Origin of the sequence: Amycolatopsis sp. NPDC004625 (assembly GCF_040609695.1) — a bacterium.
In the GTDB taxonomy this organism is placed as follows: domain Bacteria; phylum Actinomycetota; class Actinomycetes; order Mycobacteriales; family Pseudonocardiaceae; genus Amycolatopsis.
Map to the genome: position 1 here is coordinate 55,969 of NZ_JBEXKX010000020.1, position 57,037 is coordinate 113,005.

54 protein-coding genes (2 of these 54 running past the window's edge) are annotated in these 57,037 nt (G+C 71.1%); 22 read left to right on the top strand and 32 right to left on the bottom strand.

The annotated features are described in order from the left end of the window. The 3 genes in view from purF to arfB are tightly spaced (at most 49 nt apart) and all read left to right on the top strand, a layout consistent with a single transcriptional unit that may run on beyond the window. On the top strand, positions 1–305 hold the 3' portion of the coding sequence (gene purF / locus ABZW17_RS23470; protein WP_354817832.1) for an amidophosphoribosyltransferase. The gene continues 1,222 nt to the left of window position 1, outside the view; the window shows 305 of its 1,527 coding nt (coding positions 1,223–1,527); its start codon lies beyond the left edge, outside the window; its stop codon occupies positions 303–305. Between the two features lie 28 nt (positions 306–333). After that, complete coding sequence (gene purM, locus ABZW17_RS23475; RefSeq protein ID WP_354817835.1) at positions 334–1,404, top strand: phosphoribosylformylglycinamidine cyclo-ligase; 1,071 nt, start codon at positions 334–336, stop codon at positions 1,402–1,404. A 49-nt stretch (positions 1,405–1,453) separates the two neighbouring features. Beyond that, positions 1,454–1,870 carry an alternative ribosome rescue aminoacyl-tRNA hydrolase ArfB gene (arfB, locus tag ABZW17_RS23480; RefSeq protein WP_354818115.1) on the top strand — a complete coding sequence of 139 codons (417 nt, stop codon included), beginning with the start codon at positions 1,454–1,456 and terminating at the stop codon, positions 1,868–1,870. On the opposite strand, the gene ABZW17_RS23485 is transcribed toward arfB, so the two are convergent. The 3 genes from ABZW17_RS23485 to ABZW17_RS23495 form a co-directional block, all read right to left on the bottom strand. Then, the gene (locus tag ABZW17_RS23485) at positions 1,867–2,595 is read right to left on the bottom strand and encodes a GNAT family N-acetyltransferase (protein ID WP_354817838.1); all 729 of its coding nucleotides are present in this window, start codon (positions 2,593–2,595) and stop codon (positions 1,867–1,869) included. The two genes, arfB and ABZW17_RS23485, sit on opposite strands and share 4 nt — an antisense overlap. Before the next feature lie 175 nt (positions 2,596–2,770). Then, positions 2,771–3,427 carry a VanZ family protein gene (locus ABZW17_RS23490; RefSeq protein ID WP_354817841.1) on the bottom strand — a complete coding sequence of 219 codons (657 nt, stop codon included), beginning with the start codon at positions 3,425–3,427 and terminating at the stop codon, positions 2,771–2,773. Positions 3,428–3,690: 263 nt separating this feature from the next. Beyond that, positions 3,691–4,599, bottom strand: a complete 909-nt coding sequence (locus ABZW17_RS23495; protein WP_354817844.1) for a Gfo/Idh/MocA family oxidoreductase — start codon at positions 4,597–4,599, stop codon at positions 3,691–3,693. A 77-nt stretch (positions 4,600–4,676) separates the two neighbouring features. Here ABZW17_RS23495 and ABZW17_RS23500 point away from each other — a divergent pair, with 77 nt between their 5' ends. The 4 genes from ABZW17_RS23500 (at position 4,677) to ABZW17_RS23515 (ending at position 9,306) form a co-directional block, all read left to right on the top strand. Then, positions 4,677–5,300, top strand: coding sequence for a hypothetical protein (locus ABZW17_RS23500; protein WP_354817847.1), 624 nt, complete (start codon positions 4,677–4,679; stop codon positions 5,298–5,300). Next, on the top strand, positions 5,290–6,354 hold the full coding sequence (locus ABZW17_RS23505) for a CbiQ family ECF transporter T component (RefSeq protein ID WP_354817850.1): 1,065 nt from the start codon (positions 5,290–5,292) through the stop codon (positions 6,352–6,354). Before ABZW17_RS23500 ends, ABZW17_RS23505 begins: the two co-directional genes overlap by 11 nt. After that, positions 6,351–7,949 (top strand): ATP-binding cassette domain-containing protein, encoded by a 1,599-nt coding sequence (locus ABZW17_RS23510; RefSeq protein WP_354817853.1) that lies wholly within the window; start codon positions 6,351–6,353, stop codon positions 7,947–7,949. The genes ABZW17_RS23505 and ABZW17_RS23510 overlap by 4 nt, the downstream gene beginning before the upstream one ends. A gap of 529 nt (positions 7,950–8,478) precedes the next feature. Beyond that, positions 8,479–9,306: an ECF transporter S component gene (locus ABZW17_RS23515; RefSeq protein ID WP_354817856.1), complete on the top strand. Its 828-nt coding sequence runs from the start codon at positions 8,479–8,481 to the stop codon at positions 9,304–9,306. On the opposite strand, the gene ABZW17_RS23520 is transcribed toward ABZW17_RS23515, so the two are convergent. Together ABZW17_RS23520 and ABZW17_RS23525 are read right to left on the bottom strand one after the other, a co-directional pair. Then, on the bottom strand, positions 9,291–10,145 hold the full coding sequence (locus ABZW17_RS23520) for a 3-hydroxybutyryl-CoA dehydrogenase (protein WP_354817859.1): 855 nt from the start codon (positions 10,143–10,145) through the stop codon (positions 9,291–9,293). The two genes, ABZW17_RS23515 and ABZW17_RS23520, sit on opposite strands and share 16 nt — an antisense overlap. 120 nt (positions 10,146–10,265) lie before the next feature. Continuing rightward, on the bottom strand, positions 10,266–10,460 hold the full coding sequence (locus tag ABZW17_RS23525; protein ID WP_003056942.1) for a DUF3073 domain-containing protein: 195 nt from the start codon (positions 10,458–10,460) through the stop codon (positions 10,266–10,268). Positions 10,461–10,667: 207 nt separating this feature from the next. Between ABZW17_RS23525 and ABZW17_RS23530 the strand changes: the two genes are divergently transcribed. Next, a complete protein-coding gene (locus tag ABZW17_RS23530; protein ID WP_354817863.1) occupies positions 10,668–11,564 on the top strand; it encodes a hypothetical protein in 897 nt (298 codons plus the stop codon). Between the two features lie 78 nt (positions 11,565–11,642). Here ABZW17_RS23530 and ABZW17_RS23535 read toward each other — a convergent pair whose 3' ends face one another. The 3 genes from ABZW17_RS23535 to ABZW17_RS23545 are packed head-to-tail and all read right to left on the bottom strand — an operon-like array spanning position 11,643 to position 14,321. Continuing rightward, complete coding sequence (locus ABZW17_RS23535) at positions 11,643–12,575, bottom strand: asparaginase (RefSeq protein WP_354817866.1); 933 nt, start codon at positions 12,573–12,575, stop codon at positions 11,643–11,645. Then, complete coding sequence (locus ABZW17_RS23540; RefSeq protein ID WP_354817869.1) at positions 12,572–13,132, bottom strand: aerial mycelium formation protein; 561 nt, start codon at positions 13,130–13,132, stop codon at positions 12,572–12,574. Before ABZW17_RS23540 ends, ABZW17_RS23535 begins: the two co-directional genes overlap by 4 nt. Before the next feature lie 49 nt (positions 13,133–13,181). Continuing rightward, the gene (locus ABZW17_RS23545; RefSeq protein WP_354817871.1) at positions 13,182–14,321 is read right to left on the bottom strand and encodes a folate-binding protein; all 1,140 of its coding nucleotides are present in this window, start codon (positions 14,319–14,321) and stop codon (positions 13,182–13,184) included. A gap of 31 nt (positions 14,322–14,352) precedes the next feature. Here ABZW17_RS23545 and ABZW17_RS23550 point away from each other — a divergent pair, with 31 nt between their 5' ends. Then, entirely contained in the window at positions 14,353–15,201 is an 849-nt protein-coding gene (locus tag ABZW17_RS23550) for an aminodeoxychorismate lyase (protein ID WP_354817874.1), read from the top strand. Here the strand turns inward: ABZW17_RS23550 and ABZW17_RS23555 are convergent. The 9 genes from ABZW17_RS23555 to ABZW17_RS23595 all read right to left on the bottom strand — a co-directional run bounded on the left by ABZW17_RS23555 (position 15,180) and on the right by ABZW17_RS23595 (position 21,210). Then, entirely contained in the window at positions 15,180–15,605 is a 426-nt protein-coding gene (locus ABZW17_RS23555) for a hypothetical protein (RefSeq protein ID WP_354817877.1), read from the bottom strand. The genes ABZW17_RS23550 and ABZW17_RS23555 overlap by 22 nt on opposite strands. 98 nt (positions 15,606–15,703) lie before the next feature. Continuing rightward, a complete protein-coding gene (locus ABZW17_RS23560; RefSeq protein WP_354818118.1) occupies positions 15,704–16,534 on the bottom strand; it encodes a biotin-dependent carboxyltransferase family protein in 831 nt (276 codons plus the stop codon). 11 nt (positions 16,535–16,545) lie between these two features. Then, positions 16,546–17,142: an allophanate hydrolase subunit 1 gene (locus tag ABZW17_RS23565; protein WP_354817880.1), complete on the bottom strand. Its 597-nt coding sequence runs from the start codon at positions 17,140–17,142 to the stop codon at positions 16,546–16,548. Positions 17,143–17,146: 4 nt separating this feature from the next. After that, the gene (locus ABZW17_RS23570; protein WP_354817883.1) at positions 17,147–17,761 is read right to left on the bottom strand and encodes an FABP family protein; all 615 of its coding nucleotides are present in this window, start codon (positions 17,759–17,761) and stop codon (positions 17,147–17,149) included. Between the two features lie 231 nt (positions 17,762–17,992). Then, positions 17,993–18,304, bottom strand: a complete 312-nt coding sequence (locus ABZW17_RS23575; protein ID WP_354817886.1) for a DUF1416 domain-containing protein — start codon at positions 18,302–18,304, stop codon at positions 17,993–17,995. Next, on the bottom strand, positions 18,304–19,140 hold the full coding sequence (locus ABZW17_RS23580; RefSeq protein ID WP_354817889.1) for a sulfurtransferase: 837 nt from the start codon (positions 19,138–19,140) through the stop codon (positions 18,304–18,306). The genes ABZW17_RS23575 and ABZW17_RS23580 overlap by 1 nt, the downstream gene beginning before the upstream one ends. A 32-nt stretch (positions 19,141–19,172) precedes the next feature. After that, a complete protein-coding gene (locus ABZW17_RS23585) occupies positions 19,173–19,604 on the bottom strand; it encodes a DUF4395 domain-containing protein (RefSeq protein ID WP_354817892.1) in 432 nt (143 codons plus the stop codon). A 266-nt stretch (positions 19,605–19,870) separates the two neighbouring features. Next, the gene (locus tag ABZW17_RS23590) at positions 19,871–20,299 is read right to left on the bottom strand and encodes a thioredoxin family protein (RefSeq protein ID WP_354817895.1); all 429 of its coding nucleotides are present in this window, start codon (positions 20,297–20,299) and stop codon (positions 19,871–19,873) included. An 11-nt stretch (positions 20,300–20,310) separates the two neighbouring features. Next, positions 20,311–21,210 (bottom strand): DUF2993 domain-containing protein, encoded by a 900-nt coding sequence (locus tag ABZW17_RS23595; protein ID WP_354817898.1) that lies wholly within the window; start codon positions 21,208–21,210, stop codon positions 20,311–20,313. Between the two features lie 152 nt (positions 21,211–21,362). On the opposite strand from ABZW17_RS23595, the gene ABZW17_RS23600 reads away from it, so the two are divergent. From ABZW17_RS23600 to pstB, 6 genes are all read left to right on the top strand, one after another. Continuing rightward, positions 21,363–22,106: a response regulator transcription factor gene (locus ABZW17_RS23600; protein WP_354817901.1), complete on the top strand. Its 744-nt coding sequence runs from the start codon at positions 21,363–21,365 to the stop codon at positions 22,104–22,106. 68 nt (positions 22,107–22,174) lie between these two features. Then, positions 22,175–23,074 carry a mycothiol synthase gene (mshD, locus tag ABZW17_RS23605; RefSeq protein ID WP_354817904.1) on the top strand — a complete coding sequence of 300 codons (900 nt, stop codon included), beginning with the start codon at positions 22,175–22,177 and terminating at the stop codon, positions 23,072–23,074. Between the two features lie 225 nt (positions 23,075–23,299). Further along, positions 23,300–24,430, top strand: coding sequence for a phosphate ABC transporter substrate-binding protein PstS (gene pstS, locus ABZW17_RS23610; RefSeq protein WP_354817907.1), 1,131 nt, complete (start codon positions 23,300–23,302; stop codon positions 24,428–24,430). Positions 24,431–24,627: 197 nt separating this feature from the next. After that, on the top strand, positions 24,628–25,548 hold the full coding sequence (gene pstC, locus ABZW17_RS23615; RefSeq protein WP_354818121.1) for a phosphate ABC transporter permease subunit PstC: 921 nt from the start codon (positions 24,628–24,630) through the stop codon (positions 25,546–25,548). A 2-nt stretch (positions 25,549–25,550) separates the two neighbouring features. Beyond that, the gene (pstA, locus tag ABZW17_RS23620; protein ID WP_354817910.1) at positions 25,551–26,468 is read left to right on the top strand and encodes a phosphate ABC transporter permease PstA; all 918 of its coding nucleotides are present in this window, start codon (positions 25,551–25,553) and stop codon (positions 26,466–26,468) included. Positions 26,469–26,478: 10 nt separating this feature from the next. Further along, on the top strand, positions 26,479–27,255 hold the full coding sequence (gene pstB / locus ABZW17_RS23625; protein WP_354817913.1) for a phosphate ABC transporter ATP-binding protein PstB: 777 nt from the start codon (positions 26,479–26,481) through the stop codon (positions 27,253–27,255). 128 nt (positions 27,256–27,383) lie between these two features. Here the strand turns inward: pstB and phoU are convergent, their stop codons facing one another. The 13 genes from phoU to dusB form a co-directional block, all read right to left on the bottom strand. After that, entirely contained in the window at positions 27,384–28,049 is a 666-nt protein-coding gene (phoU, locus tag ABZW17_RS23630) for a phosphate signaling complex protein PhoU (protein WP_354817916.1), read from the bottom strand. Between the two features lie 83 nt (positions 28,050–28,132). Then, positions 28,133–29,569, bottom strand: coding sequence for an LCP family protein (locus tag ABZW17_RS23635; RefSeq protein WP_354817919.1), 1,437 nt, complete (start codon positions 29,567–29,569; stop codon positions 28,133–28,135). Between the two features lie 1,223 nt (positions 29,570–30,792). Next, complete coding sequence (locus tag ABZW17_RS23640; protein WP_354817922.1) at positions 30,793–31,470, bottom strand: GGDEF domain-containing protein; 678 nt, start codon at positions 31,468–31,470, stop codon at positions 30,793–30,795. Between the two features lie 114 nt (positions 31,471–31,584). Beyond that, positions 31,585–32,148 carry an isopentenyl-diphosphate Delta-isomerase gene (gene idi, locus ABZW17_RS23645; RefSeq protein ID WP_354817925.1) on the bottom strand — a complete coding sequence of 188 codons (564 nt, stop codon included), beginning with the start codon at positions 32,146–32,148 and terminating at the stop codon, positions 31,585–31,587. Between the two features lie 87 nt (positions 32,149–32,235). Then, positions 32,236–33,069, bottom strand: coding sequence for an alpha/beta hydrolase (locus ABZW17_RS23650; protein WP_354817928.1), 834 nt, complete (start codon positions 33,067–33,069; stop codon positions 32,236–32,238). A 15-nt stretch (positions 33,070–33,084) separates the two neighbouring features. Then, on the bottom strand, positions 33,085–36,045 hold the full coding sequence (locus tag ABZW17_RS23655; protein ID WP_354817931.1) for an NACHT domain-containing protein: 2,961 nt from the start codon (positions 36,043–36,045) through the stop codon (positions 33,085–33,087). Between the two features lie 10 nt (positions 36,046–36,055). After that, entirely contained in the window at positions 36,056–36,583 is a 528-nt protein-coding gene (locus ABZW17_RS23660; RefSeq protein WP_354817934.1) for a cysteine hydrolase, read from the bottom strand. Next, positions 36,580–38,013 carry a cytosine permease gene (locus ABZW17_RS23665; protein ID WP_354817937.1) on the bottom strand — a complete coding sequence of 478 codons (1,434 nt, stop codon included), beginning with the start codon at positions 38,011–38,013 and terminating at the stop codon, positions 36,580–36,582. Before ABZW17_RS23665 ends, ABZW17_RS23660 begins: the two co-directional genes overlap by 4 nt. Continuing rightward, positions 38,010–38,885 carry a PfkB family carbohydrate kinase gene (locus ABZW17_RS23670; protein ID WP_354817940.1) on the bottom strand — a complete coding sequence of 292 codons (876 nt, stop codon included), beginning with the start codon at positions 38,883–38,885 and terminating at the stop codon, positions 38,010–38,012. Before ABZW17_RS23670 ends, ABZW17_RS23665 begins: the two co-directional genes overlap by 4 nt. Beyond that, the gene (locus ABZW17_RS23675; RefSeq protein ID WP_354817943.1) at positions 38,882–39,877 is read right to left on the bottom strand and encodes an ADP-ribosylglycohydrolase family protein; all 996 of its coding nucleotides are present in this window, start codon (positions 39,875–39,877) and stop codon (positions 38,882–38,884) included. Before ABZW17_RS23675 ends, ABZW17_RS23670 begins: the two co-directional genes overlap by 4 nt. Then, positions 39,874–40,566: a GntR family transcriptional regulator gene (locus ABZW17_RS23680; RefSeq protein ID WP_354817946.1), complete on the bottom strand. Its 693-nt coding sequence runs from the start codon at positions 40,564–40,566 to the stop codon at positions 39,874–39,876. The genes ABZW17_RS23675 and ABZW17_RS23680 overlap by 4 nt, the downstream gene beginning before the upstream one ends. A 32-nt stretch (positions 40,567–40,598) precedes the next feature. After that, complete coding sequence (locus ABZW17_RS23685) at positions 40,599–41,252, bottom strand: VC0807 family protein (RefSeq protein ID WP_354817949.1); 654 nt, start codon at positions 41,250–41,252, stop codon at positions 40,599–40,601. A gap of 93 nt (positions 41,253–41,345) precedes the next feature. Further along, positions 41,346–42,527 carry a tRNA dihydrouridine synthase DusB gene (gene dusB, locus ABZW17_RS23690; RefSeq protein ID WP_354818124.1) on the bottom strand — a complete coding sequence of 394 codons (1,182 nt, stop codon included), beginning with the start codon at positions 42,525–42,527 and terminating at the stop codon, positions 41,346–41,348. Between dusB and ABZW17_RS23695 the strand changes: the two genes are divergently transcribed. Both ABZW17_RS23695 and ABZW17_RS23700 read left to right on the top strand, forming a co-directional pair. Then, on the top strand, positions 42,493–46,371 hold the full coding sequence (locus ABZW17_RS23695) for an ATP-binding protein (protein ID WP_354817952.1): 3,879 nt from the start codon (positions 42,493–42,495) through the stop codon (positions 46,369–46,371). The two genes, dusB and ABZW17_RS23695, sit on opposite strands and share 35 nt — an antisense overlap. Continuing rightward, positions 46,343–50,116, top strand: a complete 3,774-nt coding sequence (locus ABZW17_RS23700; RefSeq protein ID WP_354817955.1) for an NACHT and WD repeat domain-containing protein — start codon at positions 46,343–46,345, stop codon at positions 50,114–50,116. The genes ABZW17_RS23695 and ABZW17_RS23700 overlap by 29 nt, the downstream gene beginning before the upstream one ends. 9 nt (positions 50,117–50,125) lie before the next feature. On the opposite strand, the gene ABZW17_RS23705 is transcribed toward ABZW17_RS23700, so the two are convergent. Continuing rightward, entirely contained in the window at positions 50,126–50,947 is an 822-nt protein-coding gene (locus tag ABZW17_RS23705) for a serine peptidase (protein ID WP_354817958.1), read from the bottom strand. A gap of 85 nt (positions 50,948–51,032) precedes the next feature. On the opposite strand from ABZW17_RS23705, the gene ABZW17_RS23710 reads away from it, so the two are divergent. The 4 genes from ABZW17_RS23710 to ABZW17_RS23725 all read left to right on the top strand — a co-directional run bounded on the left by ABZW17_RS23710 (position 51,033) and on the right by ABZW17_RS23725 (position 54,906). Beyond that, entirely contained in the window at positions 51,033–51,998 is a 966-nt protein-coding gene (locus ABZW17_RS23710) for a Gfo/Idh/MocA family oxidoreductase (RefSeq protein WP_354817961.1), read from the top strand. A gap of 59 nt (positions 51,999–52,057) precedes the next feature. Beyond that, a complete protein-coding gene (locus ABZW17_RS23715) occupies positions 52,058–53,869 on the top strand; it encodes a DUF2339 domain-containing protein (protein WP_354817963.1) in 1,812 nt (603 codons plus the stop codon). A gap of 68 nt (positions 53,870–53,937) precedes the next feature. Further along, positions 53,938–54,327: a TIGR03667 family PPOX class F420-dependent oxidoreductase gene (locus ABZW17_RS23720; protein ID WP_354817966.1), complete on the top strand. Its 390-nt coding sequence runs from the start codon at positions 53,938–53,940 to the stop codon at positions 54,325–54,327. A gap of 96 nt (positions 54,328–54,423) precedes the next feature. Next, on the top strand, positions 54,424–54,906 hold the full coding sequence (locus ABZW17_RS23725; RefSeq protein ID WP_354817969.1) for a DUF6328 family protein: 483 nt from the start codon (positions 54,424–54,426) through the stop codon (positions 54,904–54,906). Here the strand turns inward: ABZW17_RS23725 and ABZW17_RS23730 are convergent. After that, a complete protein-coding gene (locus tag ABZW17_RS23730) occupies positions 54,882–55,274 on the bottom strand; it encodes a VOC family protein (RefSeq protein ID WP_354817972.1) in 393 nt (130 codons plus the stop codon). The genes ABZW17_RS23725 and ABZW17_RS23730 overlap by 25 nt on opposite strands. A 79-nt stretch (positions 55,275–55,353) precedes the next feature. Here ABZW17_RS23730 and ABZW17_RS23735 point away from each other — a divergent pair, with 79 nt between their 5' ends. Next, a protein-coding gene (locus ABZW17_RS23735) for a LamG-like jellyroll fold domain-containing protein (protein WP_354817975.1) crosses the window boundary here: on the top strand, positions 55,354–57,037 show its 5' portion. It continues 134 nt past the right edge of the window; only the first 1,684 of its 1,818 coding nucleotides appear in the window; its start codon is at positions 55,354–55,356; its stop codon lies beyond the right edge, outside the window.

Below are 57,037 nucleotides of genomic sequence, written 5' to 3' on the forward strand. Positions count from 1 at the left end.
TCTACGGCATCGACTTCGCGTCGCGGGCCGAGCTGGTCGCGAACGGCGTCGACACCGACGGCATCCGGCGCTCGATCGGAGCCGACTCCCTGGGCTACATTTCCCTGGACGGCCTGGTCGCGGCGACGGAACAGCCGAAGTCGCGGCTGTGCACGGCGTGCTTCTCCGGCGAGTACCCGATCCCCCTGCCGGAGGACGCATTGATCGGGAAGCACCTGCTCGAAAGCCTCGACGCGGTCAATGGCGCGGCGACCCCCGTCAGTCCCGCCGGGTACGGTGCCGAAGACGCCGTCCGGCGTCCCTGAGTTCCTTCCAGTAGGGAGTCCGTCCACCGTGAGCGAGTCCACGAGCGCCACGTACGCCGCCGCCGGGGTCAGCATCGACGCCGGCGACCAAGCCGTCGAGCTGCTCAAGCCGCACGCCGAGCGGGCCACGCGACCCGAGGTCGTGGGTGGCGTCGGCGGCTTCGCCGGGCTCTTCTCCCTGAAGCTCGACAAGTGGAAGGAGCCGGTGCTCGCGTCCTCGACCGACGGCGTCGGCACCAAGATCGCCGTCGCGCAGGCGCTGGACAAGCACGACACCGTCGGCATCGACCTGGTCGCCATGGTGGTCGACGACCTGGTCGTGACCGGCGCCGAGCCGCTGTTCCTGCAGGACTACATCGCCGTCGGCAAGGTGCACCCGGAGAAGATCGCCGCGCTGGTCGGCGGCATCGCCGAGGGCTGCGTCAAGGCCGGCTGCGCGCTGCTCGGCGGCGAGACCGCGGAGCACCCGGGCCTGATGGGCGAGCACGACTACGACATGTCGGCCACCGGCGTCGGCGTGGTCGAGGCGTCCCAGCTGCTCTCGCCGGAGAAGGTCCGCCCGGGTGACGTCGTGCTGGCCCTCGGCTCGTCCGGGCTGCACTCGAACGGGTACTCACTCGCCCGGCACGTGCTGCTGGACATCGCCCGGATGCCGCTCGACGGGCACGTCGAGGAGTTCGGCCGCACCCTCGGCGAGGAGATGCTGGAGCCGACGCGGATCTACGCGAAGGACTGCCTGGCGCTCGCCGCCGAGACCGAGGTCCGGACGTTCGCGCACATCACCGGCGGTGGCCTGGAGGCCAACCTGGCCCGCGTCATGCCGCGCGGCCTGGTCGCCCGGCTCGAGCGCGGCACCTGGACGCCGGCACCGGTGTTCGCCCTGATCGGCCAGCGCGGCAAGGTCGAGCGGGCCGAGCTGGAAAAGACGTTCAACATGGGCGTCGGCATGGTCGCGATCGTCGGCGCCGAAGACGTCGACCGGGCGCTGGCCATGCTGACCGCGCGGCACGTCCCGGCGTGGATCCTGGGCGACGTCCAGCCCGCCGGCGACGTCGACGGCCCGCGCGCGGTGCTCTCGGGCGACCACCCGCGGTTCTGAAACGTGCTTGATCGCGGCTGTCACACTTGAGGACGTGGCAGCCGAAGACGTGGTGGTCGGCTCCCGGTTCACGATCCCGGGAGCCGAGTTGAGCGAGCGCTTTTCGCGCTCGTCCGGCCCGGGCGGGCAGGGCGTGAACACCACGGACTCGCGCGTCGAGCTGTCCTTCGACGTCGCTTCCTCGCCGTCGATCCCCGAGCACCTGCGGGAGCGGGTCCTGGCCGGGCTCGGCTCGCGCCTGGTGGACGGCGTCCTGACGATCGCGGCGAGCGAGCACCGGTCGCAGCTGCAGAACCGCGAGGCCGCGCGCGGCCGGCTGGCGAACCTGCTGCTCGACGCGTCGGCTCCGCCGCCCGCCAAGCGGCGCCCCACGAAGCCGTCTCGCGGTTCGAAGGAGCGCCGCCTGGCGTCGAAGAAGCGCCGGAGCGACGTGAAGCGTGGCCGCTCCGGCCGTTTCGACGACTAACTGAGAGACAGGTGCACGCACTCCCCGGCCGGCTGGTAGCCGACGCGGGCGTAGACGTGGCCGATCCCCAGGTCACCGGGGGTGAGGAACGCCGTGTGCGCACCGGCCTCGTGCACTTCGCGGGTGAGCCGCGCGGTGAGCGCCGCGGCGATCCCGCGGCCGCGGTACGCCTCGAGCACGGCGATCCCGGCGATCTCGGTGGTGCCGTCGACGATTTCGAGGGCGAGCCCGCCGCCGACGACCACGCCGTCGGCTTCCGCGAGGAGGTGCCGCACCCCGGGGCTCGGCTGTCCGACGTCGCCGGGGTCCGCGGGTTCGCCGAACGCGATGTTCTGCGCGCGACGCAGGTTCCGGAAGTCTTCGCCGGACTCCGGCACGCGCAGCCGGATGCCCGACGGCACCGCCCGGTCGACCCGCGCGGCCGGCGTGCAGGTCATCAGCGGCACCCGCCGTTCGAGCCCGTACCCCGCGTCGACCAGCAGTTTCTCCAGGTCGGGGGCGACATCGGTGAAGTACTCCAGCCGCGGGAGCAGGTCCCGGCTGCGGTACGCCGCGGTCAGGGCGTCGATCTCGGCGGCGGTCGGCTTCGCGCCGTCGTCCGGGATCGCGTAGTTGAGCATCGGGTGGGACGTGTCCGGCGAGAACGTGGCGAGGAACGGGCCGACCTGCTCGGTCGTGCGGCCGCGCGGCGCCGTCTTGCGGACGTAGGCCTGGATGGTGGACATGGGTGAGCCCTTCGAGCGCAGGTCAAGGAACCGCAGCCGGTGACCGGCGTGCGGGCGGGGCGCTGGGCGTCGGGCCTAGCGGGGGCCGACGCCGAAGACGGCGCCAGGCATAGGCGTTCATTCCTTGAACTCGAACGGGCTCTTCCCGGCCATGGTCGCACGGCCGGCAACCGGATTACTGGCGTTCCGGGTGCGCGATGGCCGCGTAGCGCTTGTCCCACACCGAGCGCGGCACCCGCAGGCTGAGCGCGGGCGCCTCGCAGATGGTGCGACGCGGCAAGGGGATCGCCACCGGGACGGGCGCGGGCGCGTCGAGCCAGCGCCAGCCGCGGCGGCTCAGCGCCGCCCCGAGTGTCGCGCCCGCGGCGTTGAGCAGGACGTCGTCGGTCGACGTCACGCGCCCGTCGTGGATCAGATATTGCGTACCCTCCACCAGCACGGACGCGAGCACCGCGGCCAGCGCCACCCGCGCCAGCGTCCGCAGGCGGCGGATCCGCAGCGGGAGCAGGGCACCGAGCGGGCACAGCAGCAGGACGTTGCCGATCACCTGCCAGAGGGAGCCGTCGCTGGCGAGCGCGGCGGTGACGTCGGCGCCGGGCACGAGGTCGAGCGTGCTGTCCGCGGAGTCCCCGACGGGCATCGTGACCAGGCAAAACACCATCAGTGCGACGAAGGCGACGGTGCAGTCGACGCCGGCCGTGGCGGTGGCGCGACGGGCGGGCATTCTTCGTCGGCGCCTCGCCGCGAGCAGTGGCCAGCCGAGCAGCGCGTACGGCAGCGCGATGGCCGAACCCGGAATCATCCCCCAGAAGGCGCGCAGCAGAGCGTCCATGCGCCTCCCTTCTTGAACCCCTCAAGATCTTCGATGCGCGGTGGATCGACCCAAGATCACCTTCGCATCACGGGATCGGCTCGGCATTCCGAGCGGACCGCACTATTCGGTGATCTTTCCGGTGGCGCCGGTGGGGCGGTCGTGGTTCGGTCAGGGGGTCGCACTGTCCACTGTGGAGATTGTGGACAACCCTGTGGATGAATTCCGGGCGCGGCGAGGAAACCCTTGTGGCACAGGGTGATCGCGTGAAGTGGGCCTGTGTACTACTTCGCGGCCAGTTGGCGCGCCTGCTCGAGGAGGACCTGCAGGTGCAGCCCGCGCCGGACGTCGCAGGGGTGCGTCGTCGTGCCGCTGGCGATCATCGCCGCGAAGTCGTCGAGCAGCGCGGTGTAGGACTCCTGCGCCGAGCCCGGCTTGCGCCCGAGCGTCCGGTAGCCGTGCTGACCCCAGACCGCGACCTCGACGACGGTCGGCTGCACCGGCAGCCGCAGCGAGAGCGTGGCCGTGCTGACCACGCCGCCCTCGTGGGCCAGCATCAGGTGCCAGAGGTCGCCGGGGCTCTGCCGGGCCGCCACCACCTCGGTGATCGGACCGAGGGCGGCGTCCAGCATGTCGAGCGCGTGCGGGCCGATGTCGTACAGCGCGCCGCCGTCGTCCTGCCGCCACTCCGAGGCGGCGTACTGGCCGCCGAGCAGGGCGCCGGACAGCCAGCGCGCGCCGCCGCCCGCCCAGCCGCCCGCCTGGGCGAGGCCGGCGAGCCACTCCAGCGTCTGCGCCGAGTAGCGCAGGGTCAGCACGACGAGGGCGGCCACGTCGGCGGCCGCGACCGCGTCGGCCAGCCGGTGCGCGCCCTCGAGGTCGGCGGCGATCGGCTTTTCGAGGATCAGGTGCTTCCCGGCTTCGGCGGCGCGCACGCCCAGCTCTGCCTGCACCGACGGCGGCACGGCGAACGCCACCGCGTCGACCTGCGCGAACAGCTCTTCGACACTGGCCGCGGCGACCGCGCAGTGCGTCTCCGCAAGCGCTTGCGCCGCCTCCGGCCGCCGGGCCCAGACCGCGGTCAGCGCGGTGCCGGGGTGGTCCGCCAGTCCGGGCGCGTGCACCGTCGCCGCCCACGGGCCGGCGCCGATCAGGCCGACGCGCAGCTGTCCGTCCGCGATGAGCTGTCCCACGGCCCGCAGTCTAGGTGTGTCCCGCGTCGCGCCGGAACCGCACCTTCGGCGGGCACCTACCTGGTTAAAGTGCCTGCATGATCGCCTCCCGCTTCGCCGTTGTCTGCGCGCTCCTGTTCGGCGCCGCCTTCGTGGGTGCCGCACCCGCTTCGGCGGCGGGCACCGACGGGACCTGCCCCGAAGGCGGCGGCGTCACGGTGGTCGTCGACTTCGGCGACCTGGGCCCTTCGCCGTTGGTCCGCTGTGCCGCGGGCGCGCCCGCGAACGGCATCGCCGCCCTGCAGGAGGCCGGGATCGACGTGGCGGGCTCGCAGAAGTACGGCCTCGCGGTGGCCTGCCGGATCAACGGCAAGCCGGGCCCCGACGTCGAATCCTGCGCGGGCATGCCGTCGGCGACGGCGTACTGGAGCTATTGGCACGCCTCCGCCGGGGGCAGCTGGACGTCGAGCCAGGAAGGCGCCCAGACGGCGAAGCCGGCTCCCGGCGGGTTCGAAGGCTGGGCGTTCGCGCGGCCGAAGTCCGTGAACGACATGCCGTCGCCGCCGCGGGTGCCGCCGGTGCGCCAGGCGGCCTCGCCGGCCCCCGCACCCGCCGCGGACCAGGGCGGTTCGTTCCCGTGGGGCCTGGTGATCGGGGCCGTGGTGATCGTGCTGGTCGGCGGCGCGGGGATCGTCGTCGCCCGGCGCCGGCGTGCGCAGTAGGGCCCTGCACCCCGGCGCCTGGTGGGCCTGGGCGCTCGCGCTGGCCGTCGCCGCCAGCCGCACGACGAACCCGCTGCTGCTCGGCCTGGTCATCGCCGTCGCCGGGTTCGTCGTCGCGAACCGGCGCAGTGACGCGCCGTGGGCGCTGGCGTTCCGGCTGTACGTCTACGTCGGCGCGCTGATCGTCGCCTCGCGCGTGCTGTTCCGGATCCTCGTCGGCGGCGAAGACGGCGGGCACGTCCTGTTCACGCTGCCGCGGATCCCGCTCACGGCCGGGTTGTCCCTGCTCGGGCCGACGTCGGCAGAGGAACTGCTCGGCGGCTTCTACGACGGCCTGCGGCTGGCGGCGATGGTGGTCTGCATCGGCGCGGCGAACGCCCTGGCCAACCCGAAACGCCTGCTCAAGGCCGTTCCCGGCGCCCTGTACGAGGTGGGCACGGCGGTGACGGTGGCGTTGACGGTCGCGCCGCAACTCGTCGAGAGCGTGCAGCGGGTGCGGCGAGCCCGGCGGCTGCGGGCGGGCCGGACTCGCGGGCTGCGGGCGGTCAAGGGCATCGTGGTGCCGGTGCTGGAGGACGCGATGGACCGGTCACTGCGGCTGGCGGCCGCGATGGACTCCCGGGGCTACGGGCGCCGGGAGTACCTGAGCCTGCGCCTGCGTGCGCTGATCGCCGGGTGTGTGCTGGCCGGCCTGGTCGGCGTGTGCGTCGGCGTCTACGGCGTGCTGGACGGGACGTCGTCGGTGTGGCTCGGCGTGCCGTTGCTGGCGGCCGGGCTCGCGGTGGCGGTCGTCGGCTTCGTCGTCGGCGGGCGGCGGGTGCGCCGGACGGCGTACCGGCCGGACCCGTGGCGGTGGCCGGAGACGCTGGTCGTCGCGGCCGGCGTCGCGGCGTGCGCGCTCCTGTTCGTGACCGCCCGGATCGACCCGGACCGGCTGTTCCCCTCGCTGAGCCCGCTGCGCTGGCCGGAGGTGTCCTGGGTGCACGTGGTGTCCCTGCTGGTCGCGGCGCTGCCGGCGGTCGTTTCGCCCCCTGCTTCGGAGGTCGTCCGGTGATCGAGTTCTCGCGGGTCACGGTGACCTACCCGGACGCCTCGCGGCCGGTGCTCTCGGACGTCTCGCTGACGATCGACGAAGGCGAGTTGTGCCTGGTCGCGGGCCCGACGGGGGCGGGGAAGTCGACGTTCCTGGGCGCTTTGAACGGGCTCGTCCCGCACTTCACGGGCGGCCGCCTGTCCGGCCGGGTGCTCGTGGCCGGGCGGGACACGGCCCGGTTCCCGCCGCGGGAGCTGGCGTCCGTGGTCGGCGTCGTCGGGCAGGACCCGCTGGCCGGGTTCGTGACCGACACCGTCGAGGAGGAACTCGCGTACGCGATGGAGCAGCTGGCGGTGCCGCCGGACGTCATGCGCAAGCGCGTCGAGGAGACGCTGGACCTGCTGGGCATCGCGGACCTGCGCAACCGTCCACTTCGGACACTGTCGGGCGGCCAGCAGCAGCGCGTCGCGATCGGCTCGGTCCTGACCGCGCACCCGTCGGTGGTGGTGCTGGACGAGCCGACGTCCGCACTGGACCCGACGGCCGCCGAGGACGTCCTCGCGGCGATCACCCGCCTGGTCCACGACCTGGGGACGACGGTGATCGTGGCGGAGCACCGGATGGAGCGGGTGGCGCAGTACGCCGACCGGCTGCTGTACCTGCCGGGCGACGGTTCGGTCCGCGCCGGGCCACCGGCCGAGATCCTGGCGACGTCGTCGATCGCCCCGCCGATCGCCGAGCTGGGCCGGCTGGCGGGCTGGTCACCGCTGCCCCTGTCGGTCCGGGACGCGCGGCGGGTCGCGGGGCCCTTGAGATCGAGGCTTCAGAAATTGTCGGTGGTGGGTCGTAGTCTCTCGGTGACCGGTTCGGCACTGGATGTGAGAGGGGTGGTGGTCCGATACGGAGATGTCCTGGCGGTGCGTGGGGTGAGCCTGCGTGTCGGACCGGGAGAGGTGGTCGCGCTGATGGGACGCAACGGCTCCGGCAAGTCGTCGCTTCTCTGGGCGGTGCAGGGCAGCGGCCCGAGGTCGACGGGGAAGGTCGACGTCGGCGGCGCGGACCCGGCGTCGCTCAAGCCACGAGTGGCCCGTCAGCGCGTCGGCCTGGTCCCGCAGACCCCGGCCGACCTGCTGTACCTCGATTCGGTGGACGCCGAGTGCGCACAGGCGGACACCGAGTCCGAGGTCCCGGCAGGAACGGTCCGGGGCCTGCTGGACAGGCTCGCCCCGGGAGTAGCCGGTGAAGCGCACCCCGGCGACCTCTCGGAAGGGCAGCGACTGGCGTTGGTGCTGGCGATCCAGCTGGCGTCGGCCCCACCCCTGGTCCTGCTCGACGAGCCGACCCGCGGCCTCGACTACCACGCAAAAAGGCGCTTCGCCGCGATCCTGCGAGAGCTGGCCTCGCAGGGCCGCGCGGTAGTGCTGGCCACCCACGACGTCGAGTTCGTGGCAACGGTGGCCACCCGCGTGGCGGTGATGGCCGAGGGCGAGCTGGTGGCGGACGGCCCGACGAAGGAGGTGATCGTCGCCTCGCCGGCGTTCGCCCCGCAGGTGGCGAAGATCCTCGCGCCGGAGCCGTGGCTGACGGTCGACGAGGTCGCGGAAGCGCTGGGATGAGGGAGGAGGGGAGCAGGAGGAGGGGAGGGGTGGGGGGCGGGGGCGGGGGCCGAAGGAACCGAATGCGGCCGGCCGCCGGTCCGCCCGGCGCGGCGATGGCTCGCAGGCCCGGCCCACGGGCGGTGCTGTGCGGATCCGGGTGCTCGGCGTGCAGGCCCACGGGCGGTGCTGTGCGGATCCGGGTGCTCGGCGTGCAGGCCCACGGGCGGTGCTGTGCGGATCCGGGTGCTCGGCGAGCAGGGCCTCGGCGGTGCTGGTGTGCGGTTCCGATGCTCGGCGAGCTGGCACTCGCGGTGCTGGTGTGCGGTTCCGATGCGCAGCGGGCTGGTGTGCGGCCCCGGGCACCTGGTGCGCGCCTGCACCGGCGGGTGCCGAGAAGCACGAACCGGGCAGGCGCCGATGAGCGGTCTCGCGCGTCCCTCGTCGGCCGCATCCTCAGCGCCGCCGCGTGGCCGCCCGAGGCCCGGCCGTCGCGCAACCGTCGGCTCGAAGCTTCCTCACGCACATCCGCACCCACAGAGACCGCGCCATGACTGACTTCCTCGGCCCACCGCCCCGGGTCATCCGCCTGACCCCGCGGCCCGCCCTCGTGCTCGCCGTCGCCAGCGTCCTCGGCCTGGCCATGTTCTGCTGGCCGCTCTTCGCTCACCCGCGGCCTGGTGCTGTCGCGCACGCCGCCGATGCGCCGTTCGTCTTCATGGCCACCCTGCCCGTGCTGATCCTCGTCGTCCTGGCCGAACTGTCGCGGGGTGGGATCGATGCCAAAGCGCTTGCGCTGCTCGGGGTGCTGTCGGCCGTCAATGCCGGGCTTCGTCCGCTCGGGGCCGGGACCGGGGGCATCGAGCTGGTGTTCTTCCTGCTCGTGCTCGCCGGGCGGGTCTTCGGGCCCGGGTTCGGGTTCGTGCTCGGCTCCACGTCGCTGTTCACCAGCGCCCTGCTCACCGCCGGGGTCGGGCCGTGGCTTCCGTTCCAGATGCTTGCGTCGTCGCTGATCGGGCTGGGGGCCGGGCTGCTTCCGCGCAACCTGCGCGGCAGAGGCGAGATCGCCGTGCTCGTCGGCTACGGGGTCTTCGCCGCCTACTTCTTCGGGGTGCTCATGAGCCTGTGGACGTGGCCGTTCCTCGCCGGCGACTCGGCCCAGCTCGGGTTCGTGCCCGGGGCGCCGCTGCTCGACAACCTGCACCGGTTCGCCGTCTACACCGTGCTGACGTCGACCCTCGGCTGGGACACCGGGCGCGCCGTCACCAACGCCGTGGCCATCGTGCTGCTGGGGCCGGCCATTCTCGCCGTCCTGCGGCGGGCTGCCAGGCGCGCCGCATTCGGCGCGCCCGTCAGCTTCGGTCAGCCGTACGAATAAAACCCGCGGCCGGTCTTCTTGCCCAGGAGACCCGCGTCGACCATGCGCAGCAGCAGCGGCGGGGACGAGTACAGCGGCTCCTTGAACTCCGCGTACATCGAGTCCGCGATCGCCTTGATCGTGTCCAGCCCGATGAGGTCGGACAGCCGCAGCGGGCCCATCGGGTGGGCGGTGCCCAGCTCCATGCCGCGGTCGATGTCCTCGGCCGAGGCGAAGCCCGACTCGATCATGCGGATCGCCGAAAGCAGGTACGGCACCAGCAGGGAGTTCACGATGAAGCCGGCGCGGTCCTGCGAGCGGATCACGGTCTTGCCCAGCGCCGAAGTCGCGTGCTCCTCCGCGCGGCGGGCGGTCTCCTCGCTGGTCAGCAGCGAGGGCACGAGCTCTACCAGCGGCAGCACCGGCACCGGGTTGAAGAAGTGGATGCCGACCACCTGCTGCGGCCGGCTCGTCGCCATGCCCAGCTTCATGATCGGGATCGACGACGTGTTGGACGCGAACAGCGCGTCCTCGGTCTCGACGATCTTGTCGAGCTGGCGGAAGACGTCGACCTTCGCCTGCTCCTGCTCGAGGATCGCCTCGATGACCAGTTCGCGGTCGGCGAACTCGCCGATGTCCGTCGTGAACCGGAGGGCGCCGAAGGCCTTCTCGGCCTCCTCGGCGGAGAGCTTGCCGCTCTTGACGCCGCGCTGCAGCGACTTCTCGATGCGGGCCCGGCCCGCGTCGAGCGCCGGCTGGCTCACCTCGGTGATCACGACGTCCAGCCCGGCCCGCGCGTGCACCTCGGCGATGCCGGACCCCATGAGGCCCGCCCCGACGACTCCAACCCGACTCACCATCGGCTCACTCCTTCATCGCTTCGCAGCCCGCGCCTGTTTGACACGAATGTGGGCAGCACGCGACGCGCGAGGGCGGTAGCCGGATGTGGTCCGGCGCCGCCCTCGCGCGTTTACGCGTGCTCAACGACGGTACTCGTCGTACCCGTCGTCGTACGGGTCTTCATACCGGCTGTCGGCAGGGTCCTCATGGTGGTTGTCACTTGAGGAGTTACTCGACAGCTCGCGCTGCAAAGCATCGAAGTCGGTCTCGTGCGAGCTGTACTTGAGCTCACGCGCCACCTTCGTCTGCTTGGCCTTAGCCCGGCCGCGCCCCATGGCTCGACCCCCTCGCACAGGGGCGGGGCGGCCGGGGGAATCGGCGGCCCCGCATCGTCTCGACAATTCTTTCCTGCTCACACCGTACCGTGTCCGGGGGGTTCGATGCGACGTGGCACGGTGTGCCGGTCGCGACAGCGTCCGCCGGACACCGGTTACCGGCCGGTCGGTGGCGATCGGTGCAGGTAGACGTGCCACGATCTACCCGTGCTCCGTCCCTTCGTGGCTTACCTGCGGGTGTACGAACCGCTGCTCGCCCTGGGCGATCCGCCGGACGAACGGCTGCGCGCGTCCGTGGCGGCGGCCAAGCTGCGGCGGACGGACGCGGGCGCGCGCGAGCAGGCCATGTGGCTCAAGTCACAGGTGGCCGCCCCGCGGCGGCTGCTGCCCGCGGAGCTCGCGGACGGCCGTCCGGCGCCCAGCCTGCTGACCGACGTCCTGGTGCTCGACGCCGCCGACGTGCCGGACGGCAAGGCGGAACACGGCCCGTTCGTCTGCCCGCTGGAGCTGCGCGCCCGTTCGGCGGCGGCGCTGGTCACCTTCCTCGGCGACGCGCACCCGGCGCTGAAGAACGTCGTCCTCGACGAGGGCGGGTTCACCCAGGAGACGATCCGCGGCCGCACGAAGTCGGCGATGGCGGACCTCAGCACGTCGGCGGCGCACACGCTGTCGACGACGTGGACGGTCCCGTTGCCGTGGTTCGTGCTGGTCGAGCCGGACGAGCGCAAGCTGGTCCTCGGCACCGGCCGCGACGACCCGCGGCGCGAGCTGTCCTGGCGCGCCACCCTCGCCGACGCGCAGCACCGCGCCCGGGAGGCCGGCGAGCTGCTGGAGCAGACGTTCGGCGATTCGGGCCCGGGCCGCGTGCTGTTCGAGACGCGCCGCTGGCTGGACAACTTCGACGCGGACTCGGTGGTCGAGCTCGACTACGGCGGCCTGGTCCAGCTGTTCGCCGACCCGGTCCTGGAGGCCGACAACACGGCCGACGAGGTCCACGACATCCTCGACGCCCTGCGCTCGGGCAACGTCGAGGAGCTGGCTGAGCTGTTCTCGGACCTACGCGAGTTCTGGGGCGACGTGGCCGCCCGCGAGCGCGCCAACTAGTGGACAACCTCGCGCCCCGGCGCCTTCGGCCGGCCGAAACCGTCGGTGCCTGCCGGTAGCGTGGAAAACGGGGGCTGCTCAGCGCAGTTCCGGCACCCGGACCGCACCCACCGGCCGCCCGCCGCCGAGCACCTCCGGTGCCGCAACCTCCGCCAGCCCCGAGACATCAGCGCCCAGGTACCGCAGGGCCTCCACCGCCAGCGGTGCGCAGGCCCGCTTCGCGCCGTCGTCCATCTTGATCGCCACCGCGAAGCCGTCCGGCAGCGCGAACGCCTGGACCCCCTCCGCGCCCGCCTTCGCGATCAAACCCTCCACACCGGACATCAGCGCCGTGTCCTCGCGCCCGGTTCCCGCCACCAGCCACGGGTGCGCCCGCATCGCCGACGCCACCGCGAACTCCGGACCTTCGGAGGCTGCGGCGATGCGGCCGAACGCGCGGGCCAGGCCCGTCAACGAGAACGCGAACAACGGCGCGCCACAGCCGTCGACACCCGTGTGGGCGATCGGCTCGCCGGTCAGCGAGGCCACGGCCGAAGCCAGCGCCTGCTGCAACGGGTGGTCCGGGGCTTCGTAGCCCGACGTCGGCCGGCCCGCCCGGACGCACGTCGTCAGCATCGCCGTGTGCTTGCCCGAACAGTTCATCGTTACGCGGCGGGGCTCGGCCGCGTCGCGCATGCTCGGCACGTGCAGCGGGAAGTCCGGTGGGCACGCCAGGTCGTCCTCGCGCAGGCCGGCCGCCGACAGCAGCTCCAGGACGCGCTTGACGTGGCCCGGCTCGCCCGAATGGGAGGCGCACGCCAGCGCCAGGTCCTCGCCCGTGAAATCCAGGCCCGCGCGCAGCATCCCGACCGCCTGCAACGGCTTGTTCGACGACCGCGGGTACACCGGGGACACCACGTCACCCAGGGCCAGGCGGACGCCGCCTTCCGGGCCGGTCACCACGAGTGCGCCGCGGTGGACGCTCTCGACGAACCCGGACCGCACCACTTCCGCGAGTACCGGGTTCGTCACTCCGCGCGGCCCTCGTTCTCCAGCAGCTCGTCCACTGTGGCCGAACCCTGCTGGTAGCGCTTCGCGATCTCCGCGTTCAACGTGTCCATCACGCCTTGGACCTCACGGCGGAACGACGACACCGAAAGCTCTTCGCTCGCGTACGTGTCCAAAGCGGAAGCCAGCTTCTCGTCCGACAGCGACCCGACGTCGGTCAGGTCCGTGTCGCCGATCAGGGCCTCCGCGTGCCGCCGGTGCTCGCCCGCGCGGGACGGCTCCAGCTGCTGGTGCCGGCCCGAACCCGCCGCCGGGCCCAGTGCGTTGTCGGCCAGGATTGTGGCCAGCTGGTCGACGATGCTCGCTTCGCCGCCCGAACTGCGCCGGGTCTGTTCCGCGCGCACGATGTCGATCCGGGCGTGCAGGAGACGGCGCAGGTAGGACAGGTCGGTCTCTTCCTGCGCGGCTTCGTCGCGCCGCTCGCGCAGCACCTTCAGCGGCAGTTCACCCAGGCCGCTGAGGTACCCCGGGCCGAGCACGCGGTCGATCCGCCGCCTGCCGCCGGGCCGCACTTCGATCACAGCGCAGTTTATCCCGGTTGAGCGTGATCTCGCTGTCAGGGGCTTTCGTTCAGCCACGGAGTTGCGCGGCTGCGGCACGGCCGGGTGCGGGCTGCTCCGACGGCACCGAATCGGGGTCGATGGCCGCCTGCACGAGGTTGTCCCCGGATCCCGCCAGTAGCTCCGCGCCCACCGGCGTCGACCGCTTGACCAGCGCCAACGCGATGGGTCCGAGCTCGTGGTGCTGGATCACCGTGCCGATCCGGCCGACCGTCCGGCCGTCGAGCAGCAGCGGGTCGCCGGTCTCCGGGGTGACTTCCGGTGAGCCGTCGAGGTGCAGCAGGAGCAGGTTCCGCGGCGGGCGTCCCACGTTGTGGACTTTCGACACCGTCTCCTGGCCGCGGTAACAGCCCTTCGCGACGTGCGCGGCCGAGCCGACCCAACCGGCTTCGTGCGGGATCGTGCGCTCGTCGGTGTCGACGCCCACCCGCGGCCGCACCGATTCGACGCGCAGCGCGTCGAACACCCAGCTGCCCGCCGCCCGCGCGCCCGCGTCGGTCAGCCGCTTCCACCAGTCCACCAGCGCGGCGCGCGGGACCGCCAGGTCGACGCTGGACCGGCCCGGCCACGGCATCCGCCGGGCGAAGCCGCCGCCCGGCAACGCCGCGACCGCGTACGGCTCCGGGCCGACCTCGGCGCCGACCGCGCTCAGCACGCGCTCGGCGTCCGGGCCCAGCACCGTCAGCAGCGCGAGCTCGCCGGTCGCGTCGCGGATGTCCACCTTGGACCAGAACTTCATCGCCTCGAGGTACTCGTGCAGCGTCTGGGGGCCGCCCTTGGGCAGCGCGCTGGTGACGCGCGGCTCCGGGTCCGTGTCGAGGTAGACCGTACCGTCGAGGTGCGCCAGCACCATGTGCGTTTCGACGCGGCCCTGGCTGTCGAGCACCAGCGCCTCGGTGCCGGACCCCTCGGCGAGGCCGGTCACGTGCTGGGAGATGACCAGGTGCAGCCACGACAGCCGCTCTTCGCCGCTGACGGCGAGGAACTCGCGGTGCGAGCGGTCGATCACGACCACGCTGCGCGAGGCCGTGCGCTGCTCGGCGAAGGGGTCTCCCCAGTGCCAGGGCACTCCGGCCTCGGGGTGCACAGTGTCTGACTCGGGGGCGGGGATCGATCCGGGCACGTCCAGCAGCGGCGAGCGGTACGGCATACCGCCCAGCCTAGGTGAGTACCGTGTGCCCATGCGCGTCCTCGTCTTCCTCGACGGAACCCCGGCCGATCCCGACGTGGCCCAGATCAAGGTCGACGACCTCGGGCTGATGCGCGGCGACGGCGTCTTCGAGACGATCCTCGTCGTCGACGGCAGGCCCCGTGAGCTGCGGCCGCACCTCGAGCGGCTGGCCCGCTCGGCCGCCATGCTCGACCTGCCCGAGCCGGACCTCGCGGCCTGGGAACGGGTCGTTTCGCTCGTCGTCGAACGGTGGACCGGCGGGCCCGAAATGGTGCTGAAACTGGTGTACACCAGGGGATCCGACGGCGACCCGGCCGCGGTGCCGACCGGCTTCGCGCTCGGTTCGGCGGTCTCGCCGCCGATCCTCAAGGCGCGTGCCGAGGGCGTCGCCGCGATCACCCTCGAACGCGGCTTCCCGCCGGACCTCGCCGAGCGCGCGCCCTGGCTGCTGCTGGGCGCCAAGCCGCTTTCGTACGCGATGAACATGGCCGCGGTGCGGGAAGCGGCGCGTCAGCACGCCGAAGATGTGATTTTCACCGCCGCCGACGGTTCGGTGTTCGAAGGCCCGACCTCGACCGTGGTGCTGGCGAAGGGGCGGACGCTCTACACGCCGCCGTCGAGCATCGGGATCCTGCCGGGTACCACCCAGGCCGCGCTGTTCCGCGGCGCCGAGAAGGCGGGCTGGGCGGTCAAGGTGGAGCCGCTGACCGTGCGCGACCTCGTCGAGGGCGACGGCGTGTTCATGGCCTCCAGCGTCCGCAAGCTGACCCGCGTGCACACCCTCGACGGCGAGCGGCTGCCCGATTCCGCGGCGGTGTACGCCGAGCTCGTCGCGGCCTACGAAGGCGAATACGCCTGATTCTGGCTGATCCGGACGACGGCGGGCGCGACCTCTTCGGCGCGGTAGGCGGCGATCTTGTGGTGGCCGTCGATGATCAGCTCGCGTTCGCCGTCGGCCAGCACCACCGCGACCGGCCGGTGCCCGCTGCGGATGGCCGTCCGGTAGTAGCCGACGCGGGCCTCGTCCGACGGCGGCCAGGCGTCGGTCGGCGTGAGCTCCTGGCCGTCCGGCAGCCGTTCCGGGCCGCTGACGCGGTAGTCGCCGTCGACGAGCAGGTCGAGGACCGGGCCCAGGGTGGTGGCCAGGGGACGGCGCAGCTGCCCGGTGGCCAGCGCGATCCGCAACGACTGCGGCAGCTCCGCCCGTGCCCGCGCGTTCACGTCGAGGAAACCCGTGCCACCGCTGATCGTCACCTGTTCCACGCTTATCAGGACGGGCGGCGGCGCGACATGGTTCCGAGCCCTACCCGGACGGGTGCACCGCGTGATCCGGGTCTCACCCGCGTGGCGGTACGGCTTGCTCAGGAAGGGCGGAACCGGATTCGGGTGCCCGGCCGAGCCTGCGCGAGGGCGCTCAGCGCGGCCGTCCTGACGACGGCGGCGACCGGGTAGCCGCCGGTCGTCGGGTGGTCGGCGAGGAACACCACCGGCAGGCCGCTCGGCGGCACCTGGATCGCGCCGGTGACGACGCCTTCGCTGGGCAGCTCGCCGTCGACGGCCCGGCGCAGCGGCGTCCCGTCGAGGCGCAGGCCGACGCGGTTCGAGTCCGCGGTCACCGTCCAGCCCGCCACGAGCGCGCCGGCCGGGTCGTCGAACCAGTCGTCACGCGGGCCGAGCGTCACGGGCACCACCAGCTCGCCCGGCGCCGGGACCCCCACGACGACGTCCGCCCCGGCCGGCACCCCGGGCTCGCCCAGCGGAAGCACGTCTCCGGCGCGCAACGGCTCGGGGCCGATGCCGGACAGGACGTCCCGGGACCGGCTGCCCAGCACCGGCTCTACCGCGATACCGCCGGAGACGGCCAGGTAGCAGCGCAGACCCGCGGCCGGCGTGCCGAGCGTCAACGTCTGCCCCGCCCGAACCGGCAGGGGCGCGTGAGACCCGACCGGACGCCCGTCGACCCGGACGTCGACCGCCGGGCCGGTGACCGCCGCCGTCACCGCCGTCGTGAACCGGACGGAGAGGCCGCCCAGCAGGGCTTCGATCCCGGCGGCGGCCTCGGGGTTGCCGGCGAGCCGGTTCGCCAGCCGCAGCGACGCCTGGTCCAGCGCCCCCGAAGGCGCGACCCCCAGGTGGGCGTAACCCGGCCGGCCCAGGTCCTCCACCAGGGCATATCGGCCCGGATCGAGCACCTCCAGGCTCCTCACCGGACGCTCCGGAAGCGGACGCGGTCCCCCGGCGCGAACAGCGCGGGCGGGTCCGCGTGCGGGTCGAACAGCGTCGCCGAGGTGTGCCCGAGCAGCCGCCAGCCACCCGGTGACTCGCGCGGGTAGACGCCGGTGAACTCGCCGGCGATCCCGGCCGACCCGGCCGGGACGCGGGTCCGCGGCGACTCCAGGCGCGGCTGCTGGAGCTGCGGCGGAAGCCCGGTCAGGTAGCCGAAGCCGGGCGCGAAGCCGGTGAACGCGACCGTGTAGACCGCCTCGGTGTGCAGGTCGACGACGGCGTCCGTGGAGACTCCGGCGTCGGCGGCGATCAGGGGGAGGTCCTCGCCGTCGTAGTGGACGTCGAGGGTGACTTCGCGCGGCTCGTCCGCGGGCGGGTGCGTGAGATCGGCGGCTTCGAGCAGCGCCCGCACCGCGGCGGCACCGCCGACGACGAGCAGGCTGCGCGCGCCCGGCACGAGGTCGACGACCCCGGGCGGGCGCGCGGCGAGCACGGTGGCGTGGGCGGCCCGCAGCTGCTCGAGCGAGTCGCAGTCGAGCAGGGCGGCGTCCTCGCCGCACCGCCGCCAGCGCACGGCTTCAGCCGACGACGCGGTGCAGCAGGGCCGAGGTGTGCGGCTGCATCTCCTGGCCCACCATCGCCCGCTCCTCGACGTAGCCGAGGGAGCCTTCGATCAGGCCGTACAGCCGCTGGGCCGCCGTGACGTCCTTGGCCGTGGCCGTGCGGATCACCGCGTCCGTGCCGAGCTCCCACGACGTCTGGTTGCGCGGCTTGCCGTAGTACAGCTCGACGATGCCGGTGTTGTGGGTGAGCAGCAGCTCGATCGTGTCGTCTTCCTGCGGCCGCCAGAACCCGGACTCGCGGGCGGCGGGGCGGATGACGTTGCCCTCGTCGTCCAGCAGCCACGCGCGCGACTCGTGGACCAGGAACGGCCGGCCGTCGTGCGAGATCGTCAGCTGCTGGGCGAACTTGCGGGGGCCGTCGATGGTCGGGTAGTCGACCTCGCCCTCACCGCGCCAGACGCCGACGAGCGGCAGCAGCGCGAGGCAGGCGTCGTTGAGGTTCGGCCCCTCTCGCAGGTTCGCCGTGTCGTTGGGGATGGGCAGGTCGTCCCACAGCGGGAGGTTGCGCGCACGGGTGCTCTCCGCGCGCCTCTCCGCTGCCACGATGGCTTCGTCGCCGCTTGCGGTCATGGGTCAGCGCTGGTCCGCGTACAGCCGGTAGACGACGTACACGGCGAACCAGGTGATGGCCACGCCCGCGAGGACCAGCAAGGTCGTAAACAGAGCTTCCACGGCAGGCAGCTTAGTCCGCCCGGCCCGGGAAGGCCCTGCGCAGGGTCGCCGCGGTGAGCACGGTCACCCGCCCGGAAACGCCGTGAAGGCCTCCCTGCCGAAGCAGGAAGGCCTTCACGGGGAACGAACTCAGGCGACCGAAATCGCCAGCTGGTGCAGGCCGGGGCCCTCGGCGGTGACCGAGGCTTCGCCGTTGCCGGTGCGGTGCAGCGCCCGGACCGTCCACTCACCCGGCGCCGCGTAGAAGCGGAAGTCGCCGTCGGCCGACGAGACGACCTCGCCGGTGAAGTCGCCGCCGCCGTCCAGGAGCCGGACGAACGCGCCGCCGACCGGCCCGTCCGCGCCGGTCACCTTGCCGGCCAGCACGACCTGGCCGCGCGTGTCGTAGTCCGCCGGCGTGGCCTCCTGGACCGGTGCGCCGCAGCTGTCGTCAACCGCCATCACTTGGCTCCCAACTCGACCGGCACGCCGACGAGCGAGCCGTATTCCGTCCATGACCCGTCGTAGTTCTTGACGTCCTCGTAGCCCAGCAGCTCGTGGAGCGCGAACCACGCGATCGAGGAGCGCTCGCCGATGCGGCAGTAGGCGATGGTGCCCCGGCCCTCGTCGATGCCCTCGTCCTTGTACAGCTCCTTGATCTCTTCCTCGGTCTTGAAGGTGCCGTCCTCGTTGGCGACCTTCGCCCACGGCACGTTCAGCGCGCCGGGGATGTGGCCGGGAACCTGGGACTGCTCCTGCGGCAGGTGCGCCGGGGCGAGCAGCTTGCCGGAGAACTCGTCGGGCGAGCGCACGTCGACGAAGTTCTTCGATCCGATGGACTGGACGACCTCGTCGCGGAAGGCCCGCAGGGAGAGGTCCTGGTCCTGGGCCTGGTAGTCGGTCGTGTCGCGCTTGACCTCGTCGGAGTTCAGCTCGCGGCCGTCGAGCTCCCACTTCTTGCGGCCGCCGTCGAGCAGCTTGACGTTCTCGTGGCCGTACAGCTTGAAGTACCAGTAGGCGTACGCGGCGAACCAGTTGTTGTTGCCGCCGTAGAGGACCACGAGGTCGTCGTTGGCGATGCCCTTCTCCGAGAGGAGCTTCTCGAAGCCCTCCTTGGAGACGAAGTCGCGGCGCACCCCGTCCTGCAGGTCGTTCCGCCAGTCGAACTTCACCGCGCCCCGGATGTGGCCGGCGTCGTAGGCGGTGGTGTCCTCGTCGACCTCGGCGAACACGACGCCGGGGGTGTCCAGGTTCTCCTCGGCCCACTGGGTGGTGACCAGGACGTCTTCACGGCTCATGAGAACAGAACTCTCTTTCTGGGGTTGAACTTTCAGGACGCGCGGGCGGGCGTGAAGCGTTTGATGAGCAAGAACATTTCGCAGCCCAAGCAGAAGTCGAAAGCCGCGTTGAGGAAGGCCGCGAACAGCGCGAAGGCCGTCGCGACGATGCCGAGCGGGGCGACGTCGAGCGCGAACCCGACCGTGCCGGCGAGGGCGAACACGAACCCGACCGCCTGGGCGAACCGCAGCGGCGCCGCGTCCTCCCGCTCGCTCGCCGGGCCGAGGCGCGGGGCCACGAGCGCCCGGTAGACGATCGAGTACGGCGCCTGCTTCAGGCCCACGAAGGCCCCGATCGCGAAGACGACGGTCTGGGCCGCCAGCAGCGGCCACCACTGGGTGAGCAGCACGACCGCGAGCACGATCGTGGTCAGGATGGCGGCGAACCGCGGGCCTCGCGGGTCGACGGCCGGTCCGGCGGGCATGGTGCCTCCAACGGGAGCTACGGATGAGCGTGCGAACCGCACGCGTCAGCGGCATCAGGGCTGGCGGGGACCGGATGGAAAGGTTCAGTGCCGGTCGGACTGAACGCGACACAGGCTGCTGCGGACGCGGCAGAGGTCGACTGCGCGTCGCTGCGTCAAGAAGGTGGTCAGCCCGGTCACGGGTGCGAGGGTACCCAGTGCTCCCTCAGAGTGGGAACCACGTTCATACCTTGGGACGATTCCCGGTTTCTGGGACAACGCCCTGGTCAGGGCGTCCGAGTCGTGAGATGGGGCCGCAGGGCGTCGAGCAGTTCGGGTCCCTTGGGGACGCCGCCGACGCGCAGCAGCTCCCGGCCGTCCGGGGTCAGCGCGATCGTGGTCGGCGTCCGCAGCACCGACAGCGACTGCGCGACCTCCGGCTGGTTCGTGACGTCGAGTTCGACGTGGTGCAGGCCGTCGGTGCGCTCGGCCAGCGGCGCGAGCACGGCCTTCGCGTGCCGGCAGGGCGCGCAGAAGGTGGTGGAGAGCTGGACCAGCGTCACGGCGGACGCCGGGTCGAGCACGTCGGTGACGGGGGCGGGCAGCGCACGGGCGGTGGGCCTGGCGGCCCGGACCCGGCCGTTGCGCACGCGCAGCAGCGCGCCGACGGCCGCCGCGGCCACCAGCGTCGCCACGAGCACCCACAGCCCCGTCACCGCACCGCTCCCTACTTGCTCAGGTCCGCGAAGGACACGTTCGCCGCTTCGCCCTTGATCGTCACCGATCCGCTCTGCACCCGCACGCCGGTCGGGGTGACCGACAGCGGGAGGTCCTTCGTGCTGATCGACGCGCTGAAGTTCGGCAGCAGCACCTTCTGCACCGCCTGCGGGACGACCGTCGTCTCCTGGTCGTTCCCGAACTGCAGGCGCTTGGGGACGAAGTTGATCGTGCCCTTGGCCGCGTCCGCCTCGATCATCGCGAAGCAGAAGATTTCCAGATCCTTGCCCGCGAACGAAAGGTGTCCCGAAATGCGGACACCGGTGCTCGACTCGTCCTGGTCGGCCTGGCCCTCGGTGGTCTTCGTCGTGGTCGGCGTCGGCTCGCTCTGCCCGCTGTCGCCGTTCTGGACGTACTCGGTGGTCGACGGCTCGATCCGCAGGTCCTTGATCTTGTCCAGCGGGGACAGCCGGGCCAGGTCGGCGGCCTTGATGGTGACCGCGCCGGTCAGCTTGCCGATGGTGATCGCCTTCGTGTTGCCGTTCGTGATGTCCGACAGCGGCGCCTTGACGTCCTCGAGCTCGGCGTTCACCGCGACGTCCTGCAGCTTGTCGGCGACCGGAATGCCGGCGGCGGACACGCTGATGTGACTGTAGTCACCGCCGAGGGCCTGCGTGAGGAACGGGAAGCCGTGGATCGTGACCGACGGGTCGTCGGTCAGCTGCAGCTGGGTCCGCGCCTTCTGCGAGATCAGGTGCTCGGCGTACGCGGCCGCCCCGAAGTCGGCGCCGACCAGCAGCAGGACCAGCACGACGAGGGCGATCACCCAGCGCCGGGCGCGGCGGCCGCGGCGTCGTGCGTCCGGCCTCGGTGCGGGTCGGTCGTCCCGGGTCACGGGCCTGCTCACCATCGCGTCCGTACTCCTGTTCGTCGGGGACACCCGGGTTTCGCCAGGTGTGATCGATCCAGCAAGGGTTAGGTGCCCGGCCGTTCAGCCGCTATTCTCACTTAGCACCGACCAACGCCGCTGTGCGGCGACGACTCGAGAAGGCGGTGCGGCTGATGAGCCTGGACCTTCTGGTACTGACTGCGGAGGCCGACGCCACCTCGGTACTGCCCGCGCTGGACCTGCTGCCGCACACCGTACGCGTCCGCGCTCCCGAGGTGACCGCCCTGCTCGACGCGGGCCACCGCGACGTGATCCTCCTCGACGCCCGCAGCGACCTGGCCTCGGCGAAGAGCCTCTGCCGCCTGCTCAAGGGCACCGGCGAGGACGAAGCAGCCACCCCGATCATCGCCGTCGTCGGCGAAGGCGGGCTCGTCGCCGTGAGCGCCGAGTGGCGCACCGACGACATCCTGCTGCCGACCGCGGGCCCGGCCGAGGTCGACGCCCGGCTGCGTCTGGTCACCACGCGCGACGGCGGCTCCGCGCAGGTCGACGCCGAGCTGCGGGTCGGCGAGCTGGTCATCGACGAGGCGACCTACACCGCGCGCCTGCGCAAGCGCACCCTCGAGCTCACCTACAAGGAGTTCGAGCTGCTCAAGTACCTCGCCCAGCACGCCGGCCGGGTGTTCACCCGAGCCCAGCTGCTGCAGGAGGTCTGGGGCTACGACTTCTTCGGCGGCACGCGCACGGTCGACGTCCACGTGCGGCGGCTGCGCGCCAAGCTCGGCCCCGAGCACGAGCAGATGATCGGGACCGTCCGCAACGTCGGCTACAAGTTCGAGCGGCCGGCCAAGGCCGGCGTGCCCCGCCAGCCGGCTCCGGCCGAGGCCCCGGCCGAAACTCCCGAACTCGCGCACTGACGTCCCCACGTTCACCTGGACGCGGCGACAACCGTCGCGTTGCCTCGTCCGCGGGTACGGTCGCAGAGGTGACCGGAGAGTGGCGCCAGGAACTGGACGAAAAGCAGCTCGAGGACGTCCGCGGGCTGCTGCTGGCCGTGCGGGCGGCCGACGGGCGGCCCGAGGTCGAGCCGGCGGGCCCGCTGCCCGGCGAGTTCGACGGCGGTGAGCACCTCGTCGCCTGCGTCGAGGGTGACGTCGTCGCGTACGCGCACCTCGACACCACCGGCGACTCCTTCGGGCACCAGGTCGCCGAGTTGTTCGTGCACCCCGCCCACCGCAACCGCGGCTACGGCGCGAAGCTGCTTCAGGCGCTCGACGAGCGGGCCGCGGTCGGCTTCCGGGTCTGGGCGCACGGCGACCACCCGGCCGCGCGGAAACTGGCGCTGAAGACGGGCCTGGAGCGCAAGCGCGAGCTGCTGATCCTGCACGTCGACGTCGAAGGCGCGGACTGGCCGGAGCCGATCCTGCGCGCGGGCGTCTCGCTGCGGACGTTCGTGCCGGGGCAGGACGAGGACGCCGTCGTCCGGGTCAACGCGCGGGCCTTCGACTGGCACCCCGAGCAGGGTGCGCTGACCGCCGACGACGTCCGGGCCGACGAGCGGCGGGCGTGGTTCGACGCCGACGGCTTCTTCCTCGCCGAAGAGAACGGTGAGGTGGTCGGCTTCCACTGGACGAAGGTGCACGAGGCGGCGCCGGGCCGGTTCGGCGGCGAGCGCGTCGGCGAGGTCTACGTCGTCGGCGTCGACCCGGCCGCGCAGGGCGGCGGGCTCGGGCGCGCGCTCACGCTCGCCGGGCTGCGGTACCTCGCGGGCCGCGGCCTGCGGCAGATCATCCTGTACGTCGAGGGCGACAACGCGCCGGCGCTGGCCGTCTACACGAAGCTCGGGTTCGCCCGTCACGAAACCGACGTCCAGTACGGTAGGTGAGCGTTACAAACGGCGTGCCAACAGTCCGTCACAGTGTGCGAACGCCCAGGTCACGGGCGGGACACGGCACTCTTTCGGACTAGTAGCACTGCTCACATCCACGGCCTTGTTCACTTTCCGTTCATCTGGAGAGGGGCACCCGTCCATCGGGGCTGCCTAATGTCCGGATCCGGCGCGGCAGCACGCCGCGACGACCCGGTCAAGCTCCTGATGGAGGAAACAGCAGTGAAGATCATGCGGCCCCTGAGCGCGGTGGGCATCGTCGCGAGCGCCGCCCTCGTGCTCGCCGCCTGTGGTTCCGACCCCGCGGCGACCAACAGCAGCAGCTCCAACTCCGCTGCCGCCCCGGCCGCGACGGGCACGGCCGACGTCGAGTGCGGCGGCAAGAGCCCGCTCTCCGCGGAAGGTTCGTCGGCGCAGAAGAACGCGATCGACATCTTCACGCAGCAGTACGGCAAGAAGTGCTCGGGCCAGCAGGTCAACTACAACCCGAGCGGTTCGGGTGCCGGCGTCAAGCAGTTCAACGCCAACCAGATCGACTTCGGTGGCTCGGACTCGCCGATCAAGGACGCCGACCTGGACGCGGCCAAGAAGCGCTGCAACAGCGACGCCTGGAACATCCCGATGGTGGTCGGCCCGATCGCCATCGCCTACAAGCTGTCCGGTGTGGACAAGCTGGTGCTGTCCCCGTCGGTCGCCGCGAAGATCTTCAGCGGTGGCATCACCAAGTGGAACGACCCGGCCATCAAGGCGGTCAAGGGCAACGAGAGCCTGAACCTGCCGGACAAGGCCATCCAGGTCGTCTCCCGCTCCGACGAGTCGGGCACCACCGACAACTTCCAGAAGTACCTGGGCGCGGCGGCGAAGGCCGACTGGACCAAGGGTGCCGGCAAGAAGTTCAACGGTGGCGTCGGCAACGGTGCGCAGGGCTCCAACGGCGTCGCGACCGCGGTGAAGGCCTCCGACGGCGGCATCACCTACGTCGAGGGCGCGTTCGCCAAGGACGGCCTGACCCCGGCCCTGATCGACAGCGGCTCCGGCGGTGTCGAGCTCAACTCGGAGAACGTGGCGAAGTCCCTGGACGCGGCCAAGTTCCTCAAGGACGGCACGAACGACCTCGCGCTCGACCTCAACGGCATCTACGCCAGCAACACCCCGGGTGCCTACCCGCTGCTGCTGACGACCTACGAGATCGTCTGCTCGAAGTACGCGGACCCGAACGTCGCGAAGGCCGTCAAGGCGTTCCTGACGGTGGCCGCCACCGACGGCCAGCAGCCGCTGTCCGCCAAGGGCTACGTGCCGATCCCGCAGTCGCTGCAGACGAAGGTCCTGGCCGCCGTCAAGGCGATTTCCTGACCGGCGTTGCGACTGACTAACGAGTGATAGAGGCTGGTCAGAAGTAGCTGATGAGCGAGTCATCCTCGACGCGAACGCCCACCGGCGACCCCGGTGGGCGTTCGTCGTCCGCCACGACGCCCCCGGAGGTCCCGATTTCGGAGCAACCAGGCTCCCCGGCGGCGCCGCAGCCGCCCGTGAGCGAGAAAGCGAAGAAGGTGCGGCCCGGTGACCGCATCTTCCAGAACCTGACCACCGGGGCCGGGATCTTCGTCGTCGGCCTGATCGGCCTGATCGGGCTCTTCCTGCTCATCCAGGCGATCCCGGCGCTGCAGGCCAACAAGGCGAACTTCCTCACCAACCACGGCTGGTCGACCAACGACCCGGCGAACATGTCGTTCGGCATCCTCGACCTGCTCGAGGTCACGGTGGCGACGTCGCTCGTCGCGCTGATCATCGCGATGCCGGTGTCGATGGGCATCGCGCTGTTCCTGACCCAGTACGCGCCGAAGCGGCTGGCCCGGCCGTTCGGCTACATCATCGACCTGCTCGCCGCGGTGCCGTCGATCATCTTCGGCCTGTGGGGCATCCTGGTGTTCGCGCCGGCGATCGAGCCGTTCTCGCAGTGGATCAACGACACGTTCTCGTGGTTCCCGCTGCTCGCGCCCGGCAACGTCGCGCCGAGCGTGCGCGGCACGATCTTCACCGCCGGCATCGTGCTGGCCGTGATGATCCTGCCGATCATCACCTCGCTCTCGCGCGAGGTGTTCGAGCGGACGCCGACCCCGCACATCGAGGGCGCGCTGGCCCTCGGCGCCACCCGCTGGGAGGTCATCCGCACCACGGTCCTGCCGTTCGGCAAGGCGGGCTACGTAGGCGCGTCCATGCTCGGCCTCGGCCGCGCGCTGGGCGAGACGATCGCGCTGGCCGTCATCCTGCTCATCCCGCAGGGCAAGAACTTCGACTGGAGCCTCTTCGACGGCGGGTCGACGTTCGCGTCGAAGATCGCCGCGAACTACAGCGAGTTCAACAACGAGGTCTCGGCCGGCGCGTACATCGCGGCCGGTCTGGTGCTCTTCGTGCTCACCTTCGTCGTCAACTTCGCCGCGCGGTCCATCATCGGCAAGAAGGGGGACTGAGCATGTCCGTCACCTCTCTCGAAGCGCCCGCGGCGACGCCCGCGTTCCAGCAGGTCAGCATGGGCCGCAAGGTCAAGAACGGGCTCGCGACCACGCTGGTCTGGCTGTCGTTCCTGATCGCCGTGGTCCCGCTGGTGTGGGTGCTCTACACGGTCGTCGCCGACGGGATCAAGCGCCTCCCGTACAGCAACTGGTGGACCCAGGACTTCGGGGACGTGCTGTCCGACGAGGTCGGCGGCGGCGTGCTGCACGCCATCATCGGCAGCCTGCTGCAGGGCCTCGTCTGCGCGGTCATCGCGGTGCCGATCGGCATGCTCGTCGCGATCTACCTCGTCGAGTACGGCCGGGGCAAGCTCGCCAAGGCCACCACGTTCATGGTCGACATCCTGTCCGGTGTGCCGTCCATCGTGGCCGCGCTGTTCATCTACGCGCTGTGGATCACGACGCTCGGCCTGCCGCGCAGCGGGTTCGCCGTGTCGCTGGCCCTGGTGCTGCTGATGATCCCGGTGGTCGTCCGCTCGTCGGAGGAGATGCTGCGGATCGTCCCGGACGACCTGCGCGAGGCGTCGTACGCGCTGGGCGTGCCGAAGTGGAAGACGATCATGAAGATCGTGCTCCCGACGGCGCTGTCCGGCATCGTCGGCGGCGTCATGATGGCCCTCGCCCGCGTGATGGGCGAGACCGCGCCGCTGCTGGTCCTCGTCGGCTACTCGGCCTACACGAACTGGGACATCTTCCACGGCGAGCAGGCCGCCCTCCCGCTGCTGATGAACAACGAGCGCGTCAGCAACCCGATGGACCCGGGCTCGGTCGGCTTCGACCGGATCTGGGGCGCGGCGCTGACCCTGGTGCTCATCATCGCGCTGATCAACCTCCTCGCCACCGTGTTCGCGCGCCTCGTCGCCCCGAAGAAGAAGTGAGCTGTTCCTGATGGCCAAGCGAATCGATGTCAAGGACGTCGACATCTACTACGGCAAGTTCCACGCCGTGGACGGCGTCACCCTGTCCGTGCCGCCGCGCAACGTCACCGCGTTCATCGGCCCTTCGGGCTGCGGCAAGTCGACGGTGCTGCGCACGCTCAACCGCATGCACGAAGTGATCCCCGGCGCCCGCGTGGACGGCCAGGTGCTGCTCGACGGCGAGGACATCTACGCGTCGGCGGTCGACCCGGTCCAGGTGCGCCGCACGATCGGCATGGTGTTCCAGCGCCCCAACCCGTTCCCGACGATGTCCATCAAGGACAACGTGGTGGCGGGCCTGAAGCTGGGCGGCACCAAGGGCAAGAAGACCCTCGACGACATCGCCGAGCGCGCCCTGCGCGGCGCGAACCTGTGGAACGAGGTCAAGGACCGCCTCACCAAGCCGGGCGGCGGGCTGTCGGGCGGTCAGCAGCAGCGGCTGTGCATCGCCCGGGCGATCGCGGTCCAGCCGGACGTCCTGCTGATGGACGAGCCGTGCTCGGCCCTGGACCCGATTTCGACGCTCGCGATCGAGGACCTGATCGGGGAGTTGAAGAAGGACTACACGATCGTCATCGTGACGCACAACATGCAGCAGGCGGCCCGGGTTTCCGACCAGACGGCGTTCTTCAACCTGGCGGGCGTGGGCCAGCCGGGCCGGCTGGTGGAGCTGAACGACACGGAGAAGATCTTCTCCAACCCGGACGAAAAGGCCACCGAGGACTACATTTCCGGACGCTTCGGCTGAGTTGCCGTTGCTGCGGAAGGCCTTTCTCGCCGGCGCTCGGGGCCGGCGAGGAAGGCCTTCCGTTTTGTCCTAAGTGGAGGAACGAAAATGCCCCCGGCCGCGGCCGGGGGCATTTTTCGTTGTCGGGCTCAGATGTCGTCGTCGGTGCCGTAGCCCGGCATCTTGCCGGTGACCACGAAGATCATCCGCTTAGCCACCGACACCGCGTGGTCGGCGTAGCGCTCGTAGAAGCGGCCCAGCAGCGTCACGTCGACCGCCGAGGCGACGCCGAACGGCCACTCGCGGTCCATCAGGACCGTGAACAGGTGGCGGTGGATGTCGTCGACCTGGTCGTCGTCGGACTCGATCGTCTTCGCCGCTTCGATGTCCTTGGAGTGGATCACCTGCTCGACCTGGCGGGCCAGCTTGACCGCCACCTCGCCCATCTCGGCGAAGTACGGCCGCACCGCTTCCGGCAGCACCGGCTCGGGGTGACGGCGTCGCGCGGCCTTCGCCACGTGCAGCGCCAGGTCGCCCATGCGCTCCAGGCTTTCGGCGGCGTGGATCGCCGCGAGGACCGTGCGCAGGTCCGTCGCCACGGGCGCCTGCAGGGCCAGCAGGGCGTACGCCTGCTCCTCGCACTGAGCGCGGGCGTCGTCGACCTTCGAGTCGTCGCTGATCACCTGCTCGGCGAGACTGAGGTCGACCTCCAGGAGGGCGCGCGTGGCGCGCTCCATGGCGTCGGCGACCTGGACCGACATCCCCGCCAGGTGGTCGGCGAGCTGTTCGAGTTCGACATGGTAGGCCTCACGCATGGCCCAACCCTACGGCCAACCGTGGCCAAACACCGCATCGCCGGGTGAACCGCACGTGAACCCGCACTAACGATCCTCGCGGATCAGCCGTTGCTCGTGCTCTTGCGCGTGCTGGTCGGCTTGGAGTTGCCGCTGCTCTTGGACTTGGACGTGCTGGTCGGCGGGGCCTGCTCGCTCACCGGGACCGGCGCGTTGGGGTCCGGCAGCGGGGTGTTGTTGCGGAGCGCGTCGAAAAGGGCCTTCGTCTTGCTGACGACGAGGACTTCGTTGCCGCGGCTGTTGGCCATGCCGACCGTCGGGACGGTCAGGAAGGTGATCTTCGACGAGTCCAGGCCCTTCATCGACTGCGCCAGCGTCATCATCTGCTTGACGCCGAGGTTGTCGCCGAAGGTGGCCTTCGCGAAGGCGCTGATGAAGTCGCTGAGCTTGCCGGGGTCGAGCACGACGTCCGAGGACATGACCTTCTTGAGCAGCGCCCCGATGAACTCCTGCTGCCGCTTGATCCGGTCGTAGTCCGACTTCGCCACGTCCGCCTTGACGTGCCGCGCGCGCACGAAGTTCAGCGCCTGGTCGCCGGAGATCGTCACGTCACCGGTCTGCATCAGGACCTTGCCGAGGATTTCGTCGTCGATCGGGATGTCGGTGTGGACGGTGACCCCGTGCACGGCGTCGACCATCTCCTTGAAGCCGTTGAAGTCGATCCCGACGAAGTGGTTGATCCGCAGGCCGGTGAGCTGCTGGATCACCTTCGTCACGCAGGCCGGCCCGCCCACCGCGTAGGCGGTGTTCAGCTTGGCGATCTTCTGCCGCGGGGAGACCTGGTCGGTCGTCTTGTTCTGCGCCGGGTCCCAGCGCTGGCAGTCGGGCCGGTCGATCTCGAGGTCGCGCGGGAACGACGTGACGACGACCCGCTTCCGGTCGGCCGGGATGTGCGCCACCATCACGGTGTCGCTTCGCGCGCCCGGGTTGCTGTCGGCGGTGCCGACGCCTTCCTCGGCGGACGCGCCGTCGCGGGTGTCGGAGCCGACCATCAGGAAGTTCTCGTCGTTGGCCTGCGCGTCGGCGTCCTGGATGTCCGACGAGTTCTCGTCGAGCGCGGAGACCTGGGTGAACTTGGCGTCGAAGTAGGTCTGCGCGCCCCAGGCACCGCCGATCCCGAGGAAGACGAGCCCCGCCACCACGGCGGCGGCGATCCGCCCGAACCGGGCCGAGCGTTCGATCTTCTGCTGCTTCTTTTCCTGCAGCCGGGTCAGCTCGGCTTCGGCGTGGTCCTCCTCTTCGGGCGACGGCGCGGTCGTGACGACCCGCTGCAGGGCGGTGCGGGTGCTCTCGATGAGCGAGGTGGGCGAGAGCCGTTCACGGCGTTCCCGCCGCTTGGCTTCCTCGGCTTCCATCTCGTCGTGCGCGGCGGAGAACCGGGCGAGCGTGTGGTCGATCTTGCGGCGGTACTGGGTCGCCTCGTCGATCGCTTCCATCTCGTCGGTCATGGTGAGCGGATCGAGCGCGGCCCGCGGCGGCACGGCGGACGGGGGGCGCTGGACGCCGTCGGCCTCGGACGCTGCTGCGCGGCGGGCGGCGGGACCGTCCGCGGCCGGGCGCTGCGGGAGAGCTCCCTCAGCCGCACTCGCTGCGCGGCGCGCGGCCGGGCCGTCGGTGCGGCGGGGCGTCGGGCTGTCGGGGGTGGGCCGCTCCGCGGCAGCTGTTGCGCGGCGAGGGGCCGCTCCGTCGGCGGCGACGCGGCGGGGTGCGGGACCGTCCGGTGCGGGCCGCGGCTCGGCGCTTGCGCGGCGGGCGGCTGGGCTGTCGGCCGGGCGCTGTGGCTCGGCCGCGTTCGCCGCGCGGCGGGCCGCTGGGCCGTCGGCCGGGCGCTGTGGCTCGGCCGCGCTTGCCGCGCGACGGGCCGCTGGGCCGTCGGCACCGCGAGGGGCCGGGTGCTCAGCCGTGCGGCGAGGTGCGTCTGCTGCTCGGCGAGGTCCCGGGCTGTCCGGCGTGGGCCGAGCCGCTTCGGCGCCGGGGGCCCGGCGAGGTGCGGTGCGGCGGGGTGCGGGGCCGTCGGGCGCAACTCCCTCACGGCCGTCGGCTGCTCGCCTGGGGCGTGGGCTGTCGGGCGTCGTGCCTTCCGGGGCTTCGCCGGCTGCGCGGCGGGGCCGGCGCGGTGGCTGCTGGGCCGCCGTCTGCTGGGGGCCCGGGTTGGCCGCCGGGGGGCGGCGCTGGAGGGGGGCTTCCGGCTGGGGGGCCGCCGCCGTCGTCCGCCTCGGCTGGCGGGGGCGCGGGGTGCGTGATTGACGCGTCGCGTCCGTGGGTACTGGGTTCTCCGTGGGGCCCTGCGCGGCACGCGGGTGCGCCGGCGGGACCCGGCGTCCCGGCTGGTCGGGGCGGTCCTGCTGCTCGCGCGGCGGCACCGGGCGGGCGCCGGTGGTGCGGGCGACGACGTCGGAGACGCTGATCCCGCCCTGGTCCTCCATCGACCGGCGGCGGCCGGTACGGCGACCGGTTCCCGGGCTGTCGTGCTCGTCCGGCACTCGGTCTCCTCTCGCGCGTCCGCTGGGCGGGCTGGAACTTGGCCGCCTTCCCCCGCAGGAGGTGATCGTTCCCCCGGCGGTTTTCGTTATCGTACGGATACCCCCCGTTCGTGACGACACCCTCCCGGAATTTTCTTCACCTTGAGTCGACGAACGGCCGCTGCGCGTCGACAAACGGGTGAGGCGCCGCCTCGGCGGTCCGGGGTAATGCCCTGTTTGCGTTACTCAGAGTGGGTTATTAACTGTGTCGTTTGCGCGTCGTGATAGGCCACTTTGTTGCGGCCCGCGCGTTTCGCCGCATAAAGCAGCGAGTCCGCGCTGCGCAGCTGACGCTCCGGAGTCCCGGCGTCCGGTGCCGCGTGGGCCAGGCCGGCGCTGATCGTCACCCGGAGCCCGGGCTGGAGTTCTGACCAGGGGTGACGCGCGACGCGGAGCCGGGCGCCCTCGACGAGCCGGACCGCGTCCCCGGCGTCGACGCCCGGCAGCCACAGCACGAACTCCTCGCCGCCGTAGCGGGCGCAGAAGCCGTCCGGGGGCAGGTCCTCCTGCAGCAGATCGGCGACCCGGCGCAGGACGCGGTCGCCGACGAGGTGACCGTACGTGTCGTTGACGCTCTTGAACCGGTCGAGGTCGATCAGCGCGATCCCCAGCGGCGGGCGGTCGGTGAACGGTCCGTACAGCCGCTCGTCGAGGTACCGGCGGTTGTAACTCGACGTCAGCGCGTCGCGGAGACTGCCGTCGCGGGCGATGTCCAGCGCGGACCGGAGGTGCTGGTAGGCGCGGCGCCAGTCGCCCTGGGTGGCGAACAGGCCGGCGATGGCCTCGTGCAGCCGCAGCAGGTCCGGCGGCCGCGGGCCGGCTGTCCGGCCCAGTGCGCCTTCGCCGTCGACTGTGCCCACCTCCGCCACTCCTTGGTTGTCGTCGCGGTGGAGGTCGCGCTTGAGGTGCCGGTGCGAGGGAAGGTGAATTTCGCTCAAACGGGACAGTGACGGTTACTCTGCGGCACAATCACCTCAGAGTCCGGAGAACGGCTCGATCCCCTTGAGCTGCTCGAACTGGTCCTTGGCCCAGTAACTCACATTGGCCGACGCCTCGTTCAGTAGCTCTGTGTAGTCGCCCCAGGCGATCCAGCGCCAGTCGCCGACCTCTTCCGGGTTCGGCGCCGGCTCGGTGTCGGCCCACGCCGCGAACACCGGGCAGAACTCGTTCTCGACGATCCCCTGGAACGGCGGCGTCCGGTAGCGGTAGGCCGGCAGCACGCAGTGCAGCCCGGACAGCGACGGCATCCCGAGCTCGTAGCCGGCCCGCCGGCGGACGGCGTCCTCAAGGGGTTCGCCGGGTGCCGGGTGGCCGCAGACACTGTTGGTCCAGACCCCCGGCCAAACCTTCTTGTGGAGCGCGCGCTGGGTGATCAGCAGGGCGTTGTCGCTGCGCCGCAGGACGTAGCACGAGAAGGCCAGGTGCAACCGGGTGTGCTCGTGGTGGCTGGCCAGCTTCGGGCCGGTTTCGCCGGTGGGCACGCCGTCTTCGGTGACGAAGACGATCTGCTCGGTCTCGGTTTCGGTCGCGGTATCCACGTGCCCCAGTGAACACGACGGCCGGCGGTGGCCCGTACCGCGAGGCGGGTGGGTTACCGCGGGTCCGCCCGGCGGGGTGACGGCTGGTTACCGCGCGTTGAGGTGCTCGACGAGCAGCGTGGTGACGGCCTCCGGCGCCTCCTCGGGCGCCCAGTGCGTGACGTCTTCGAGTATTTCGAAGCGGTAGGGCGCGGTGACCCAGTTCGCGGTGTCGAGGGCGGCGGTCGAGCCGAAGGAGACGTCCTCGGTGGTCCAGACGTACAGCGTGGGCACGGCGATCTTGCCGATCTTCCCGCCGGGCCGCCCACCCCGGTACCAGTTGAGGGCGGCGGTGAGCGCGCCCGGCTCGGACAGCCGCCGAACGTAGTCGTCGACCTTGGAGAGCGGCACGCGCCGCTCGAACATCTCCCGCAGCGCGCGGCCGTCGTTCTCCAGCATCCGCCGCTCGGTGACGCGGGTCTGCCGCCACTCGGTCATGTAGCGGGAGCGCAGGTACTGGTCCTCGTCGGTCTTCATGGCTGCGGCGAGCGCGGCGGGATGCGGTGTGGAGACGACGGCGAGGCTGCGCAGGCGATCGGGGTGCGCATCGGCGGTCCACCAGGCGACGGCGCCACCCCAGTCGTGCCCGACGAGGTCGAACTTCGGCCAGCCCAGCGCTTCGGTGATGGCGACGACGTCCCCCACAAGGTGATCGATGGAGTAGTCGGCGGCCTGCTCGGGCCGCACATCGGGCGAGTAGCCACGCTGATCGGGTGCGACGGCCCGGAACCCGAGGACCCCGAGGGTGGCGACCTGGTGCTCCCACTCGACGGCGGCTTCGGGAAAGCCGTGCAGCAGCAGCACAGGCCGCCCGTCCTCGGGACCGGCGGCGATGGCGTCGAAGGAACCGGCTTCGGTGGGGATGCTGATGTGGTCGATCACGACCCGAATCTACTGCTAGTCGAAGAGCGTGGGTTGGATGGTCGCCGTCACCTTGAGGTCGGGCCGGTTGGCGAGCGGGGCCAGATCGATGTCGCCGGTGCCGTGCAGTCGCAGCTCCCGGAGTTCGTTGAGGCCGGCCACGAGCCGAAGGTCGGGGACTGTGGTGTACACGAGCTTCAACACTCGAAGTCCGGTCAGCAGAGGGAGGACGCTCAGGTCTACGTGGGGGCATTCGGTGAGGCTGAGCTCTGTCAGGCTCCCGGCCCAGCGAACCAGGGTGTGGATGTCTCGCAGCCTGGGGCAACGCCGGAGAACGAGTTGCTCCGGTCGATCCAAAAAGGATAGACACTGTAGATCCTTGAGGTACTCGGCTTGGTCCACCGTCAACACGCGCAGGCGCGGGAAGGAGGGCAGCTCGGCAAGCTCTCCGATGTTTCCGATGTGACTCAGCTGCAGTATTTCCAGGTTCGGCAGATCGGCCAGCCGCGCCCACCCGTGCGTCGGCACTTCGGCGATGATCCTGCGGAGGTGTGGCAGTTCGGCAAGCGGTCCGATGTCCGCCGATCCTCCGTATGAGACACCCAGCAGGGTGATGCTTTCCAGCGGAATTCCGGCCAATAGTGCGAAGTCGAACTCGTCCGTGCTGTTGACGTTGCAGCCGAGGTCCTTGAGATGTCGCAGGTGCCTCAGACTGGCGAGTTCCACCACGTCTTCCACGTACAAGTCCTCGATCGGCAGATCGGCCAGAACGCGCTCGGCGAATTCGGCCGGATCGAACCGGTGCCAAGCCTCGATCAGTTCGTCGACCACAACCTCATCTTGGGCGTTGCGGTAACGGGTCAACAGTTCCAATGCACCCGGACCGCCGATCAACGCAATCGCGTGGATGGTCGCCGCCACCGCTGCGGGGTCTTCGGGGTCGCTGTCGGCCAGGAGGTCGAGAACGAACTCGCCCGCTGCTGCCAACGCCTTTGCTTCGTCTCTGTTGGAAGGCGGGATCAGGGTGCTGGCGCGGTCCTCGATCTCGTTGCGCAGCCGTTCGCTCAACGTCGGTGATGTCTCCAGGCACGCCAGCGCCACCAGGTCGAGCTTCAGCCGTTCCTGCTCGTCCGTGTCCCACTGGAGGATTCCGTCCAGCAGGCGCTCGCGCTGCGAAGGGTGGGCGTGGCCGGCCGCCAGGACCACCACTTCGCGCCACTCGTCACGGCGGGCGTTCGCCGTCAGGATGCCGATGTCGTCCTCTTCGATCGCCGCCTGGGCGGCCAGGTACTCCTGGAACGTGCGGTGCACGAAGTCGATGCGGCCCGGGACCGGTTCGCGCAGGACGCCGCCGCGGTCCAGCAGGTGGCGGAACACCGTCCGCGGTGTCACGTCGATCTGGCCCATCGAACGCAGCTTCGCCGTGATGCGGGCTTCGGCGTCGGCGGCCGGGACGTCCGTGTGGCCGTTGCGGACCAGCCAGTACGCCAGGCTTCGCAGCAACACCTGCTTCTCGGTCAGCGACAGCCGGACGGGGACGTCGATCTTGCGCTCGATGTCGCGGCTGTCGAGCAGCATGCGCAGGGCGACGTCGTACAGCTCCATGCGGTTTTCCGGGAGCCGTCCGTTGCCCTGGTGGTGCAGTGCGCAGAGCAACGCGCACAGCAGCGGGTTCTCGGCGAGGCGCCGCAGGGCGCTGCGGGCGCCGATGGCCGTGATCAGGGCGTCGCGTTCGTCGTCGCGTGGTTCGCCCGGCAGCGCTTGGTGCCAGCGGGTGACGAACGTCCGGACGTCACGCGGGGTCATCGGCTGGAGGCGCACCTCGGTGAACCCCTCGCCGCTCAGCCAGCCGGCGGTCACGGCGGCCGGACGCGTGGTGACGACGAACCGGGCGCGGGGGAACGCGCCGACGAGTTCGCGCAGCCACTCGTGCACTTCGCGGCGGCGCTCGTCCGGGACCTCGTCGAGGCCGTCGACGAGCACGACGGCCGTGCCCTGGCGCAGTTGCCGGTGCACCCAGCCCGGCGGCATCTCGTCGGCGATGTGCCGGCCGACTTCGTCGAGGAAGCGTTCCGGGGCCGGCAGCGGCTCGTGGCTGAACCGGCGCAGCCGTACCAGGAACGGCTCGACGTCGTCCCAGCCGTCGACGTTCCGCAGCTGGCGGCTCGCGCACTGGACGGCCAGCCACTGCAGCAGCGTCGTCTTGCCGGAGCCTGCTTCGCCGCGCAGGAGGATCTTCGACGTCCGTGGCAGCACGTGCTCGATCCGGTCGCCGGGAACGTCCAGGTCGGAGGCGACGCTCAGGCTCAGGTAGGCGACCGACAACGGGTACAGCCGGGTCGCCTCGGTCAGGCCCGCGCCGTACAGCTCCATCCGGTCGAGGGCCGTCACGACCTGGCGGCGGAAGTCCGCGGCGAAGTCGTCCGGGTGACGGCGTTCGGGGAGCGTCGCCAGCACGTTCCGGACCGCTTCGAGGATCTCCGTCTCGCGCTGGAGGATCTTGACGAGCGCGCCCGGCTGGAAACGGGGCAGGGTGCTCGTCACCTGTACCAGGTACGCGCAGCATTCCCGCAGCACTCGCCGGTACAGCTCGGTCGCGTCGGCCGAGAGGAGCCTGGTGACGCCGGGGACCGTGCGGAGCAGGTAGCGGTAGAGGTACGCGGCGTCGAGGTCGGCGGCGAACAGGTCGTCGTCGGTCAGGGCGGCGCCCTCGAACGTCTCGCGTACCGCCTCCACCGCGGCTGCTCGCTCGTGCTCGGGCACGGCGCGGAACTCGACGTCGAGGAACGGCAGCAGGCGGTCGGCGACCCGGTCTTCGAGGTTGGTGAACAGGAGCCGGAGCTTGCGGCGGTCGTTGAGGCCGGCTGCCTGCTTCTCCAGCAGGTCGAGGGCCTTGGCCGAGGCGTCAGCGGCGATCGGGCGGTCGCCCAGCCAGATCTTGGCGGCGGCCTTCACCACCGCAGTCGTCAACGCGATTGCAGCGGCTTCGAGGCTCACCGGTCTCAGGTTAGCCGAGCACCTCCTCGGTTGTGGCCACCGTCACCAGCGGGCCGTACAGGCGCAGGATGTCCAGGGCTTTCGCGTGGCTCTCGTCGTCGACACCCGCGCAGGCATCCGACACCACCGTCACCGAGACGCCGGCGTCCGCTGCCGCCAGCGCCGTTGACAGGACGCAGCAGTCCGTCGAGACGCCCGCCAGCACCAGGCCCGCACCGCCGACTCGGGTGGCCATGCGTGGGGTCCACTTGCCGAACGTGGTCGCGTCCACTGTGGACGACGGCTGGAACGCGTCGATCACCTGGTACAGCGGCGCGTCCGGGGGCTGGAGGGCGAACGGCCACTGGGCGTAGTACCGCTTCCACGCCCCTTCCGGCTGGGCCGGCGCGACGAACCGGGTGAACACCACGTTGGTGCCGAACGCCGTCACCAGCCGTGCGATCGACGGGACCACTTCGGAGATGCGCGGGGTGAACCACGGGCTTGCCCGTTCGGCGAACACGTTCTGCAGGTCGATGACCGCCAGGACCGACTTCACGCCCCCTCCTGCGCGCGGATCCGGCGCCGCGTCGACAACGTCACCAGGAAGCCCAGCGTCAAGGCCAGCAGCACGCCGAGATTCGCGAAGGCCCACGCCCCTTCCCGGCCGCCGAGGCCGAACGGTTCCAGCAGGTAGCCCTGCCACTTCAGCCAGTCCGCGGACGTGTTCGTCACCAGGCCCCAGCCGAGCGCGGTCGCCACCAGGACCAGGGCGATCGGCCCGACGCGGACGTCGCCGTAGCGGCCGGCCGGGTCGAAGAGGTCCTGCTCGGCGTAGTCGCGGCGCCGGAGCAGGACGTCCGCGAGCATCACGCCGCACCAGGCCGCGACCGGGACGCCCAGCGTCACCAGGAAACCCTGGAACTGGCCGAGGAACTCGCCGCCGAAGAACACGATGTAGATCGTGCCGAGGACCATGATCACGCCGTCGACGAGCGCCGCCGCCGGGCGCGGGATGCGCAGGCCCGCCGAGAGCAGCGCCAGCCCCGACGAATAGATGTCCAGCACCGCGCCGCCCACCAGGCCGAGCACCGCGACGATCGCGAACGGCACCAGGAACCACAGCGGCAGCAGCGTGGTCAGCGCACCGATCGGGTCCGCCGCGATCGCCTTGTTCAGGTCCGGTGACGAGCCCGCCAGCAGCAACCCGAACACCAGCAGCACCAGCGGGGCCACCGACGCGCCGAACGTCGTCCAGCCGACCACGCCACGGCTCGACGACGACCGCGGCAGGTAGCGCGAGTAGTCCGCCGCCGCGTTGACCCAGCCGAGGCCGAAGCCGGTCATCAGGAACACCAGCGCGCCCACCCACTGCTGGGCCGAACCGGACGGCAGCGCGCTCACCGCCTCCCAGTGGACGTCGCCGGCCACCAGGATCACGTAGACGACGGTGAGCACGCCGGTGATCCAGGTGATCCACGTCTGCAGCTTCATGATCGCGTCGAAGCCCAGCACGCCGGCGGCGACGGTCAGCGCCGCCACCACGACGAGCGCGATCACCTTCGTCGGGGTGCCGCCGCCCCAGCCGAGGCGCTCGAACACGGTCGCCGTGGCCAGCGTCGCCAGCGCCGCGAGCACGGTCTCCCAGCCCACCGTCAGCAGCCACGAGATCGCCGACGGCAGCCGGTTGCCGCGCACGCCGAACGCCGCCCGCGAGAGCAGCATCGTCGGCGCCGACCCGCGTTTGCCGGCGATGGCGACGAACCCGCACAGCAGGAACGAGAACAGGATGCCGACGACACCGGCGACGAGCGCCTGCCCGAACGAGATGCCGAAGCCGAGGGTGAACGAGCCGTAGCTCAGCCCCAGCACCGACACGTTCGCGCCGAACCACGGCCAGAACAGCTGCCGCGGCCGTCCGCGCCGCTCGGCGTCGTCGATCACGTCGAGGCCGTTGGTCTCCACCTCGAGCCTGCGGGAACCGGTCATCGCATGGCCTCCACCAGCTGGTCGATCTCCTCCCGGACCGGCGCGGTCGCCGGGCCGGGACGGGTCACCGAAAGCGCGGCCGCCGCGTTGGCGCGCACGGCGGCGTCGAGGAGAGTACTGCCGCGCAGCAGCTCCGCGGCCAGTACGCCGCAGTGCGTGTCGCCGGCGCCGGTGGTGTCCACCGCGTCGACCGGGAACCCGGGGACGTCGGTGATCCGGCCGTGTTCGTGGACCCGGCAGCCCTTCGCGCCCTCACGGACGACGGCGACCGGCGGCAGCTCGCCCAGCACCTCGGCTTCGCGGGCGTTGCAGCTCAGGATGTCTATTGTGGACAGTAAGGCATGAAGGTCTCCCGGGTTGATGTCGGTGATGAGGGGGCCGGGATCGAAAAGGATCTTCGAGCCGGGCAGGCGGGGCAGCCACTCGATGAGGGACCCGCGATTGATCTCGTGCAACCAACTGTATCCGCTCACGTACACGACGTCGTCATTCTTTGGGGTGACTCGATCGAGGAGTTCGGCCCGCAGCCGTCCTTCGGCGCCGGTGCCGGTCGCGAAAGTGCGCTCGCCGGTCGCGTCGACCAACACGACGACGACTCCGGTGTCCACTTCGGACAGTGGATCGTGCGCCACGGCAACACCTTCGGCGGCCAGCGCACGGCGAGCGAGGTCGCCGAAGCCGCCGGTGCCGTGGCAGCCCGCGTAGAGCACGCGCGCGCCGGACCGCGCGGCGGCGGACATGACGTTGAAACCGCCGCCCGGCAACAGTTCCGCCGACGACGCCAGGACGTCGCCGCCCGGCGGGGGCAGGGCCGGCACCGCCATGACGAGGTCGACGACGACCTGTCCGGTGTGCACCAGCCGCCCGGTCATCGGCGGCGCAGCTTCAGCAGTTCGTCGACCAGCGGCCCGAATTCGAGCCGGTTGACGGCGAGCACGGTCTCGACGACGTCGGGGCGGAAGGCGCCGATGCCGTGCGCGGCGCCGAGCATCGCCCCGCAGATCGCGGCCACGGTGTCGGTGTCGCCGCCGAGCCCGGCGGCCAGCCGCAGCGCCGCCGGCGGGTCGTCGCCCATGGCTTCGGCCAGCGCGAACGCGGCGACGACGGACTCCTGCGACGCGACCGACGTGCCGATCACCCGCGCGACCGCGTCGGCGACGGCGGCCGGGGCCATGCCGCGCACCCAGTCGCGCGCCCAGCGGATCCGCGCGGCGATCTCCCCGCCGGGCGCCCAGTGCCCGCGTTCCCCGCCCACGACGGCGGCGCGCTCGCCCGCGTCGAGCGCTTCGGCCAGGCTCGCGCCGTCGACGCCGGCGGAGACGACCGCGGCCACCGCGGCGGCCGACGCGATGCCGAGGCTGGTGTTGTGCGTGACCCGCGCGGTCGCGACGACCGCGTCGACCAGCGTGTGCAGGTCCTCGGACGGCGTGGCGATGCCGACCGGCGCGACCCGCATGGCGGCGCCGTTGGTGGTCCCGGTGCGGCCGGCTTCGTCCGCCGGGACGCCGTCCTGGAGCCGGGACAGCGCGCGCTTGGTGGACGGCCCGAGCAGGTCCGCGGACCCGCGGCGGACCATGTCCGCCTCCCAGATGAGCAGGGCGTCGGCGAAGACGTGCGGCTCCACGGTGCCGCGGCCGTCGATGAGCAGCCGGGCCAGCAGGATGGCCTGCTCGGTGTCGTCGGTGACCGAGCCGGCGGGCATGAGCGGTGCGACCGGCTGTTCGGCGACGGCGGTGAGCAGGCCGGTGACCGGCCCGTAGGTGGCGGCGATGGCGGCGCGGGACATCGACTGCGTCGGCATGCCGAGCGCGTCGCCGACGGCCAGCCCGGTGAACGCGCCGAGCGCCCGGTCCCGCGTGCTCACCGGTGCCCGAAGGTGAGGTGGAACTGGAACCGGTCGGGGTCCAGCAGGCTGACGACGCGCTCGACGAGCCGGCCTTCGACGTCGACCGAGGTGCGCTCGGCGCGCAGGAAGAGCTCGCCGATGCTGCGGCCGAGCAGCTCGGCGGCGCAGGCGTCGAGGCGTTCGGTGCTGATCCACTGGTCGCCACCGACCGAGATCCGCCCGGCGGCTTCGAGGGTCTTCGTCAGGGAGCCGTCCCGCAGGCCGGTGCCGGGGAGGTCGGCGAGCGGCCCGACGGCGGGCACGGTGGCGGTCTCCAGGGAGATCCCGCGGTCGTGTTCCCGCCGCAGCCGCCGTACGGCGACGTAGGCCGTCTCGCCGAATTCTTCCGCCAGGGCAACGTCTTCGACGGACTCGATGCCGAGCAGCTCGGTGGTGACCGGCGCGCCGGCGTCGGCGAGCGCGCGGGCCCAGCCGATCCGCTGGTCGAGCTGGACGCCGTCGAAGGAGACGAACGATCCGACGCCGGCCTGGGTGGAGATGAGCTCGAGCTGCTGGAGCTCGGAGAGGGCGCTGCGGACGGTGCCGCGGCTGACCTGGTACTGCAGGGCGAGCTGGTGCTCGCCGGGGAGGCGTTCGCCGTGGGCGAGGCGCCCGGAGCGGATCAGGTCGGTGAGATCGCCGACCAGCTGCTGCCGCTTGCTGTACATGTACACACCTGTACACCCAGCGTTGTCGCAGGTCAAGCGGCCACGAGGGTACGTTCCGCCGCTTCCGCGGCGATCATCTTGCCCGCCTGCTCGGCGACCTTCCCGGAGACGACCATGATCACCGCGAAGGAGCCGGCGAAGAGGACGGTGCTCAGCCAGACCATGGTCGAGACGGGCAGCGTGAACGCGCCGGCGATGCGGGCCGAACTCTCCAGTACGAAGCCGATGCCCCAGATCACACTGCAGCGCCGCAGGACGGCGTTGAACTTCCCGTTCCGGCCGAGCCGTTCCCACGCGGCTTCCCTCGCCGCGTTGCCGCGGGTGAGGAACGGGCGCATGGTCTTGGTCATGATCGGGGTCGCGGTGAAGGCCGAGGCGAGGATGACCAGGCCGGTGATGCCGCTGCCGAGCGAGTCCTTGGCGATCATCATCCGGGCGTCACCGGTGACGAAGGTGAGCAGCATGCCGACCACGTTCGTGACCAGGACGACGAGGGCGAGGCTGTTGAGCGTGCGCTCCTTGGCGAACTGGTGGAGGGTCCGGGCCAGCGGGAAGACGCCGGAGGCGGCGAGGGCGGTGAAGTCGCTCGCGCCGAGCGCGTGGAGGGCGTAGTAGGTGCCGATCGGGACCGCGATGTCGATCGCGAGGGTCTTGAGGAGGGCGTTTCCAGGCTGGTTCGTCGTCATGGGATGAGCTTGTCGCGGCGCTCGGTTGCGCGAGGATGCCGTCCGCCACGACTTCGGGCTGACAGATGTCACGGCCGCATGCCGGGCACGTCCTCAGCCGCCGGAGTGCATGTCTTCCGCTTCGGGGACGCAGTCGTCGTCCGGGTCGTCCAGCCAGCCGTGGGGCAGCGTGACCTTGCCCGGCGAGCCCTGACGTCCGCGGGGGCCGGTGGCGGCTTCGGGGAAGGGGGCGTCGTGGTCGAGCTGGGCGATCAGGTCGTCGAGCTGGTCCATCGACGACAGCATCGCGAAGCCGCGGCGGAGCTCGGAGCCGACCGGGAAACCCATCAGGTACCAGGCCATGTGCTTGCGGATGTCACGCATGGCCTTGTCGTGGCCGTCGTGCTCGATGAGGAGCTCGGTGTGACGGCGCAACACCGCGGCGACTTCGCCGAGGTTGGGCGGGGTCGGCAGCGGGCGTCCGGCGAAAGCCGCTTCGAGCTCGCCGAACAGCCAGGGCCGGCCGAGGCAGCCGCGGCCGACGACGACACCGTCGCAGCCGGTTTCGCCGACCATGCGCAGGGCGTCTTCGGCGGAGAAGATGTCACCGTTGCCGAGCACCGGAATGCTGGTCACGGCCTCTTTCAGGGCGGCGATCCTGGTCCAGTCGGCCTGCCCCGAGTAGCGCTGGGCGGCGGTCCGGGCGTGCAGGCTGACGGCGGCGGCCCCCTCGGCTTCGGCGATGCGGCCGGCGTCGAGGTAGGTGTGGTGGTCGTCGTCGATGCCGATGCGGAACTTCACGGTGAACGGCGTGTCCCCGGCGGCCTTGACGGACTCGCGCACGATGGCTTCGAACAGCTTGCGCTTGAACGGCAGCGCCGCCCCGCCGCCCTTGCGCGTCACCTTCGCGACGGGACAGCCGAAGTTGGAGTCGACGTGGTCGGCCAGCCCCTCGCCGACGATGATCCGGACGGCTTCGGCCATGGTCTTGGGGTCGACGCCGTAGAGCTGCATGGACCGGGGCTTTTCGTTCGCCCCGAAGGTCATCATGTGCATGGTCCCGGGGTGCCGTTCGACGACGGCGCGCGCGGTGATCATTTCGCAGACGTAGATACCGGCGCCGTACTCCTGGCACAGCTGCCGGAAGGCGACGTTGGTGATCCCGGCCATGGGGGCGAGCACGACCGGGGGATCGACCTGGTAGGGGCCGATCTTCAGGGCGGGCTTGCTGAGGGTGGCGGTCACGTCTCCATTGTCGCCTGTGGTGTCGATCACGTCGATCTGGGTCAGCTCCATCACCGATACCGCCTTGAGATCACCGCCCGACCCTGTAGCAAGTCGGCCGTGGATGGCGATATCCACCCCGTCTTCATCGGTGAGGGGGCAGGGAGTGGTCCAGCGGCGTGCGCTCTCGGTTGGTGTTGGATCATTCGACCACCACCATCCGCTCGACTACGCGCCCGACCTTTCGGAACAGCTCGGGCAGGAGTTGGCCGAACTCGGCTACGTGACGAGCGCTCGACAGGCACGAGCGCGGGTCGATGGCGACGACCTGGGGGCCATGGTCACGCGTGCGCTGGCCGACGGGGACGACGACGATCTGTCGATCGTGCACATCGTTTCGCATGGAGAGAGCGTCGCGGGCGAAGCAACGGTGTTCGCCATCGGCAGTGATGGCGCTCGGCACAGCGAAGCCAGTATCACGCACTGGCTGACCATGCGGCAAAGCGTGCCCGGGCCGACCACCCTGTTCCTGCTCGATCTGTGCGCGGCCGGTACCGCCGCCCGGTTGCCGTGGCAGACCCGGCTCACCGACGCGCCGCGGGGATGGGTCATCGCGGCGTGCGGCCCCCAGGAACTGGCCTTCGGCGGCCGGTTCACCCAGGCGGTCATCAACGTGCTGCGCGGTCTGCGCAGCGGGGAACTGGACATCGACCCCGGCACCGAGTATGTGCCGCTGACGACCATCGCACGGGCGATCCGGCAGGAGGTCAACCGGCTGGCCGTCTCGGCGGGCGCGATCCCGCAGCAGGTGACCGCCAGCCTCGTCGATCTCAGTTCCGATTACGAGCCGCGGTTCTTCCGCAACCCGGAATACGAGCCGAGCCCACGCCGGAGTTTCCGCGCGGAAGTGGATCCGGGTGTCGTTCCCTTCTTCGACGACCTCGACGAAGGCCTCGACGCACGGCACTTCGTCGAGCGGGCGACCGGCCTGGGCGGAATGCGGGAGACCGGCGCGACCATCGCTTGTTTCTCCGGTCGTGATGAAGAACTCCGCCGGATATCCCTGTGGCTGACCGATCACCGTGACGGACAGGCCCTCTATGTCGTGACCGGCAGCCCCGGGGCGGGCAAGTCCGCGCTCCTCGGTGTCCTGACCTGCGCGGCCAGCAGCCAGCTGCGCGCCGTGACCCAGCACATCTGGAGCCGGGTCGCCCAAGCGCCTGTGACGATCGACGGGCTGGCCGCCGTGCACGCCCGCCAGCGTGGTCTCGACGGCGTGGCCGGCTCGATCGCCCGCCAGCTCGGCGTTCCGGAGAGCCTGCCGGTCGGCGAACTGGTCGACGTGCTGCGCGACCGCTCGGCGGTGCTCGTGATCGACGCCCTCGACGAGGCCGATGACCCGGTGCGGATCATGAACGAGCTGCTCCTGCCTCTCGTGCAGCCGGGCAACCCGGTGCGACTGCTGGTCGGGGTGCGGGACTACGAGGATTTCCGCCCGTTGTTCGAGCAAGCCACCATGATCGATCTCGACCGAGTCGAACGGCACGTGCTCGAGAACGATCTGTTCAACTACGTGATCAACCTCCTCCGGGCCACGCCGCACTACCGGGCCAGTGGCGGTGTGTCCGGCGAGTTCGCTTCGGCCGTATCCGCCACCCTGGCTCAACCGGGCCAGACGGGTCCATTCCTCGTCGCCGGGTTGTACACGCGTCAGTTCGTGACTGGCGAGGCCGTCCACGACGCGGCCGAAGCAGCGCGGCTGGGGCACCAGGTGCCCCGTGATCCGGCGGGCGTGTTGGACCTCGACCTGGCACTGCACCAGGACGAGCCCTGGTTGCGGCCGGTCCTCACCGCGCTGGCGCACGCACGGGGTGCCGGGATGCCGATCTCGCTCCTGCGCCGGGTCGCTCCGGCGTTCGCGGAGTCACCTGTCCAGCCGAGCGTCGCCCAGGTTCGCGTCGCGCTGCGGCTGGCCAGCTTCTACCTGCGGCAGTCACTCGACACCGACCACAGCAACCTCTACCGGCTGTTCCACCAGGGACTGGCTGACGCGTTGGTCGCCGAGGGCTCGTTCACCGTCACGGCCTTCGAGGCGATGCTTTCGTCGCTCGGACCGGCCGACCGGCGAGACTGGAATGCTGCTGAGCCCTATCTGCTCCGGCACGTCGCTGACCATGCCGCCGATCTCGGGCTGGCCGACGAGCTGATCGCCGACCCCGGGCTGGTCCTGCACCCGGAGTTCGCCGGTGAGCACGGATTCGGCGCCGTGACAAGTGCGGCCGAGCTCGCCCTCGCCGCGACGCGGCGGGGCATGCCGGCGCTGGCGGCGCGTGCGGCCGAGATCGCCGGGCTCGGCTGGTGGCCGTGCTGGTCGATGGGGTCCGAGACCACGCCCGGCCGACGCGTTCGCAAAGGGGCCGCAACGTTGTCGTATCCCGGCAAACGCGTGACGCTGGTCGGCCAGGACGGGCTGCGCGAATGGGAGTGGCCGGCCAACCAGAAGCCCGTCTACCTGGGAACGGAACCCCTCGCCGGACACCTCGTCACGACCGTTGCCGCCGACGGCTCCTTCGCGATGGCGAGGGACAACGAAGTCGTGGTGGTCGGGGGCGGCCCGCTCAACATGGTTGCGCCATTCACGTCGGACGTGCTCGCGCTCGCCAGGGCAAATCCCTCCGGCTATCTCTGCGTGACCGCCGACGGAATGGTGCGGGCGATCGCGGAAGACGGCACCGCGACGAACCTCCAAGACACCCGGCACCACAGCACCTCCTGGGCACTGGGCGCGAGACGGGGAGATCCGACCGCCGTCGCCGTGGACCCGGAGGGCCAGCTGGTGTTCTTCGAACATGGGCAGGTCTGGAAGAACCTCTATCCCGTTCCCGGGCGAGTGAGCTGCTTCGGGGTCAGCGCCGACGGTGACCTCGTTGCGGCCGGTGCGGCCGATGGGTGGGTCGGCCTAGTTGATCGGCGGCGCTTCGCGACGTGGAACTACGAGCACAAGTTCGATCAACGGGTGACCGCAGTCGCTGTCGGCCTTCTGTCCTACGTGCTTCTGTCCTATGTGCTCGCAGTGGGACTGGAGAACGGCCGCGTTGTCGTGATCTCGGCCGACACCAGGCAAGAGTTGGTCGTGGCGAAACCGGCGGCCGCGGAAATCGTGGACATCAGCGTCAGCGCCGAAGGTCGGTGTGTGGCACTCGATGCGAATGGGATCCTGCACTACATAGCCGCAGAGCGCACGGGCACACTGGAGATACCGCACACGCCGGCGCCGCAGCCGATGACGGACCAGCGGTCGCCGCTCCTCGCAGTGGCGGGCAACGGACGGGACGGCATCTTCGTCGCCACGGAGGACCAGGTTCTCCACATCGATCCGCGGACAGGTGCCATGGTCGCGGGCATTCCGGTGGGAGCGGTGACGACGGAGCTCGTCCTAACCGAGCTGGAACAGGAGCAGGTCCTGCTGGTCCGGACCGGCGGAGGCGACTTCCTCTGGCGCCAGAACTCCGGACTGAGCCGTGTCCTGGCACGGGAATGGGTGCTCGATCAGCTGCGGCACCAGACCGCTCCGTGCGAGGCGCAGCTTGGCGACCGCATCGTCACGGTTGTGCGGAAGGGCAACCGGGTGGTGGTGTCCGAACCCGGGTGGGAGGACACAGTCGTCGGGTTCCACCAAGGCCTCTCCGCTGTGCACTGTGCCCGGCTGGCTGGTCGCGCGGTGGTGTTCAGCGGGGGCAGCGACGGCGTGGTGCGGATCTGGGACGTGGAGCGGGCGGCCCTCCTGGATTCGGTGCCGGTCGGCCGGTCCGTCCAGCGGATCTTCACCACCCGGGGGGCGGACCCCCTTCTCGTCGCGGCCGGTGGTGAGCTGATCGCGTTCCGGAATGCCGTCGTGGCGGCGACCGATGGATGACCCGCGGCAGGAAGGAGCACGATTGAACCAGCTCCGGGTGCTGGCCATCGGCGTCGCCGACTTCGACGACCACCCACGGCTCGCCTACGCCCCCGACTTGGCGCTGACCTTGGCCGACGAGCTGAAGCAGCTGGGCTACGTTCCCCAGGCCCTACCGGACTCGAGCCACTTGACCAGCGAACGAATAGGCGCGCTCGTCAAGCAGGTACTCGCGGACGGTGCCGCCGGGGACCTGACCGTCATCCACCTGAGCACCCACGGCCGCGGGACCGACGGCGATGCCACGGTCTTCGCGCTCGGGAGCGACGGGGTGACCCACGCGGACAGCAGCATCGCGCACTGGCTGACGATGTGCGAGAACGTCGATGGGCCGACCACCCTGTTCCTGCTCGACCTCTGCGACGCCGGGATCGTCGCCCGCCTGCCATGGCAAGGCAGGCTCGAGTCCGCGCAGCGGAGCTGGGTCATCGCCGCCTGCGGTGTGCACGAGCGGGCCTACGGCGGGCGCTTCAGCCAGGCGGTGGTCAACGTGCTGCGGGCCTTGCGGACCGGGGAACTCGACATCGGACCCAGCGTGGAGCACGTGCCCCTGCGCACGGTGGCCCGCGCGATCAGGCAGGAGGTCAACCGGCTTTCCCTGGCGGCGAACGCGATTCCGCAGACGGTGACCGCCAGCCTGGTCGACCTCAGCTCCGCAGCCGAACCGCCGTTCTTCCCCAATCCGGCCTACCTGCCCGACCGGCGGGTGCAGATGCGCGCTTCGGTGGACGAAGGCGTACTGCCGTTCCTGGACGACCTCAAGGAAGGTCTCGATGCCCGGCACTTCGTCGAGCGGGCCAGCGGGCTCGGTGGCTTGCTGGAGATGGGCGCGTCGATCGGCTGTTTCTCCGGCCGGGCCCGTGAGCTGCGCCGGATCTCGCCGTGGCTCAGCGGGCACGCCGATCCGTCGCCGTTGTGCGTCGTCACGGGGAGCCCCGGCTCCGGCAAGTCGGCTCTGCTGGGCATCCTGGTGTGCGCGGCGAGCACGAAGCTCCGATCGGCGACGCAGCACATCTGGAACCAGGTCGCCCAGGCGCCGGTGACGATCTCCGGGCTGGTGGCGGTACACGCACGGCAGCGTGGCGTCGACGGGATCGCGGCGTCGGTCATCCGCCAGTTGGGCCTGCCGGAAAACCTGCCGATCGCCGAACTCGTCACAACGCTGCGGTCCCGCGCCGCGGTCCTGGTCATCGACGCACTGGACGAGGCGAACGACCCGGCCCGGATCATGAACGAGTTGCTGCTGCCGCTGGTGGAACCGGGGGAACCGGTCCGGCTGCTGGTCGGTGTTCGCAACTACGCCGATTTCGCGCCGCTCTTCGCGCGTGCCACCACGGTCGACCTCGACCAGGTGAAACAGCAGGTGCTGGAGAACGACCTCTTCGACTACGTGCAGGGGTTGCTGCGCGCGACCCCGAACTACCGGGGCAAGCACAGCGTTTCCGCCGAGTTCGCGGGCGCGGTCTCGGCCGCGCTCGCGGTGCCGGGCCAGTCGGGTCCGTTCCTGGTGGCCGGGCTCTACACCCGCTACTTCGTCACCAGGGATCAGACCGACGACACGACGGCTGCGGCCGCCATCGGCCGCCGGGTGCCACGCGACCTGGCCGGGGTGCTCGAACTCGACCTCGAGCTCCACCGCGACAACCCGTGGCTGCGCCCGGTCCTGACCGTGCTCGCGCACGCCAGGGGCGCCGGGGTGCCCGTTTCCATCCTGCGGCGGCTGGCTCCGGTGTTCGGCGGCGCGGCCGGTGCGCCGGGAGCGGCGGAGATCCGGACGGCGTTGCACACCGGTAGCTTCTACATCCGGCAGTCCGTCGACGTCGACCACAGCAACCTCTACCGCCTGTTCCACCAGGGTCTCGCGGACACGCTCGGGACGGCCGCGCCGTTCGGAGAACGCGCACTCGACGCCTTGCTTTCGTCTCTCGGTCCGCCGGCTGCCCGCGACTGGGACGCGGCCGAGCCGTACCTGTTCCGGCACCTGCTCGAGCACGCCGGGGACGGTGCCGCGGTCGCGGAACTGCTGTCGGACCCGGGGCTCGTCCTCAACGAGCGGTTCACCGGCGTGAGCCCGTTCGGTGCCATCGGCGGTCCGGCCGAGCTGGCCATGGCCGCGGCCCGCGCCGGCTTGCCGGCCTTGGCGTTGCGCGCGGCGAAGCTCGCCGGGCTGCGGTGGCGGCCCAAGTGGATCATCGGTGCGGTCCGGGAACCGTCGACGGTGTCCGGGGTACTGATGACCGACCTGGCGGCGGTGGCGATCTCCGAGGGCGGGCATCGTATCGCCGGGATCGGTGCGAAGGGTCTGTACGAATGGGAATGGTCGAACGAACTCGTGCCCACCTTGGTCGACCTGGAGCCTCGAGTGACGGGAACCAGTCTGTCGAGGCCCACATTGATCGGCGAGATCGCGGTAGCTTCCCCGGGCGGGCTGGCGGTTCGCCGGAGTCCGGGGGGAACTTTCGTCTTGACGAGGAAGATGGTTTCCAGGGTGTTCCGCCAGCCGTCAGGTCGCTACTTGTGCGTGGGTGATGATTCGATATTCGGCGTCTCCGGCCGTGGTGATATCGAGACGCTCTGCGACCTCACCGTCGGGCACGGCGAGGTTCGGATCGGGGCTTACGGCGATTTGGTGGTTGGGGTGTCGCGCAGCCCGAAGGGTCTACTGGTTTACGACATGTCGAGAAGCGCCTTCGTGCCAGTTGAGCCGGATGCCTCGATCTCGTGTTTCGACGTGTCGGAGGATGGCCGCTTCCTGGTCGTCGGAACACTGGACGGCGAAGTTGCGGTGATGGCCTCGACGAACGCCGGAGAGTGGGCGCCCGTCAAAGTGGCCGACGTCGAACTGTCGGCAATTGCGTTTTCCCCGTCGGCTCAATGTGGCGCGGTAGGCACGGTCGACGGCCGGATCATCGGGTGGCGTGAAAGCCAGGTGGTCATTCGATGCGCGCCGTCGAAGTCCGCCATCACCTCGATCTCGCTGAGTGATGACCTGCGCGGTGTGGCCCTGGATGCGGACGGCATCGCCTACCATTTCTTCGAAGACTCGTTGCGCGATCGGCCGGCCGGGCCCGCCCATGCGGCCAACGGCGATCATGACGTGGTCAAGGCGTCGGTCACCGCCGTCGAGGTCGATCCGGCCGACCGGATCTTCCTGGCCTATTCGGACGGTCACGTCTCCTGGATGTCTCCCGGCGGAGAACGGCTGCTGGTGCGCATCGACCCAGCGGTCGGCGAGCTCAAGCACGTAGTCGTGGCCGGCCAGAGTTTCGTGGTGGCGCGCGCCGGCCACCACGGGCACTTCGTGGGCACCAACTACGACCCGGTTCCGCTTTCCCGGCTCGGCTTCGTGTCGTGGTCGAACGAGCGGTCCGGGCTGGAAGATCGGATCGTGGTGGGTTCCCAGCTCGTCACGGTCGTCGGACGTGGCAACCAGCTGGTCACCGTGAGCCAGTACGACTCCGAACCGGAGAACCTGGGGCAGCACGAAGGGCTCACCGCGTTGCGGTGCGTCTATTGCTGGGGTACGGCCGTGGTGGTCAGCGGCGGTCACGACGGCGTCGTGCGGTTCTGGAGCCTCGCGGGTCGCCTGCTCCTGGAGTCGTCGTTCGTCGGCTCGCCGGTCCGGCGCATCCTTCTGCACGACGGCGGGAAACGGATCCTGGTGCTGACGACCGGTGAACTGATCTGCTTCGAATGCGCCGACTGACGGCCGCGCTCACCGCGTGCGCAGGTGCTTGCCGACGATGGATCGGACCTCGGACGTCGCCAGGTACCGCCTCGCCGCGTGTGTGAATCCCACCCCCGCCGGTGCGGAGAAGTCTTCGACGTCGGTGAAATGGTCTTTCAGCCGAGGCGGGATGGCGACCATATCGGCCGGGTCGGCGACGTTCACCCAGCGTCCGACGCCCGGGGGCCGGCCGCCCTTGCCGTCGACGGGGGCCGGCTGCAGCAACGGGTGGATGCGATCGGGGAAGCCGAGTGGTGAGCCGATCGTCACCAGGAGCTCCACCTGCAGCGCCGGGTAGCTCCACAGCGTCTCGTAGGTCACCACCGAACCCAGGGAATGGGCGATGACGACCCGCGGCCGGTGGAGGCTGATCGCCGTTGCCACTTCGGTGCGCACTGCCTGCCGCCTCGCCGGGTTGAGGGGGTCGAAGTAACACACCACTTCGCCGAGAAACGCGGCCAGAAACCGGTCGGCGACGTCCCGGTCGACGCCGTACCGCTGGACCCACCACGCCGCCAGTTGCCGGATCGGGGCCAGAGCGCGGCCGTGGTCCGGTTCGCCGGCGAGGGCGATCGCCTGCATCCAGCACGCCAGCAGCTCCGCGGGAGCTCCGGCGAACGCCTTGTCCAACAGTTCGAGATCGTCGTCACCGTGGTGGTCCAGGGACAGGTGGTGGGCGTAGTACGCCACCTCGAGAGACTTGACGCCCAACGCTGCCGACCAGTCGCGTTGGAGAGCCGCGGCGCGGTCGGCGGGAAGCACCGACCGCCAGTTGCCGACGCCGTGCACTCCGAGAACTTCGGCGCTCATCCCGGCGGATCCCCTCACTGCGGCGGTCGGCGATACCGCTGGAAGTCGCCCATCCGATCGGCGTCGTTACGCCTAGGCTCGGCGTATGACGAACGCGCCGCTTCGCTGGGGAATCATGGGCACCGGCGGCATCGCCGCCGCCTTCGCCGAGGACCTCGAACTCACCGACTCCGGCGTTGTCGCCGCGGTCGGTTCACGGACCGCCGAAAGCGCCGGGCGGTTCGCCGATGATCACCGCGTCGAAACCCGCCACAGCAGCTACGAAGCCCTCGCGAACGATCCCGATGTCGACGTCGTCTACGTCGCCACTCCGCATCCGATGCACCACGGCAACGCGCGGCTCGCGCTCGAAGCCGGGAAACCCGTGCTCGTCGAAAAGCCGTTCACGATGAACGCGAACGAGGCGAGGGACCTCGTCGACCTCGCGCGCGGCCGCGACCTCTTCCTCATGGAAGCCATGTGGACGCGCTTCCTGCCGCACGTCCGGCACGTCCGTGAGCTGCTGCCGGACCTCGGCACCGTTGTCACCGTCGCCGCCGATCATGGGCAGTGGTTTGCCGAAGATCCGGCCTTTCGGCTCTTCGCGCCGGAACTCGGTGGGGGTGCGCTGCTCGACCTGGGGATCTATCCCGTCTCCTTCGCGTCGATGGTGCTCGGGGCGCCCGAGCGCGTTGCCGCCATGGCCACGGCCGCCTTCACCGGGGTCGACGCGCAGATGTCGATGCTGCTCGGCTACGCGAGTGGGGCGCAGGCCGTCCTCACCTGCACCTTGAGCGCCGTTTCGCCGACCACCGCGTCGATCGTCGGCACCGAAGGGCGCATCGAGATCGACGGGCCCTTCTACGCACCCGCCTCCTTCACCTTCATCCCGCGCGAGGGCGAACGGCGTCGCTTCGAATACGTCGATGAGGGGCGTGGCCTGCGGTTCCAGGCCGACGAGGTGGCGCTGCGGCTGGCCGCCGGGGAGACCGGGAGCCCGCTCATGCCGCTGGACGAAACCGTCTCGATCATGACGACCATGGACCGGGTGCTGGCCGCGACCAGGACGTGACCGCGGATTGAGTAGTGCTACGGATCCGCAGGTCGGCGCGGTGCGTGACCCTGTCCGGTATGACCACCGACGCAGATGTGCTCCTCCGGCTCGCCGGCGAGATCGACGACCTGGGGCGTCGTCTCGCCCTGGTGGGTTCCGAACTGCGGACCGTCAAGGACGGCCGGCCCGAACCGGCGGCACGACCCGAGCCGCCGCAACCCCAGCCCCACCCGCAGCCTCCGCCGCCGATGCGGCCCGAGTCGGTCCCGTGGCCGCAGTACCAGTGGCAACCGCCACCGCCGCCTCAGCAGCACGTTCCGCCGCCGTACGTTCCGCGGCCCTACCTGCCGCCCGCCCCGCGGCCGACGCTGGGGGAAAAGCTCGGCAAGGAAGGCGCCGGCAGCCGCGTGCTCGCCTGGGTCGGCGGGGCCGTCACCCTCCTCGGCGTCGTCCTGCTGCTGGTGCTGGCCGTGCAGCGGGGCTGGCTCGGGCCGCTGCCGCGGGTGCTCGTCGGGGCCGGGTTCGGGCTGGCGCTGACCGGTACCGGCGTGTGGCTGCACCGCAAGCCCGCCGGCCGCACCGGTGCCTTCGCGCTCGCCGCCACCGGTATCGCCACCCTCTACCTGGACGCCGTCGCCGCGACCACGCTGTACGGGTTCCTGCCGGTGCTCGCCGGGCTCGGCGCCGGGCTGGTGGTCGCCGTCGGCGGCCTGCTGGTCGCCGTGCGCTGGGAGTCGCCGCTGCTGGCCTCCGCCGTTGTCGTCGGCTGTGTCGTGTGCGCGCCGATGATCGTTCGCGGGTTCACCCCCGAACTGGTCACCTTCCTGCTGATGGTGCAGCTCGCGACGGCGCCGGTGCAGCTGCGCAGCGACTGGTCGTCGCTGACGCTCGCCGCCGGTGTCCCGCCGCTGCTCGCCTCCGTGATCAGCACCGCCGTGCCGGGCGGGGGCGGCAGCTGGGCCAACACCGCCGCGGCGGGCGGCGCCGGGGTCGTCGGCGTGGCGCTCGCCCTGATCGTGCTGCGCCGCCGCGAGAACGACCCCGGGGCGCTGTCCCTGCTGGCGACCGCCGTGCTGCCGACGCTCCTCGCGGCCGTGCCGCTGCCGAAGGCGCAGGCCGTGCCGATCACGGCCGGCGCGGGCGTCCTCCTGCTCGCCGTCTGGGCGGCGCGCCGCTGGTGGCCCGGGTTCGCCGGTCAGGTCGCCGGGCTGGCCGGCCTGCTGGCGGTCCTGCAGGCGACGGTCACCCAGTTCGACGGCCCGGCGCGCGCCGGGGTGCTGCTCGGCGAGGCACTGCTGCTGGTCGTGGCCGCGGCCGGCGGCCGCAACCGCGGTGCGCTCGCCGCCGCGCTGGGGTTCGCGTCGATCGGCGGCCTGCTCGGGGTGGTCTTCGACGTCACGCCCGCGCTGCTGATCCTGCCCCGCAGCCGTTCGGTCGCGGAGCTGGCCGGCGCCCTCGCGGTCGCCCTGCTGATCCTCGCCGTGTCGGTCGCGCTGCCGTGGGCCGCGGTCCGGCTGGGCGTGTTCCGCGGGCCGGCCGACGACCTGCCGATCTGGCTGCTCGCCGGGGTTTCGGCGCTGTACGGCGCCGCCGGGGTCGTGCTCTGCGGCGCGCTGCTGGCCGTCCCCGGCCGGACCGGGTTCCTGCTGGGGCACGCGCTCATCACGGTGTCCTGGACGGTCGCGGCGCTCGTGCTGCTGCTGCGCGGGATCGACGTCGCCGCGCTGCGCGTGACCGGGCTGGTCCTGGTCGGCGCCGCGGTGCTCAAGCTGGTGCTGTTCGACCTGTCGGCGCTGGACGGCCTGGCCAGGGTGGGCGCGTTCCTCGGCGCCGGCCTGGTGCTGCTGGCGGCCGGGACGCGGTACGCGCGGCGGGTCGCGTCACGTTAAGTGCGGGAAGAAATTGCCGGTCCCCCGTGGTTACCTGGACCACAACCCGACGACCAGGGGGGACCGGCATGGCCACACCGAAGCTCAGCGACCGCGCGGACGAGAAGATCGCCTGGCTGACCACCGTCACGCCGAAGGGCCGGCCCGCGCCCCGGCCCGTGTGGTTCGTCCTCGAGGGCGACGACATCGTGCTGTTCAGCGAGCCCGGCACCGCGAAGCTCCGGCACATCGAGGCGAACCCGGACGTCAGCTTCCACCTCAACAGCGACGTGCACGGCGGCTCGGTCCTCGTCGTGACCGGAACGGCGCACGTGGAGGCGGGCAAGGCGTCCGAGGCGCCGGGGTACGTCGACAAGTACGGCTCGCACTACGCGGGGATCGGCTTGACCGCGGACGGGTTCGACACGAAGTACTCCGTCCGCATCCGCGTGGTGCCCGACCGCACCTGGGGGTTCTGAACCGGTCCACTTCGGACCGTCGCGGCGCCGGGGTTCGTGGGAAAGTCACGGATTTCCCGGCGGGTGGAGGGTCCGGCACCCGGATAGGGTGCCGGTGTGTCCGAGCACACCGGCGAGACCCACAACGAGCAGCTCACCCGCAACATCGGTGAGCTGCTGCAGGAGCTGCGGGTGGCCCAGGCCGGGGTGCAGATCCTCTTCGGCTTCCTGCTGTCGGTCGTGTTCACCGACCGGTTCCACGACGCCAGCGGGTTCGAGAAGGCGCTGCACCTGTCCGCGGTGGCGCTCGCCGTCGCGGCGACGGCCCTGCTGACCGCGCCCGCGGCGTGGCACCGGCTGCTGTTCCGCACCGGCAGCCGGGAGCGGATCCTGACCGTCGGCAACCGGCTCGTGCTGGTCGGGCTGGTCTGCCTGGCGCTGGCGATCACGTCGACCGTCGCGCTGATCGCCAAGGTCGTCTACGGCGGGATCGCCATGGGCGTGATGGCCGTGCTCTGCCTGCTGATCTTCGGGATCCTCTGGTTCGTCATGCCGTTCCGGCTGAACCCCCGCGATCAGCCGACCGGGCCGCCCAAGTAGAGCGTGTCCTCCTGGACGAAGCAGAGCGGGTTGCCGAAGGGGTCGTCGGCGTAGAACGAGCGTTCGCCCCAGAACTGGGTCTCGATGGCGTCGTCCACCCAGCGCGGCGCGGCGGCGCGCACCCGCTCGAACGTCTCCTCGACGTCTTCGACCGCGAGGTAGACGATCCGCGGGTCCCGCTGCGGCCGCGGCTCGCGGTGCTCGGGCGGCGCCTCGACGCAGGCGAGCACCACGCCGCCGCAGGTGAAGTAGTGCCGGTTGACCGCGACGCGTTCGCCGGGGTCGCCGAAGACGGCGGCGTAGAAGGTGACGGCGACGCCGATGTCGTCGACGGGCTGGATCAACCGGAACACCCGCGGGCCGCTCATGCGGGCACAGTACCGCTGTTCATCCGGTGTTCGGCAGCAGTTGCCGGGGCGGTCGGAAGCCGCCCGTAGCTTCCCGCCCGTGACTGACACTTCTCGCCGGACCTTCCTCCTCGGCGCCCCGGCCGTCGCCGCCGCGGCGACCCTGCCGAACGTCCTCGGCGCGCCCGCCGCCCAAGCCACCGGCCGGCACCGCCCGGACGCCGAAGATCCGCGTTTCACGCTCGTGGTCATGCCGGACACGCAGTACCTGTTCGACGAGGACCGCGGTGACGCGGCCCCGCTGGACGCCTCGCTGCGGTACGTCCTCGAAGAGCAGGCCGACAACGTTGTCTTCCTCGCCCACCTCGGCGATCTCACCCAGAACGGCCGGGCGGACGAGTTCGCCAGGATCAGCCGGTCGTTCCAGGCCCTCGACCGCCACCGGTTCCCGTACAGCACGCTGGCGGGCAACCACGACATCGACGGCTCGAAGGACGACCAGCGCGGCCCCTCGCCGTACCTCGACGCGTTCGGCCCGCAGCGCCAGCGCACCTCGCCGACGTTCAAGGGCGCGTCCAAGGACGGCTACAACACCTTCCACATCTTCCGCGGCGGCGGCCGCGAGTGGCTGCTCCTGGCCCTCGACTGGCGACCCTCCGCCGGTGGCCTGAACTGGGCGAAGCAGGTCCTCGCGCAGCACCCGACGCTGCCGGCGATCCTCACCATCCACGAGCTCGTCTGGGCCGACGACGACCACCAGGCCCAGTTCTCGACGTTCGGCGAGCACGTCTGGCAGGAGCTCGTCCAGGGCAACGACCAGATCTTCCTCACCCTCAACGGCCACTACTGGCCGACCGGGCGCACCGTCCGCAAGAACGCCGCCGGGCACGACGTCCACGTCCACATCGCCAACTACCAGGACCGCTACTACGGCGGCAGCGCGATGGTCCGGCTCTACCAGTTCGACCTCGCCCGCGGTGTGATCGACGTCCGGACGCTCTCGCCGTGGCTGGCCGCGCAGGACCACCTCAGCGAGATGCAGCAGCAGGAGGTCGAGCGCAGCGGCGCGGCCGACTACTTCAGCCTGGAGATCGACTTCGCCGAGCGGTTCAAGGGCTTCGCGCCGGCGCCGGTCCCGCCCGCCCGGCCGGCGAAGCAGCTGCTGATCCCCGGCACCGTCGCCTACTGGCGCTTCGAAGGCGGTCAGGACGGCAAGGCCGTGCCGGACGACGTCGTCGTGCGCGACCAGACCGGCCGCGGCAACGACCTCAAGCGCGTCACCGCGCCCGGCAGCGGCCCGGACGCGCTGAAGTACTCGAGCGAGTTCTCGCCGCGGCAGCCGTCGCGGGCGAGCCTGCGGTTCGACGGCCAGCGTGATCCGAGCCGCGGCGCGTACCTGCGCACGGTCGACGCGGCGCCGATCAACAAGCTCAAGTTCGAACGCGGCTACACCGTAGAGGCGTTCTTCTGGCTGCCCGCGAACTTCAAGGACGGCCACCACGGCTGGTGCGGCCTGTTCGCCCGGCAGGGCAGCGGCGCGGCCGCCGGCAAGACCGGCGACGACCCGCAGGAGTCCGCGGCCACACTGTCCCTTTCGGACGGTGGCGAGCTCCAGTGGGCGGTGTACCCGCTCAACCAGGACCGGACGTCGACGAACTGGGGCCACGAGCTGCCGGTGGAGAAGTGGTGGCACGTCGCCGTGGTCAACGACGGCCGGCGCACGATCGTCTACGTCGACGGCTGCCCGGTGGTCCGGAACCCGGCCACGCCCGCCGTCGGGCTCG

Coding starts and splice junctions, on each gene's coding strand:
- ABZW17_RS23485 (WP_354817838.1), bottom strand. CDS start 2,595: ATGTCCACCATCCAGGCCTACGTCCGCAAGACGGCGCCGCGCGGCCGC.
- ABZW17_RS23490 (WP_354817841.1), bottom strand. CDS start 3,427: ATGGACGCTCTGCTGCGCGCCTTCTGGGGGATGATTCCGGGTTCGGCC.
- ABZW17_RS23500 (WP_354817847.1), top strand. CDS start 4,677: ATGATCGCCTCCCGCTTCGCCGTTGTCTGCGCGCTCCTGTTCGGCGCC.
- ABZW17_RS23515 (WP_354817856.1), top strand. CDS start 8,479: ATGACTGACTTCCTCGGCCCACCGCCCCGGGTCATCCGCCTGACCCCG.
- ABZW17_RS23520 (WP_354817859.1), bottom strand. CDS start 10,145: ATGGTGAGTCGGGTTGGAGTCGTCGGGGCGGGCCTCATGGGGTCCGGC.
- ABZW17_RS23525 (WP_003056942.1), bottom strand. CDS start 10,460: ATGGGGCGCGGCCGGGCTAAGGCCAAGCAGACGAAGGTGGCGCGTGAG.
- ABZW17_RS23545 (WP_354817871.1), bottom strand. CDS start 14,321: ATGCCGTACCGCTCGCCGCTGCTGGACGTGCCCGGATCGATCCCCGCC.
- ABZW17_RS23550 (WP_354817874.1), top strand. CDS start 14,353: ATGCGCGTCCTCGTCTTCCTCGACGGAACCCCGGCCGATCCCGACGTG.
- ABZW17_RS23570 (WP_354817883.1), bottom strand. CDS start 17,761: ATGACCGCAAGCGGCGACGAAGCCATCGTGGCAGCGGAGAGGCGCGCG.
- ABZW17_RS23575 (WP_354817886.1), bottom strand. CDS start 18,304: ATGGCGGTTGACGACAGCTGCGGCGCACCGGTCCAGGAGGCCACGCCG.
- ABZW17_RS23580 (WP_354817889.1), bottom strand. CDS start 19,140: ATGAGCCGTGAAGACGTCCTGGTCACCACCCAGTGGGCCGAGGAGAAC.
- ABZW17_RS23585 (WP_354817892.1), bottom strand. CDS start 19,604: ATGCCCGCCGGACCGGCCGTCGACCCGCGAGGCCCGCGGTTCGCCGCC.
- ABZW17_RS23595 (WP_354817898.1), bottom strand. CDS start 21,210: ATGGTGAGCAGGCCCGTGACCCGGGACGACCGACCCGCACCGAGGCCG.
- ABZW17_RS23600 (WP_354817901.1), top strand. CDS start 21,363: ATGAGCCTGGACCTTCTGGTACTGACTGCGGAGGCCGACGCCACCTCG.
- pstA (WP_354817910.1), top strand. CDS start 25,551: ATGTCCGTCACCTCTCTCGAAGCGCCCGCGGCGACGCCCGCGTTCCAG.
- pstB (WP_354817913.1), top strand. CDS start 26,479: ATGGCCAAGCGAATCGATGTCAAGGACGTCGACATCTACTACGGCAAG.
- phoU (WP_354817916.1), bottom strand. CDS start 28,049: ATGCGTGAGGCCTACCATGTCGAACTCGAACAGCTCGCCGACCACCTG.
- ABZW17_RS23665 (WP_354817937.1), bottom strand. CDS start 38,013: ATGACCGGTTCCCGCAGGCTCGAGGTGGAGACCAACGGCCTCGACGTG.
- ABZW17_RS23670 (WP_354817940.1), bottom strand. CDS start 38,885: ATGACCGGGCGGCTGGTGCACACCGGACAGGTCGTCGTCGACCTCGTC.
- ABZW17_RS23680 (WP_354817946.1), bottom strand. CDS start 40,566: ATGTACAGCAAGCGGCAGCAGCTGGTCGGCGATCTCACCGACCTGATC.
- ABZW17_RS23685 (WP_354817949.1), bottom strand. CDS start 41,252: ATGACGACGAACCAGCCTGGAAACGCCCTCCTCAAGACCCTCGCGATC.
- dusB (WP_354818124.1), bottom strand. CDS start 42,527: ATGGAGCTGACCCAGATCGACGTGATCGACACCACAGGCGACAATGGA.
- ABZW17_RS23700 (WP_354817955.1), top strand. CDS start 46,343: ATGCCGTCGTGGCGGCGACCGATGGATGACCCGCGGCAGGAAGGAGCA.
- ABZW17_RS23705 (WP_354817958.1), bottom strand. CDS start 50,947: ATGAGCGCCGAAGTTCTCGGAGTGCACGGCGTCGGCAACTGGCGGTCG.
- ABZW17_RS23710 (WP_354817961.1), top strand. CDS start 51,033: ATGACGAACGCGCCGCTTCGCTGGGGAATCATGGGCACCGGCGGCATC.
- ABZW17_RS23715 (WP_354817963.1), top strand. CDS start 52,058: ATGACCACCGACGCAGATGTGCTCCTCCGGCTCGCCGGCGAGATCGAC.
- ABZW17_RS23720 (WP_354817966.1), top strand. CDS start 53,938: ATGGCCACACCGAAGCTCAGCGACCGCGCGGACGAGAAGATCGCCTGG.
- ABZW17_RS23730 (WP_354817972.1), bottom strand. CDS start 55,274: ATGAGCGGCCCGCGGGTGTTCCGGTTGATCCAGCCCGTCGACGACATC.